The following is a 57671-nucleotide window of genomic DNA, read 5'->3' on the forward strand; positions in this document are numbered from 1 at the left end:
GTAAAACTGCGGAGCTTCCTTCCACTTTTTTTCAATTCCCGCTTCGAAACCAAAAGCTTCACAAACATAAAAAGCTGTAGCAACCGGAAGAATGGTTGCTGAAAAAATAGAAGCTACGAAGAGGCCAAAGGCAAATACCTGTGAAGCCAAGGCCCCGGCAAAAGGCTTTAGGGCAAGGGCTGCATCTTTAGCATCGGTAATTTGCGTGCCGTGTCCATTGACAAATAAAGTCGACCCACAAGCAACGATAATAAAAAAGGCAACGACAATTGTGGCCACACAGCCCACAATGATATCAATTATTGTGTATTTATAATCCTCCACTTTCAATCCTTTTTCAATTACGGAAGATTGCATATAAAACTGCATCCAAGGAGCAATGGTTGTACCAATAAGGCCAATGACGGTTGATACATAATTAAAATTCATTTCAACCTTTGGGTGGATCATCGCAGCGCCGATATCCGTCCAATCCGGCTTTCCCATTAAAGCTGAAACAATGTAAGACAATAAGGCCACGCTAAAAATTAAAAAGATTTTTTCCGCAAAGCGGTACGTCCCCTTTACAACCAGGATCCAAACTGCCAATGCAGAAAGCGGAACAGCAATGATTTTATGTACATGAAAAATCTGCATACTGCCCGCTACCCCAGCAAATTCCGTCATTGTATTGCTGATATCTGCCAGAAGCAAACCAAGGAAAATGAAAAAGGTCACCTTTACCCCGGCATTTTCTCGAATAAGGTCTGCCAGTCCTTTCCCTGTTACAACCCCCATTCGAGCATTCATTTCTTGAATAATTAACAGTACGATAAAAGCAGGGATCAATGTCCATAAAAGATTATACCCATATAAGGCACCAGCAACGGAATAAGTCGTGATTCCTCCGGCATCGTTGTCCACACTTCCGGTAATCACTCCTGGGCCGACAAGTGAAAAGAATATAAGCATTTTTTTCCACAAAGTGGGCTTTTTCGTTACATTCGCAATCATAGTCCCATCCTTTCTATCGCCTTCTTCTTCTTGCCTTCAGCAAATTGTGCACAACGTCATTAATATGAACCATCCCAATGAGAGTCATGTCATCATCAACCACCGGCACACCCAGCAGATTATATTTTTCAATGATTTCATTTAAGTCTTCAATCTTTTCATCATCTCTTACATAGATGAGGTCTCGATTTATTATTTGATTAAGTTTTACCTTCGGGTCAGCTAAGACCAAATCACCCAATGAAAAATGGGAGATAAGATGGTCGTGTTCATCGATAATAAATAGATTATTAACGTATTCTGGGTCAGGCTTCAGTCTGCGAAGTTCCTCCATTGCATCGTTAACTGTTATATCTTCAGGAAAGGATATAAATTCAGTAGTCATTAGGCTTCCAACCGATTTTTCCGGATAGCCCATAAGTTCACGGACCTCGAGAGAAGAATCCTGATCCATCCTGCTGAGGATTTCATTGGCTTGTTCATCATCCATTTCCTCCAAAATATCTGCAACTTCGTCTGTAGGCATTTTTCCCAACATACCAGCAGCATCATCAGCTGAAAGATTTTCGATGACATTCAGCTGGGCCTCGATCACCAATTCTTCCAGGACATCTGCTGCTTTCTCAGTCTCCAAGGCCGAAAAGACAGCAAGCTGGCTCGTTCTATCTAAATCCTCAAGAATATCTGCTAAGTCGGAGGGGTGGAGAGTATCAAGCTTCATATAGGATTTTGAAAGTTTAATCCCCTGGCGAAATAAGTCTATCGTTTCTACTTCTTCCCAAAGCAGAAATCTACTTGGTATATTAACTCCCAAAGGTTTTAGCGTATGCTTCAGTGGCTTAGCCACCCCAAGTCTACGCAGAAGTCCCTCGAAGCCAATATCAACCGCGAGTAAATAGATCCCATTGGACAAAACGGCAAGCCTTAAATCGTTTACCCGGACTACTTTTCTTCCGTCCATATCAACAATTTGTTTATCAAGAATATGTTTGACAAGAAATAAAGTGTTTTCAGATGGAATTTCTTTTTCGATCAAACTTTTACATCGAATTGAATATTGGTTATTCTTTTTTGTAATCAAAAACGAGGAAAAATCTACAATCATCTTTTTATTCCCCATCTTGATTTTTGCCGCAATGACGAGGGGCCGGACAGCTGTCACATCAACCACTAGATCCAGTAGTTTTCCTTCAAGTTGATTTTGCCCATTCAAGACTTTATTCCCTAGGATACGGCTTAAATAAAATGTTTGGACAGCTGGCACAGCACGCCCCCCTTGTCTAATCTCAAAATGATATTTTCTTATGTGAATGATCCATAATTATTTTTAAACAAATAATTTAACACAGCCTAATAACAATAAGAAACGTATTATTAATATTCGAATTCTACGACCAATTATTTTTTTCGTCAATTCTTTTATCGAAAAATAGTGAAATTATTTCAACTAATTATGCAATTGTTTTATTTTCCTAAAATACACCATATGCTATACTATTGTAGGGTGATTATACATGACTGAGATTATACACGACTTCGGAGAATGCTTACGCTTTCTTTTACATAAAAAAGGCATAAGCGCTGAAGGGCTAGTTAAACAAATGAATCAAACCGAAGTGGTAAAAACAAATAAACCCGCGATTTCACGAGTCATAAACGGCAAAAGAGAAGCAACAGTCGAGGAAATTCACATCATCGCAAATATACTTGATAGTCCACTATTATTAGAAGCGTTTAATTTATATAAAGGGTATAAAGATTCCAACGACGAAACAATACTGCTCGCTTTTTACGAAGTTCAAGACCGCATCCACAGCATCGATGAAAACCCTAAAGAAGAGCGCCCCCTTATCAATTACGCCGTCTTATATCAATTCGTTAAGAGCCTTTACAAACAATGTTTGAGCTATGATGTCTCATCACAGCTTAAGGATGGTTTTTTATTAAAACTTTATCATGTAAGTGGGTTTCCCGTCATGATCCAACAGTTGCGGGCAATGTATTTATGTTTTTTTCATTCTTCAAATCTATCAAAATCAGATCGTGCCTGGCTCGCAGCAGCTTTGCTATACTTTATCAACCCAATCGACTTCATTCCAGATTTTATCGTCGGCGGAGGTTATACAGACGATGCAATCGTGACCGGTTTTATCTTTTTAAAGCTATCCAAAATATTACTTTCCTATATAAACAAAAATCCAGACTTCATTCCTGTTAGTACCGAAAACATTGAGCCGAACATCTAGAATGGAATTATTTCAACGAAATATGAAATTATTTCGTCAAAAAAAGGGAGGTGATCAGCCTCCCTTTGAATAATTAACCAATTGGTAATACTTTAATTAATTTAAAGCACGTTTTCTTAAAATGAATCCTGCTGCTATCATTAATAGAGATAAAAGTAATAGAACCGTAGAATCCACTGCAGAACCAGTATTAGGCAATGTGTATCCTGCCTTCAATTGCGTATTGTTGCTACTGTCCGCTTTTGTATTTAGGAAAAATAGAACAGAAAAATAGAACCATTTATATTCAAAAAAATAACCTTAACTTTTAAAAGTTTAAGGTTATATGAGTGTCGAGAAACATATTTGTAAGAAGATGCTCAGCCTTCGGACACTGTCACACTTTTTGGCTGTACTTTGTCCGAAGTTACCTCTACTTCGGACATTGGCACAATTTTTGGGCGGTACCTTGTCCGAAGTAGAATTTGCATCTTAGCCATTTTAGAGATTATGAATCTGCCAGTCTATTTCTTTGCGGCCAATTTTTCGTAAAAAGGCATTGGCACGCGAAAATGGTTTACTCCCAAAGAAGCCTCGGTTCGCCGAAAACGGACTTGGATGGGGCGACTTGATGATGAAATGCTGCGATGAAGTGATCAATTGCTGTTTTTGCTGGGCGAAAGCTCCCCATAAGATAAAAACAACTGGTGTTTCCCGCTTATTTAATGTTTCAATGACCTTGTCCGTGAACATTTCCCATCCAAGGCCTTTATGCGAATTGGGAGTTCCTGCTCGGACAGTTAATACCGCGTTTAACATTAATACTCCCTGTTTTGCCCATTCAACCAAATAGCCATGGGTTGGAATATAACATCCCAAATCATCCTGCAATTCTTTGTAGATATTTCTCAAGGATGGTGGAATGACTACCCCTGGCTTCACTGAAAAACTTAATCCATGGGCCTGTCCAGGACCATGGTACGGGTCTTGACCGATGATTACAACATTTGTGTCTTCATATGGCGTATAATGCAATGCATTGTAAATATCGTACTGATCGGGATAAATGGTGCTCGCTTGGTACTCGTTATAAAGGGATTTTCTCAACTGTTGATAATAGGATTTCGCAAACTCCGTTTCCAGTAAAGGTGCCCAATCATTTTTTAAAATGGTCATAATCGCTCCACACTCGATTCTTTAAATTCCTATATCTATTATAAATGACAAAAGAGTTAATATGTTTTTGGAGAATTTTCAAAACTTTTCAGATTACTGCCGTTCATATTTAGATTAAAATAAAAACTAATTACCTTATTGAAAGAGTGAACGCCTTGGAATCTAGCAAACTTAATAATCGAATACCACTTTTTTGTTTTGTGACACTTGTTTTTTGGTTTTCTATGTATACTTGTGTTCCCATTTTAACAGCCTACTTAAAAGACCTGGGCGCATCCAATCGAATGGCCGGACTGATTGTAGGGATGTACGGTTTAAGCCAAATGCTGCTGCGAATACCGGTTGGAGTTCTTTCCGACAAATTTCATAAACGAAAAGTGTTCATTCTCTTTGGACTGATTTTTTCCATCTTGTCAGGGGCTGGGATTCTCATCAGTCAAAATGTTACTTGGATCTTAGTTCTTCGTGCATTGGCAGGAGCAGCTGCAGCAACCTGGGTTGATTTTACGATCCTGTTTACTAGTTATTTTTTAAAGGAAGAAACGAGCAAAGCAATTGGAACGATCTCATTCTATAATATGACCGGCCAAATGCTTGGGATTTTGTGCGGTGGATGGTTTGCGGATCAATTTAGCTGGCAATCCTCCTTTTTAATAGGTGCAGTTGTTGGTGGTGCAGGTTTATTAGTAGGGTTCTTTATCGTGGAGCGTTTTGATGAAAAAGCACAAAGCATTACCACCAAAGCTGTTTTACAGGTTGCCAGCGACAAGGTCCTTTTAACGGTATCGTTTCTAGCGATCCTGTCCCAGCTATTAACCTTTGCGACCGTTTTTGGATTCACGCCTGTTTTTGCCCAATCATTAGGGGCTACTAAATTTGATATGGGGCTGTTGACCTTTTTTTCTACCTGTCCTTCGGCGATTGCCGCCTGGGTTGGCGGGGGCTACTTAACTTATAAATTTGGTGAAAAAAAAGTAGTGATTACAGGGTTCGTTTTGACGGGCATTTTTACCCTCTCGATTCCTTTTACCAGCAGTATCTGGATGTTAATTTTAACACAAGCCCTGGCAGGTATTGGTAGAGGGATTGTTAATCCGATTTTAATGTCCTTGAGTATCAAGGATGTTGATCCGGGAAAAAGATCTACTGCGATGGGATTTTACCAAGCTATTTACGGATTGGGAATGTTCGTTGGTCCTTTAATGATGGGGATCCTCGGGGATTGGTTGACATTGAAGCAAGGATTTATCCTGATTGGTCTTGTCGGCTGTATTACGGCTGGTTTATCTCAGATCATGATCAAGGAAGCAAAAGTTTCAAATAAAATGACAGCATAAAATCTTCTAATTGCTTTCAGAGTCATCGGTACGCCTTCTCTTCTCGATGCCCTTGAGAGCTTTTTTTCTGCTTTCTTGGGAATCGACAATCATTCTCAATGACCTTGAGAGTTCTTTTTCCACCTTCTTGGGCATCGATGGGCCCTCTCGATGACCTTGGGAGCAACTTTTTTCTCACCACGGGCACTGACGGGCCTTCTCGATTACCTTGGGAGCTTTTTTTCTGCCTACATGGGCATTGACAACCATTCTCGATGACCTTGAGAGCAATTTTTCGGCCTTCTCGGGCACTGATGGGCAGATGGACCCTCTCAATGACTTTGAGAGGTCACTTTCCCCCATTTTGGGCACCAACGAGCCTTCTCGAAAAAAATACCCCGATCCACAAAAGAACGGGGAATGTTTATTTGATCTGATATAATTTGCATTTTTCATAAAAGCTTGTTTTGCCTACTTCCAGAATTTTCGCAGCCTCCAATTTATTGCCATTGGCAACTGCTAGAGCATTTAAGATTGCCTGCTTTTCAACTGTAGCTACTATTTCTTTTAACGGTTTAGGAGTCAATGGAATGATGGCCGCTAAGTGATTTGTTTGAGTGTTGGTGTCATTGTGCTGATTATGATTAGTTTCTGCTGCTGGTTCTTGTAAATAAAGCGGAAGGTGGATTAACTCTATCTTGTTACCATTTAAGACATTGATCGCTCGTTCCAGCACATTTTCCAGTTCACGAATATTTCCCAGCCATTTATGCCGCTGAAGCCTTTCGATGACTCGTGAAGATAGCTGGATGCCTTTGCGGTAAAATTTCTTTTCCAGCTTCTCGAGTAATTTAATAGAAAGCAATTCGATATCATCCTTGCGTTCCCTAAGCGGCGGGATCTCAATTTTCACCACATTTAAACGGTAATATAAATCCTGACGGAACGTACCTTCATCAACCATTTTCTCTAAATTGCGGTGGGTGGCTGAAATAATCCGCACATCCACTGGGATCGATTTATGGCCGCCGATTCGATGGATTTCTTTTTCCTGCAGAGCACGTAATAGTTTGCTTTGCATCGAAAGCGGCATATCGCCAATTTCATCAAGAAACAGGGTTCCATTATGGGCAAGCTGGAACAAACCCTTTTTTCCGCCTTTTTTAGCTCCGGTAAAAGCGCCATCCTCATAGCCGAATAACTCCGATTCCAATAGGTGTTCTGGAATGGATGCACAGTTTATCGGGACAAATGGGTGTGATGCCCGCAGGCTGCTGTTGTGGATCGCGTGGGCAAACAGTTCTTTGCCCGTTCCCGATTCACCTTTTATGAAAACAGACGACTGACTTCCTGATATACGTTCTGCTAATTTTTTTACCGTCAGGAACGATGGACTCACCCCAATTAAATCATCGAAACGATATTTGCTTTTCATTTCCTTTTCAGCTTTTGCTTTATAAAAGTTAAGCTCTTCGGCGAGATGTTCAATTTTATTTTTATAAAGCCTTAGTTCATCTGGATTTCGAAAAATGACTGTCCCTAATGCACCAACCAGTTCACCGTTCACAATCAGAGGATAGCGGTTTGCAATCATTTCCGTTCCATGGATTGGCTGAAGCGCGGCCAGCTCTTTCTGGCCTGTTTTGGCGACAATATGCATGCGGGTATTTTCGATTACATCTTGGACAGGTTTCCCTAAAGCGCTTTCAACTGTTGTTCCTATAAAATCACAATAAGCTGAATTGATATAGCAAATAATCCCCTCACGATTCACCACTACAATACGTTCAGCTGATAGATTAATAATTTCCTCAAGCCAATTATTCGGGATTTCTACCATACCTAAGTTCATGAACATATCACCCCCCATACGTATAAGTTTATTATAGCAAAAAAAAGGTTGCTTTTTTAAGATAAAAAAAACTGCCAAATGGCAGCATACCAAAACATGGATAAATTATCAAAAAAAATAACCCTATTCGATTTAACCATCGAATAGGGTCTTATTGGAAAATTATTGAGCTGTATAACCGCCATCTAAAATAACGGCCTGGCCTGTGATTCCTTTTCCTTTATCACTGGCCAAGAAAACAGCATAATCAGCAATCTCTGTAACAGATAATAAACGTCTTTGTGGAACAAGCGGGAACAATACTTCCTCAATGACATTCTCAAGCGGGACATTCCTCGTTGCCGCTAAATCTTTCATTTGACCTCTTACAAGCGGTGTATCAACATAGCCCGGACATAATGCATTGACGGTAATTCCATGGGCAGCGCCTTCCAATGCTGCAACCTTTGTTAACCCAATAACCCCATGCTTAGCGCTGTTGTACGCAGCTTTACCCGCAAAACCAATGACACCATTAATGGAAGCCATATTGATCACTCTGCCAAAACCTTGCTCTTTCATTTTTGGAAATACATTTTTGATTCCAATAAAAGAACCTGTCAGCATAATTTTTACCAATAACTCAAACTTTTCAGTAGGGAATTCCTCAATTGGTGCAACATATTGAAGCCCGGCATTGTTGACTAAAATATCAATCGTTCCAAATTTCTCATACACAGCATCAAGGGCAGTTTTAAATCTTTGCTCATTTGTCACATCACATGGTGCCGAGAATGCTTCGAATCCCTGCTCTGTTAATTCATTGGCTACTAAGTCGCATTTTTCTGCATTCATGTCAGAAATGACAACATTTGCGCCCTCATTTGCAAAGGTTTTGGCAATCTCCAAGCCAATACCACTGGCAGAGCCCGTAATAAAGGCAGTTTTTCCTTCAAGCAATTTTGTCGTATAAACCGATTTTTTTTCTTCAGCCTTATCCATTTATAACTCCCTCCCTTTCTTAAACAATACCAAAAATTGTATAGACCCCAATAACAATAAACACTGCAACTGTTTTAATCAGAGTAATAGCGAAAATATCACGATAAGATTGTTTGTGGGTTAGTCCAGTAACAGCAAGCAGCGTAATTACAGCTCCGTTGTGCGGAAGAGTATCCATACCGCCTGAGGCCATTGCCACAACACGGTGCATAACTTCTGGAGGAATATTGGCTGCGGCAATCGCTTGGTTGTACTTATCTGCCATCGCACTTAACGCAATCCCCATTCCGCCTGAGGCAGACCCAGTTACACCGGCTAAGGTACTAGTTGTAACAGCTCCGTTTACAAGCGGATTAGAAAAAGTACCAGAAATTCCGCCGCTGATCTTTGCAAAACCTGGAAGTGAAGAAATAATTCCGCCAAAACCATATTCAGATCCGGTGTTCATCACAGCAAGCAATGCTCCGGCAATACTCAGATTAAGCCCGGTTTTTAAATCAACGGTTACTTTTCTCATATCAAATAATAGTGCTGTAGCGATCCCAACAAGCAACGATATGGTGACAGCCCAGATAGCAGCATTGGCAGCAACATCCACTGTATACGCTTTCAGGCCAAGAGATGCAAAATCAAAACCATTTGGATACCATTTTGGAATGGCAGTAACTAAGATTTTATTCATCACCGCTACAAGCAAGAGCGGAACAAAAGCAAAGATTTGTCTTAAGACAGGCTGGCTGGTTGTTAAATCAGCAACAGGCTCAACCGCTTCTTCAAGTGCAGCAGCCGTTTCCTCTTTAAATCCGTAGTAGCCTTCGCCTGCTTTTTGCGCTTTTTTCCTTCTCAACTCAAGGTACGTTAACCCTAGCACAATGACAACGATCGCACCGATGATTCCCAGTGTTGGCGCAGCATAAATATTGGTTTTAAAGAAGGTAATCGGAATAACGTTTTGAATTTGCGGTGTCCCTGGCAATGCATCCATTGTAAAGGTAAATGAACCTAGTGCGATCGTGCCCGGAATTAAACGTTTTGGAATATTTGCTTCTCTGAACATTTGTGCGGCGAAAGGATAAATAGCAAAAACGGCTACGAATAAACTTACCCCGCTATACGTTAAAATTGCTCCGAGGATCACGATTGTTAACATCGCACGTTTGGCGCCAATTAAACGGACAATCGTCTTGGCAATCGACTCTGCAATCCCTGACATTTCAATCACCTTACCGAAGATTGCTCCCAGTAAAAAGACAGGAAAATAAGATTTAATAAATCCAACCATTTTTTCCATGAACACGCCGGAATAAAACGGCAAAACATGGGCTGGTGCGATTAGTAATACAGCTAAAAGGGCACAAATCGGTGCAAAAAGGATAACCGAATAACCGCGGTAGGCAACAAACATTAAAAGTCCGAGCGCCAGCAATATAACAAATATCTCCATATACATCCCCCTAATCTTTTTCTCTCTTTTTTCTGAAACCCCTCTAAATAATCAATTGTGCAGATCCCCCAATAAATTCTTGAGTTTGAATTGATTTGGCCACTTTTACATGGTATTTCGCAAAATTTGCATTTATTCCGTAAAAAACGAATGAATATTTCACCAAACAAAGCTTTTGGTATCAAAATCTTAATCTAGTTTTTTTCCATTTCCACAATAGTAGCAATCCCCTGGCCGCCGCCAATACATAGGGCTGCTAAGCCATATCGGGAATTGCGCCGTTTCATTTCATACAACAATGTGACGAGAATCCGCGCTCCACTGGCACCAATCGGATGGCCTAATGCAATCGCCCCACCGTTAACATTTAATTTTTCTCTAGGAATCTCTAATTCACGGCCAACTGCCAATGATTGGGCCGCAAAAGCTTCGTTTGCTTCGACAAGATCGATATCGTCAATCGTCAGGCCCATTTTGCCCAAGGCTTTTTTGGCTGCAGGCACAGGACCGATTCCCATAATTTTCGGATCTACCCCTGCTGTACCATTACTTCGGATCACAGCCATATGCAAAATCCCAAGTCCCTCTGCTTTGTCCCTGCTCATCAGGACAAATGCAGCTGCACCATCATTGATCCCGGAAGCATTCCCTGCTGTAACCGTTCCATCCTTCTTAAAGGCAGGCTTAAGCTTTGCCAGCTGTTCCGCCGTTACACCAGCCCTTGGGAATTCATCTCTTGCAAAAATAATCGGGTCCCCTTTACGCTTTGGTATTTTGACAGGAACAATTTCTTCTTTAAACCTTCCCTCGGTAATAGCCTTTTCAGTTTTCTGCTGACTCCAGGCGGCAAACTCATCTTGTTCTTCCCTTGTTAATCCATATTGCTCAGCCACATTTTCCGCTGTTATTCCCATATGATAATGATAAAAAGCATCATGCAGACCGTCTTGAAGCAAGCTATCCAAGATTTTTCCATCGCCCATACGGTAACCCGTACGCCCCTGTGTCAACAGATATGGAGCCATGCTCATATTTTCCATGCCACCTGCGACCACAATCTCCGCTTCGCCTGTCTGGATCGCTTGTGCCGCCAGATGAACGGCCTTGAGACCGGAACCGCATAATTTGTTAATCGCCATCGAGGTGACTTCAATTGGCAAGCCTGCTTTGATTGCAGCCTGGCGGGCAGGCCCCTGGCCGCCGCCTGCTTGAAGGACGTTCCCCATGATCACTTCATCTACTTGCTCGGGATGGATACCTGCTCGCTTTACTGCTTCCTTAATGACAATGGCTCCCAGCTCTATTGCCGGTGTATCTTTAAGAGCTCCCATAAAGCTCCCAATTGGTGTTCGAACAGCACTGACAATCACAACATCACGCATTCATTTTTCCTCCTAAAATTGTTGGACTTACGATAAACGAAGCCTCCGTTTTTGCTTTAACCGTTTCCAGGTCAACTCCTTCTTGAAGCTCCTCAAGAACCAATCCATCCTCCGTTACTCGGAATACCGCCAGTTCGGTAACGATCAGGTCAACAACTTCACTCCCGGTTAAAGGCAGGCGGCACTTTTCAAGGATTTTTGCTGAACCGTTTTTGGCTGTATGTTCCATCGCCACAATGACTTTTTTAGCTCCTGTTACCAGGTCCATAGCGCCGCCCATTCCCGGCACCATTTTTCCCGGCACCATCCAGTTGGCAAGATTACCTGCAGCATCGACCTCCAAACCGCCTAATACCGTAACATCAACATGTCCACCGCGAATCAATTCAAACGAGAACAAGCTGTCAAAAAAAGCACCTCCGGAAATAATGCCTGCAGGCTGGCCGCCGGCGTTCACCAAATCCGGGTCAATCTCTCCCTCTAGTGGCTTGAGCCCAACGTAACCGTTTTCAGATTGAAGAATGACATTAACACCTTTAGGCAGATAATTAGGCACCATTGTTGGAAGGCCGATCCCTAAATTGACAACATCTCCATCTTTCATCTCTTTTGCAACCCGTGCTGCGATGATCTGTTTTGGACTTAATAGCGTACCCATCATGACGAACAGCCTCCTTGCACAAAAATTTTATCCACCAGGATGCCTGGAGTCATTACTTCATCCGGATCAATATCGCCTATTTCAACCAATTCCTCTACCTGCACAATGACAAGGTCAGCAGCCAAAGCCATTAGCGGATTAAAATTGCGGGCTGAACGGTTATAAATCAGGTTTCCTGCTTTATCTGCTTTGTGTGCCTTTAAAAGGGCAACTTCGGCACGAAGCGGTTTTTCAAGCAAATACTCACGTCCATCCACCATCATCTTGACTTTGCCTTCTTCCACAACGGTTCCAACTCCAGTCGGTGTCAATACGCCGCCAAGTCCTGAACCCCGGCGCGGACACGCTCAGCAAGAGTCCCTTGGGGAACAAGCTCTACATCCATCTCCCCGGCAATCATTTGCCTGCCTGTTTCCGGGTTTGTCCCTATATGGGAAGCAATTACTTTTTTTACCTTGCGGGAGACGATTAATGGACCAACCCCTGTTTCTGTAAAAGCGGTATCATTTGCGATCAGCGTAATATCCTTAACATCTGCTGCAAGCATCGCCGCAATAAGTCCTTGCGGGGTACCAACTCCCATAAACCCGCCGACCATAACCGACATGCCATCTTTAAAAAGTGCGCCAATTTCTTCTGCTGAAATAACCTTACTCACTAAAAAGCACCTCCCAATTTAGAGCTTTTCTCTCTTTCATTTATCTTTATTGCAAGAATCGTGCCAGTTTATTTTTTGACTCTTCGAAGCTTGATTAAAAGGCGGTCACGCTCATTGAGTTTTTCAGATACAGAACACTCATCGTAAGGATAAATGCCCTGTCCTGTTTTTGTTCCCAGCTTGTTTTCGCGGACCAGATCACGAATCACTTCTGGTGCTCCAGTACTCTGGTCTAACTCGCGGGCTACATTTTCGAATACACTCTGCCATGTATCAAGTCCGCCAAAGTCAGCAATTTCAATGGGTCCGGTAAATGCCCAGCGAAACCCCGGCCCCGCTGTAATGGCGGTATCAATATCTCGGGCGGTGGCTGCACCTTCTTTTAATAGATAAAAAGCTTCACGCATAAGAGCCGTTTGCAGGCGATTTGCTATAAAACCGGATATTTCTTTTTTCAAAAGAATAGGCTCTTTCCCAATTCTCCTGATTAAACTTACGATCTCTTCGACGACTTCCACCTTTGTTTCCCGATGCCGGACGATCTCAACCAACGGAACAATATGAGCCGGATTAAAGAAATGCGTAATGATCATTCGGTCGGCAAATGAAGCTTTCTCCATTAGCCGGGAAATAGGAAAAGTAGACGTATTGGAAGCAACAATGGTATCCGGCTTCATCAAAGCTTCTAACTTCTGAAACAGCCCCCATTTCAGCTCGATTTTTTCTGGAATGGCTTCTATAATGAAATCCGCTTCTCTGGCTGCTTCATCTAAATGAACCGAATACGAAATATTAGCCAGGGCGGTTTGCACACTTTCTTCATTCAATTCCCCTTCATCAAGGAGAATGGATAGATTTTCAATCATTCGGCCCTTTGCTTTTACTAAAAATTCTTCCTTGATATCGTTCACGATGACGGAATAGCCGTTTACGGCAAAGGATAGGGCAATGTTGCTCCCCATCACCCCTGAGCCAATGATGGTAATCCTTTCGATCATGCTGTTCACCTCTCTTTTTCTCTGGATTCACTCTATTAATTGCAAGTTTCATGCCAACTTTCGAACCGTTTATCAATCAGCATTCACGAGCAAAACATTCCGAAAAGGCGGAAAATTCCACTTTTGCGGAAAGCGCTTTCAAATAAAATTCCGAAAAGACGGAAAATTCTTTATGCATCGGCCGCCTCCATTCAAAAAATATTTTTTGAGTACCTGTCCTTTTGCCTCCTTCATTTGTATATAGAAGGTGAAAGGAGGTGATAAACATGGCAGCAGCAAACTTGTATGAAACAAAGCTTCGCATGACTTTTGAAACAGGAATGGATGAAAAAGGCAAGCCGATTTATAAAGCCAAAACGTTAAACAATATTAAAAAGGAGGCCACAACAGACCAGCTTTTTCAAGTAGCCCAAGCTCTTAGCGCTTTATCCAATGATTCTCTATTCAAGATTGATCGCAATGATACGACAGACATTACAGCCTAATCTGGGTAATGTTTGATTCTAAATAAGGAGGTGAATCTAATGGCGAAAACATTGGAATTGCAATTTGTAACGGAGAACGGAAAAGTGGCAAAGATTACGCTTGATAATCCAAAGGAACCAATTGACCAAGCAGCGGTCAAGCAATCGATGGACCAAATTATTGCAGCTGGCGCCTTCAATACCATCAACGGCGGCTTTGTTTCCTCACAAGGTGCACGCGTCGTCGAACGCAACGTAACAGATTACGAGATTGTTTAATCATTCGCTAGAAAAAGGGTCGGTTTCTTCATGAATCCGGCTCTTTTTTCTAAAGTGACAAAATGGAGGAATTCTACATTTTTGACGAAGGATTCTACATCTTCGGCAAGGGTTTCTACATCTTTAAATCAAGATCCTACATCTTTGCGCTTGGATTCTACACGCTCGAGTCATGATTCTACATTTGGCCAGTAAATGATCAAAATGAAAAGGAGGTGACAACCTTGGAGCAGCTTATTCCGATCATCAGTGAGGTAGGATTTCCGATTGTGGTAACACTTTACTTGCTTTACCGAATTGAGGCCAAGCTTGATTTAGTCGTTCAATCCATTCAAAGCCTTCCTGACCGATTGAGGGAAAGAACGTAGAAAAAAACCACCGTCTTCGTCTAAGATAGGCTCCTATCTTAATGAATACGGTGGTTACTTTTTAAAAAACCAGCTGCTGCTTGGCCTTTCACGTGGTGTTAAGTTAATAATGAAATACCCAATAATCAAAACTAAAATGGCAAGTGAGTACAAAAGGGTATTTAGCGGATGATCGTGATCAACAATAATAATTCTTACAAGCGCTGTAATGCCAATGTAAATAAAATAACGAATCGGAAAATGATACTCTTCTTTAAAATATTTGACGATCATCGTAATAAACTCAAAATACAAAAAGAAAATAAGAATATTCGTAAGAAAAAGCTTATAATCATCACTGCCCTTTACGATCAAAATCTGACTGAAAATGATTAATTCTTTGATGAGTAAAATAGAGAGAATAATCGCCAAAAAAACGAGAGCAACATTCAATAGTATTTGCAGTACCTTTGGAATTAGATGTGAAACATAGGTTAAATCTTCTTTCATCCTTCCCATAAAAAACCTCCTAACTTACCATCCATTTTACCATAACAAATACCCCACATTTTTCATTTACACAAATTTAAAAAAAGCATCATTATGAATGCCCATTTTTACTATTTCTGTGTATAATATGTCAAAAACCTGAAACATTTTATCTATACTAAAGTAAAGAAATTTGGCATATAATGATTACAATACCAAAAAAGAAAACGATTCCTTAGCGGAGGTATCTAACATGATAAATCAATGGCTGATTGGCAGCATCATAGTGCTTGGGATTACCATTAGAATCGTTTATATATTAGTTCATCGCCATTTAGACAAAAAACTCGCAGCAGAAAATACGAATCGCATCACACTTTAAGAAAAGGCAACGACACCTTTTCTTTTTATTTTTTTGAAAATGAACTTTAGCTGATTCATTGAGACTTTCTTCATTTGTCCACTCTTGCTACTCATTTGCCAGTTTCATTAAATATTGATGACTCTGAATCATTTCGACTGCATCTGTTTGGTCTTTCAGAGTAATTTCATAGATATATGGTCTCGTCATTAAAAATGGAAGGATCGGCTTCCATTCGATTTTTCCAGTACCCACTGTTAAGCTATCGTGTTTTTGGCCTTCACTATCGACAACATGAAAATATTGAATATATGAATGTAATTTTTTGATTTGCTCAAGCAATAACACGTTGTTGCCCTTGAATGATATAAAAGCATGGCTAATATCATACGTCAGCGGTAATTCTAATGGCTCAATAAAGTCCTCAAACCAATTAGGATTTTCAGCTGTAAATAGACCCACAATGGAGTTCTCCCAAAGAAAGGCGTCCCTCCCGTAAGCTAAAATTCCGCTTATTTCATGAAAAAGTTTATCCCGATTTTCAGGAGTAATGGCAGAAGAATCCGTCGGCAAGTAATGGGGGTGGATTACACACTTGACCGAATGAGTTAAACAAATTTCCGCTAGTATCCTCGAAGATAAATGGTAGAAAAGATAATCCTCCTGCTGTTCGTGGATGATATTTAAAAATCTTCCATTATATTTTGCCGGATGATGCAAAAACACCTCACATCCAAGTGTTTTCAACATCGAAATCGTTGCTTCCAGTTGTCTTCTTTTTTGACCAAACAAATCCTCATCAACTAAATGAAGTTCAATTATTTCAGGACGATATTTTAAGCGGTCATACAGCTGTTCAGGATGGTACGAGCATTTCAAACCTAACTTAAGCAAACAATCACCACTTTCTAAAACACGCTGGCAGAATTTTCTTCATTATATCAAATAAATCAACTGGTTGCCTGTAACTGGGATCCCTTGTATAGCTCTCACTTGATTTAGAAAGTTTCCGAATTATTAATGGTATATTTGCCCATACTATAGTGACAACGAATAAAGGATGATTTCTGTGATCTATATTTATAATGATTATGGTGGTACACATACTACTTCAATGGCCGCTGCTTATCATTTAAAACAGTTGCCACAATCGGAACAGAAATTGACGACGGAACAGATTTTAAATGTAAAATACTTTAATAAATTAACACACGCTGATTTTGGGAAGCTGATTTTCCATGGCATTGATGATGACGGGAACCCTGTTTATACAATTGGGAGAAAAAGGCACAAGCTGGTGGTACCTGCCCTTCAGGAGTTGGTCTTGGTGCTGCAAGAAAGGTTTGAGTTTGATGAAAGAGTGATTTTTTCAAATACCTCACCAACTGTCCCGCTAGCGATGACCTTGGGGGGCTTTTTTGCACGAGGCATCCACATTAACTCGATTGGGGTGCCATTATTGGTCATGGGGGCCAAGAAATGCTGTGACAATATATTCCGCTTAGTCGAACATACAAAACATATCGCCAAAACCTCCTCCCAAAATGAAAGAGTGATTGTCTTGAATAATGAATTATTTTAATAAAGAAAGTCCGTTAAGCATAGTACTTAACGGACTCTTTTATTGATTAATGATTTTCAGGGGTACTGATTCCAAAGCTAGTATTGGACTTAAACAATACTTCTTCAAAGCTGCCACGCTCTGCTTTCTTCTTCGATGCTAGTATAGTACCAATAATGGCGCCTAGAAAGCCAAGTGGAACTGTAAAAATAGTCGGATTTGCTAACGTAAAAATAGGATCTCCCGTTAAAATCGCTGCACCTGGCTTTGGATTCCAAACATTTGGACTTAATAACACAAGGATAACGGAACTGATTAGTCCAACTAGCATTCCGGTAATCGCACCTGTCGCATTAAAACGTTTCCAATAGATCGTAAGTAACATTACTGGCAGGTTGGCACTTGCTGCAATACCTAAGGCCAAGACGGATAAAAAGGCAACATTTAAGTTTTTAGCAACAAGGGCAAGCAGGATCGAAGCGACCGCAACAACGATCGAAGAAATACGAGCCACTGTCATTTGCTGTTTCTCGGTGATTTTTCCTTTTTTGATAATATGTCCATAAATATCATGCGCAAAGGCCGAAGCCGATGTTAACACAAGAGCCGATACAACCGCAAGAATCGTGGCGAATGCAACTGCCGAAATAAAGGCAAATAAGAAATCACCGCCGACCGATAAAGCTAGCATTGGTGCTGCCATATTTCCAGCAGGATTCGCCGCTACGATTTTATCCCAGCCTACAAACACCGTAGCGCCAAATCCTAAGAAAACAACCATTAAGAAAAAGGCACCGATAAACCAAGTTGAGTAAACCACAGATTTTCTGGCTGTAACTGCATCTTTAACGGTGAAAAAGCGAATAAGTAAATGTGGTAAGCCTGCTACTCCGAGGACAAGCGACAAATTAAGTGAAATCATATCTAATCCATTTTGATACTTATTTCCCGGGCTTGCGAGCTTGTCGCCAAATGGGCTGGCATGCTTAATTTCCTGGAACATCTGAATAATGCTAAAATCAAACTTTGCAAAAACTAAAAAAGTCAAAACAAAAGATCCGCCTAGCAATAGAACTGCCTTGATAATTTGCACCCAGCTTGTTGCGGTCATTCCTCCAAAGATAACATAGATCGTCATTAATACACCCACAATGACAACAGCTAGCGAGTAATTGATTCCCAGCATTAAACTAATGAGGCCGCCGCCGCCTACCAGCTGGGCAATCATATAGAAGAGTGAGATAACAAGGGTATTTGCTGCAGCTGTTCCACGTACCTTGTTTGATTTGAAACGGGATGTAATCATATCAGCAAGTGTGTATTTTCCTAAGTTACGCATTGGTTCCGCTACTAAATACAGCAAAAAGAGAAAGCCTAAAAGGTTTCCGATACTCATATAAAAACCGTCAAAACCTACTAAAGAAATCGCACCGGTGATTCCCAAAAACGAAGCTGCCGACATAAAATCCCCGGCTACTGCCATGCCATTTTGTGAGGCAGTTAGCCCTCCGCCAGCTGTGTAAAAATCGCTAGTACTTTTTGTTCTTTTTGAAGAAAGATATGTGATCACAAGAGTTAAGGCTATGATGGCAATAAAAAGGATAATCGAGAGGAAACTCATTAATAAAGCTCCTTTCTGTACTTTTGTAAAATGGATTTCGCCAAATTATCATACTTTTCTGACTTTTTAATATAGATAAATCCTAAAATCCAGACCAGCAGGAACTGTAAGCCAGCAAATACCCAAGCACCTGTTATAGACCCAATCACTTCTGTGTGAAGTACTTTTGTATAAGCAGCTAACAACGGTAAGGCAAAATAAAAGATTAAGAAAAAGATTGTTGTAGGAATGATAAATGCCTTTTTACTTCTTAGTAATCCTTTAAATTCATCCGTTTGAACCAATTGTTCATAAGGTATTTCTTTTTGGCTATTTTGTTCAGATTTTACTTGAAGGTGAATTTGTTGTCCCATAAAACATCTCCTCGTTTTATAACGTATATTTAACTTACACTTTAATACGATATATTTATTTTTGACATATTATTAACCACAATAAATTGTAAACCCTAACAATTCCTCCTTCAACTCCAAATTATCAAACATTTTTACTACGATGCAAGTGATATCCGTTATGTCTTAATGAATATAGCATACAAAAAAATCCATGTAAACAATATTTTTAATCTTTTGAATTCTTTATTTTTCAGATAGATCTAATGTAATTGTGCTCCCCTGAAAAGGATCAACAAAGCATTTTTGACGATAAACCAGATCATTCTGTGCTCGAAATTCTCCACCAAACCTTGTTGATGTTTTTGCATAATAATTTTTCACGATAACCTTTATGACATAAATTTCTAAAACAACACCATACTAAAAAGGTATGTAATGATGTGAGGTGGAACTTATGGACAATGTATTTGATTATGAGGATATCCAATTAGTGCCGGCAAAATGTATCGTTGAAACCAGATCTGAATGTGATACGAGCGTAAGCCTTGGCAAGCACCGATTTCGGCTACCAGTGGTACCAGCCAATATGCAGACAATTATCGATGAAAAGATCTCTATCTTTCTAGCAGAAAATGGCTATTTTTATATCATGCACCGTTTTGAACCGGAAAAGCGGATTGATTTTATTAGGGATATGAATGCTCGTGGCTTATTCACATCGATTAGTGTTGGTGTAAAAGATGAAGAATACAATTTTATTAAGAGGCTGGCAGAAGAGCATCTTACACCAGACTATATTACGATAGATATTGCCCATGGCCATTCCAATTCGGTAATTAGGATGATTCAGCATATTAAAGCCCACTTACCAGATAGCTTTGTGATTGCTGGAAATGTTGGCACCCCCGAAGCCGTAAGGGAATTGGAGCATGCAGGTGCCGATGCCACGAAAGTTGGAATCGGGCCTGGAAAAGTATGCATCACAAAAATCAAAACGGGATTTGGAACCGGCGGCTGGCAATTAGCTGCCTTAAGGTGGTGCGCAAAGGCTGCAAGCAAGCCAGTGATCGCCGACGGGGGTATTCGCACGCATGGCGATATTGCTAAATCCGTCCGCTTTGGCGCCAGAATGGTCATGATTGGTTCATTGTTTGCCGGTCATGAAGAATCGCCAGGGGAAACGGTTGAAAAGGATGGGAAACTTTTTAAAGAATATTTCGGTTCCGCATCCGAGTTTCAAAAAGGCGAGCGGCGGAACGTGGAAGGCAAAAAAATGTTTGTCCAATATAAAGGTTCTTTAAAACATACACTGATCGAAATGGAGCAAGATCTCCAATCTTCGATTTCATATGCTGGAGGAAACAAGCTTGAAGCGATCCGCAATGTGGATTATGTTATTGTGAAAAACTCGATCTTTAATGGAGACAGACTTTACGAAGCCTATTAAAAAAGGCGTGCTGGCAGCACGTCTTCTACTTTTTCACTGTTCCGCTGAAATCGATAAATGGAGTTGCACCGCCTGTTACGCTTGGCATGTGTCCATCCCATTTATCCAAGGCTTTTTCCTGGACTTCTATTTGCTTTAATTGAATTAGCTCCGGTGTAACTTCCTGCTTTTTCAGCCTTAAGCTTTCTGCCTCTGCACTCGCCTGGGTGATTTGCTGCTGTGCTTCAATTTTGATTCTGTCCAAATCTCTTTGGGCTTTTAAAGCATTTTGTTCGGCTGTTTGTTTGGACTCAATCGCTTTATTGAATTCATCACTAAAAGCGAATTCTTTAATGTTGATATCCTCCAGTTTCATATAATACTTGGATAATTTTTTGCCAAGCATATCCTTCACTTGCGCTGATACTTCCGGACGTTTTGAAATTAATTCTTCCGCAGTATACTGAGCCGTTACAGCTTTCAAAGATTCAGCAACCGCAGGGTCAACGATTCTGGAGCGATAATCAAGCCCGATATCTTGATAAAGTTTATTTACCGCCTCTGGATCAACGGAATAGTTAACGGCCACCTTTGTGGTGACAATCTGGAGATCCTTTGACGCAGCAGATTGCGAGCTCTCTTCTTTTTGGACCCGAACCTCAATCGGCTGGACAGTCTGCAGAAATGGGATCTTAAAATGCAGCCCCTCTGAAAGGATTGTTGGTTTAACTGCACCTAGCTGCAGAAGGACTCCTCTATATCCAGATGCCACCGTGGTCACCGACGAAAAAACAAGAATTAACACAACAACTGCAATCAAGGTGCCAAAAATTGTTTTTGTATATTTCATTGTTCCTGCTCCCCCTTTTACATAAAAAAGCAGATTTTTACAACAATGTATGAATGATTCTTCTAGTTAGAACATAATTTTGTCATATATTACAAGACTAATATACCATAACTTTACCAAATTTTTCTATCAGAAAAACACTTTGGAATGGCGGCATGAGTGAATAAATGCTTCAAAAAGCTTCATGTTTTTTTCTTCTTTTTGAAAAATAAATTTCGGATGCCACTGGACAGCTAGTACAAACCTTTTTCCCGGCATCGTAACAGCCTCGATTAACCCATCCTCCGCTGTTGCTGCACATGCAAGCGGTTCAGCCAAATCTTTAATTCCTTGATGATGGTAACTATTAACCTTAATCGATTCCTCTTTTAAAATAGTAAAAAGCGGGCTATTCTTTTCAATCGTAACCATATGAACAGGCTGGTCATACGGCGGCGTTTGCTTATGTAGGATTTGTTTTTCGCTCTGGAATTGTGAAGGAAGATCTTGATAAAGAGTACCGCCCAATAAGGCATTGAACAATTGAATTCCTCGGCAAATACCAAATATCGGTCTATCCAAGGCAACTGCTCTTTCAAACAGAATTGCTTCCATCAGATCCCGTTCTTCACAAGGTCTTCCGCACACAGGTTCTGCTTGTTCTCCATACAGTTTAGGATTCACATCATGTCCTCCTGTAAAAAGAAAACCATCGAACGTTTCGGCCAAAGTCAGAATGGTTTCTTTATCTGTCGAGAGCGGCAGCATGACTGGAATTCCGCCAGCCTCTTCGATTCCTTTCATATAACCGGGAAGCATCCAATAGCTTTCCTTTGTTTCGTCATATAAAGGCAAAACGCCAATCATCGGTTTATGCATTCTACTATTCCCCCAAAAATATGTTGTTCTATTTGTTATGATTCTATCACCTTTTCTAGGCTCACGGGGATGATTAGATGAGAAAAAGAATCCAATTCGCTTTTCCGAATCAGACTCTAAAATTCACTCCTTTACATGACGGAAAAAAGACAAATGGATGAGATGAAACCATAAGAGAATGGGATAAACAATTGCTGAAGCTAAATAGGTCCATCCATTGTGATAAAAAAACCCTGCCTTTATCGCAGTCCACTCGTAAAACAAACAAAATGCGTCCCAAAAAATGATATACATTATTTTTTTAATAAAAGGTTTTCTCTCTGGATAAAAGTTAAGGAAGAGTATACCTGAGGCGGGAAATAACCCGGCAATTGCTAAAAAGCTTTTCAATTGAATTCCCTTTTTAAAATACCCATATAGATCTAATTTTAAGTCAAAAATTGTATCCAAACTTATCCCCAATAAAAAAGAAAATAAAGCGGTAGCGTAAATTTCCTTTCCACTAATATGCTTGGGGGTAAAGTATACAACGATATTAAAAATGATGACAGAAATAACTAAGTAAACCATAACGTTCTCCCATATTTTTTAATAAAGAAATCATCCCAATCTACATTTTTATATAGTAGTATATCCATTAAAAAAGAGACTCAATCCCTAGGACTGAATCTCTCTAAATTTTTTTATAAACCGTTAATAAGATTCAAAAGGAACAACATCTATTCATTCATCAATTTACGAAAAATATAATAGATCATACCGCTCGCCATTACAAGTAACCCAAGAAATGCACTAACATAAATACCGTTAATTCCCATTTTCTCACCTCTAACTAGATTAGTGTAATATATTCAACTTATTTATATCGCTATTATAATTGGTTTATTTTGTATCTAAAGGGAGAGATTCGAAGTTTCATAGACTGTTCAAAAAAGTTTGAACACTTCATGAATATAAGAAAATGAACACAAAAAATAAAAAAAGTTGGTCCCTGCAGACCGGCAGAGAACCAACTTTCAAATTTTTTCGTATTAACTTGCCCTTAATGTCCATTATAAGGTCTGCGATTCCTCTAGCTTAAATCCTTCCACTAGAACCTCTTCGTCAACCTCTAACAAGAGGCACCTTTTTCCTTGGAATGTAATATATTTTACATTTTTTAGATCTTGTGGTTCGATGATGACATTGGCGATCTTTGTCTCGATCTTGATTGTTTTTGGGATTAAACTGCTTGCTTTAAATTCATGTTTTTCGTCGGTTACCACAGATTTGAAGGCATGCTCCACTTTTGCAGGCTCGACATTTTCGACGCCGCTGGCCGTTAAAATCCGTTCGATGTCACGATGATCCAACATCGGTGGTTCACTTTCTTCATTTTCGGTACTCTCCTGTACCATCTTATCGAGTTCCTCATAGACATTTGAAATAACCCTGGAATCTACCTCGTCCCCGATTACTTCTTTTAAAATAAAGTCAAAGCAGTCCTTATCCTCCTGTGCAGTAATGATCTCTTCACAATTGAGGACCTCTTCAATAAAGGTGAAATCCGGTTGATTAGCCTTTCCCGCACAATAAAGAAGATGATTTACATCTGCTGCGTTATCATTAAAAGCCGGGAATAAAAATCCTGATAGAGGAGAATCCAAATTAATAATCGGATCAACCGCAGTATTCGGCTTGAATTCTTTTTCAACATAATCAAACAGCATCGCTTTTTTCGGCTGATCGGTTTTATTGAGACTGCAAAGAACGAATCCGCTGGAATAGGTTGCGTCATCGCCGCCTTCTTCAGAGTCCTGGTCCCGTTTTCGGGTTGGCTTTCGGTATTCTCCGCGAATAAATGTTACGACTGTATCAAATTCGTACACCGAATGAGCAAACATTTTTCCAACGATGTAAAGCATGTGTTCTTTCCAATCATCCGTCGTGTCTGCATGTAAGCCATTAAAGAGGATGGCCTGTGTACTCTCTTCCACATCCCGTTTGAATTTCAGCTCAAACAATTTGGCATCAAGATGACCGGTTAAAACCTTTCTAAAGTTTGCCAAAAATAATTCTTGTGATTCTTGCTCTAACATTTGCAGCGGCTGACTGACATGATGGTAAATCTCACCCGATTCTTTCTTCACATACACATTGAAGATTTCGTGAATCTTCATATAATTGTTATTTAATTTAAATTGCTTGCGGATATTTGCTATATCTTTTTTGTTCATTTGTTTCAACTCCCATTCCTGATTATACTGTTCCGACAATAAAATAGTAATACTTGAAATTTTTTCAATTTGAGTAACTGGGACAATATTGAAGTTCTTCTGGACATACAGGATAAAAATTGTGTACAATGTTTACAGAATTATCAAAATAAACAGAAAATAATGAGGGGGTTACATATGAACAAGAAAAAAGTCACAGGGATTATGGCTTCGCTTTTGCTTTTCGCTGGGGTTATGGCTGGTTGCAGTTCTTCCAAGAGCACTAGTACTGGAGGCAGCAGCGATTCTTCGACCATAAAAATAGGAGCAAACCTTGAATTATCAGGTGGAACTGCTTCGTTCGGTCAATCAGTTGCTGAAGGTCTTCAATTGGCATTAGATGAAATCAATAAAAACGGGGTAAATGGCAAGAAATTGGAATTAGTGAAAGTCGACAATAAATCAGATGCAGCTGAGGCCACAAACGGGGCAATTAAATTAGTCAGCCAGGATAAAGTTGCTGCGATGATCGGTTCTGCAACCAGTACAAACACACTGGCCCAAGTTCAAATCGCCGATGATAATAAAATTCCATTATTAACTCCTACTGCAACCAATCCGACTGTAACCGTCAAAGGCGGCAAAGTAAACGATTATGTATTCCGTGCCTGCTTTATTGATCCATTCCAAGGTACTGTTGCAGCGAACTTTGCTTCTAAGACATTAAAAGTAAAAAACGCTGCTGTTCTAACTGATACTGCGAGTGACTATTCAAAAGGTCTAGCAGATGCTTTTAAAACAGCCTTTAAGAAAAATGGTGGAACGATTGTTTCCGAAGAGGCGTATGTAGCAAAAGACACCGATTTCCATGCAACACTTACGCGGATTAAATCTCAGCATCCTGATTTTGTGTTCCTGCCAGGATATTATGAAGAAGTGGGGCTAATTATTAAGCAGGCCCGTGAAATTGGCTTAAATGTTCCGTTTATGGGCGGAGATGGCTGGGATTCGCCTAAGCTTGCTGAAATTGCAGGGGCTGCTCCATTAAATAATACCTATATCACCAATCACTATTCTTCGGGTGACTCCGATCCGAAGGTGCAAAAGTTTGTAAAAGCCTTCCAGGATAAGTACAGTGGAAAATCGCCTGACGCCTTTGCTGCACTCGGATATGATTCCGGTTATTTTATCGCAGATGCAATCAAACGGCAGGTTCAAGCAACCCGCAAAAAATTCAAAAGGCCCTTGCTGAAACGAAAAGTCTTGCGCTCGTTTCCGGAAATGTCACGCTCGATAAGAACCATGACCCAATTAAATCGGCGGTTATTCTGGAATACAAAGACGGCAAGCAAACATTTAACTCTAAAGTAAACCCGTAAGACTTGTTAAAAACGACTGTCCACATGCGGACAGTCGTTTTTAAGGCTGTTGAGGAAGACCACCATATTACGGACGGAAAGGCTTATGAAATTAGGAAAACTGTCCGTAAGAACGCTGATTACGGACAAAATCGCTTGTAGAACAGGATAAACTGTCAGTAATCACTCATCCTGAAAAATTTTAACATTATCTTTTAGAATCGAATTATTTTCTATTCCGATACAAATCACGCGTCTTGTATCCTTCGCCAAGGATCATTTTCATCTCGTCGCGGCGTTTTTGTTTGGTCGCTTCTTGTTTGGCACTGTAAACAAAACGGGCCCAATCTTTCTTGTATCCTGGAGTTAAGGATTGATAGAAAGCCAAGACATAGGGTGTATCCTGCAAATCCCGCTCAACATCTGGAATCAATGCTTCATATTCATCTACACATTGACTCGCTCTAGTAGAGGTTTGCGTTTTACCTGGCGAATCCTCCTTGAGGCCAACTACCGTAAACACCTCATCTAAGCCCACCATCCGCGAAAATTTGATATTGCTCGTCCCAACATAGCCTTTGTCATCCGCACCGATCCCACTCAAAAGGTCATCACGGTGAATAAAGGTTGGATAGACTTTGTTCCCTTTCTTTGGATAAGCAAAAAAAAGATAGCCACCTTTGTTTAAGGTATTTTTTTCAATAATTTTATAAAGGACTTCCTTTAATGAATCCAGATCTAGCACAAAAGCAAAGATTAGATCATAGGTGCTTTGGATTAGCCCTGTATCATACTCCTCTAACCCCGTTAAATAATCTGAACCCTCTGGTACATTTAACACAGCCTTTTTTCCATGTTTTTGTAAATTTAATTTTTCAACGATTGTTTTAGCCATCTTTATCCACCTGTACGAATTATTCTACTTTTAGTGTAAAAGTTCCTTTTGCATTTAGCAACATGTTCTGCGTAAAGTGGTACAGCTATTTTGCTATTCTATTTCAGATCCTATTAAACTAATACTGCTTTTTTTTCTAAAAAGGATGTTTGCCCCAGTCGGTCAAATATTGCTTGTGCTTCCTTAAACATAGCGGTAATCATTTCTTCTACTGTCGTAATTTCATGGCACAATCCGCTGATTTGCCCAGCCATAACGGAGCCTTGGTCTGTATCTCCATCGAACACGGCCTTCTTTAGTGAACCTAATGTGATTTTTTCTAATTCCTCACGAGATGCTTTTTCATTTTCGAGTCTGATAAATTCCGTAATCATGCTATTTTTTATGCTTCGTACCGGCGCTCCAAGAGTGCGGCCAGTGACAGTTGTACTTGTGTCATCAGCGTCAATAACGGCCCTCTTAAAGTTTTCATGTGCAGGACATTCAACAGTTGCCAGGAATCGGGTTCCTACTTGAACACCCTGTGCGCCTAAGGCAAAGGCAGCGGCGATTCCGCGGCCCTCTGCAATTCCCCCCGCTCCGATGACTGGGATGGAAACGGCACTTACCACTTGAGGAAGCAAGGCCATCGTCGTGATTTCCCCAACATGGCCGCCCGCTTCCGTCCCTTCAGCAACAATGGCATCCACACCTAACGCTTCCATTTTCTTAGCAATTTTTACAGAGGGGACAACCGGAATCACAATCATTCCATTTTCTTTAAAGGTTTGCATGTAAGGCGCTGGTGTTCCTGCCCCAGTTGTCACAATCTTAACGCCTTCTTCAATCATGACCTCAATCAGTTCGGGGATGTTTTTCATCATTAACATCAGGTTAACCGCAAATGGTTTATTGGTGATTTTTTGGGTTTTGCGAATTTCTTCTCGAAGCTGCTCAGCAGTAAGGCCGCCTGATGCAATGATTCCTAATCCACCAGCATTCGAAACAGCCCCTACTAAAGGCGAGAAAGCGATATGCGCCATAGCCCCTTGAAAAATCGGATATTTAATGCCCAGTAATTGTGTAATACTCATGTGAACCTCCAATGGTGAATTTATCTTTAAGATGATTGTATAGTAAGTATGTTAACATTTTCACATATTCTTTTTACTTTAGTGAATGTATTTATGACGATATCGTGGATTATTGGAGTCTTTTTGGACTTATTATCGGGGGCTGCCGTTTTCCTTCTTCGGACCGAATTAGTTAGACTTCTATTCGTTCCACTTCTCTGTTTCTTTATCGGAGATCTGGGATGATTAGCTCTTATTCTTTCCACTTCTCCTCCTCTTTCTCTGAGTTCTGGAATGATTAGCTCATATACGTTCCACTTCTCTGTCTCTTTGCCTGAGTTCTGGAATGATTAACCTCCCTGCTATTTTCCTTAATTACGGGCACACATAGAAAAAGGACTTTGAAAAGTCCTTTCTTTTACCTTAATTAAACCTACTCATATAATTGATAATTGCTTCAGGATTACCTAATTCGGCTGCCTTGTTAATTAGTTCACAAGCTTCTTCAACCCTTTGCAGTTCTTCAAGTAAGAGTCCATAATGGAACATCGAGGGGGCATATAGATGATCAACGGCAAACTGGAAGAACTTTTCGGCTTTTTTAATATCGGGTGTAATGACGTCATATCCGAGATGATAGATTCTGCCCAATAGATCTAATGCTTCATTTACCCCTTGATTTGCGGATTGACCTAGCCAATAAATAGCTTGTTTAACGTCAAAATCTACACCTTGACCTTTAAAATACATGAATCCAAGATAGTATTCAGCAAGAGCATGTTCCTGTTCAGCCGCTGCGGAATAGTACTCGAATGCTTTTGTATAATTCTTTGAAATTTGTAGCTGTTTGTTCCCAAAATAATAAAGCTTTCCTAGTTCATACTCCGCTTTTGCAAACCCATTATTCGCCGATTGAAATAGACTTTCTAAGCCTTGCGCGTATCTTTCTTCCTTATGTAATTTTTTGTACTCATTGAATAACTCCTCGGCATTATTTGGCACTACTAGCTCCCTATTAAGTTCTGTTTCTACCATTTTCAATGAAGGTCCCTCCTAAAGTTTTTGTAGATTTACCTCTATTATTAGCGCGGACTCTGTAAAATGGTAGGAATACTTTTCTGCAATAAATAACAAAATTCATTATATTTTTTATACTCATATATTCGAAGTTTCCACTACCCTCATATTGATATTTTGCTATAAGTAATAGTTATCTAGATATAGCGTTAATATATTAAAAAGAACGGCGTAAAAAGGCCAAAAACCAGATGTGTATTTTTGGGTATAATTTGCTTATTACTGTCGATATTTGAGGACAAAATTAATTTCAATGAATCCGCTTTCATTTGATAGAATCAGTTTATCGTTAGTTAGGGGCGGATGAGGATGAATAATGAATTACGTGAACTCATTGAACAGTTACGAAAAAAAATGGTTACTGTTGGCATGTCAGAAGGTTTTACATCTGAGGAAACGATAAAACTTAGCAAAAGGCTTGACTATTTAATCAATCTTCAAATGAAAAAGGTACCTGCATGATACCTTACAAAAAAGATGTTTGCGCCCCTCGGAATGGGAACCAGCAAACATCTTTTTTTAACTCTAGTAAAGGATCATGTTAAAATTCATACGATTGTATTGTACCTTTCACTTCAGAATTGCCATAAATGATATTAGAATAAGAAGGAAAAAATAATGTACAAAACAATTCTTTGAATGAAGAGAACTTGTGCAATTAGGTTTTTATATGAAGGAGATTTTAATCATGTCAGATAACCATCACCATGGTCACGAACATGACCATGATCACGAGGATGTATTCCACTCCCACGCTCCAATTGGAAAAATGAAATTAGCTTTTTTCCTCACATTAATCATTCTTATAGTTGAATTAATCGGAGGATTCATTTCCCATAGCTTGGCACTTCTTTCCGATGCAGGACATGTTGTAACAGACATTGCAGCAATAGGATTGGCATGGTATGCCATGCACCAATCACAAAAACCAGCATCCGAAAAATTCACTTATGGGTATCACCGTTCGGGTATTTTGGCAGCGTTTGTTAATGCAATGGCTTTAATTGTCATCGCCGTTGTGATTCTGTATGAAGCTATTGACCGTTTTAAAAATCCTGAGCCAGTGGGAAGCACCTGGATGTTCATTAGTGCCTCTGTTGGCTTAGTTATGAACCTCTATTTAGGCTTAGGCTTAAATAAGGAAGATAATATCAATGTAAAAAGTGCTGTACTTCATATGATTGGGGATGCGTTGGCTTCAGCTGGAGTTATTGTCGGAGGAATTATTATTTTATTAACTGGTTGGTATATCGTTGACCCAATTCTTAGTGTGCTGATTGCTATCTTGATAGCCTTTGGTGCATGGAAGATTGTAAAACAAACCATAAGCATTTTAATGGAGGGTACTCCTAGAGGCATTTCCTTGGAGGAAATAATAGCGGAAATCCGTTCAAATAATGGGGTCCTTAATGTACACGACCTGCATGTTTGGAGCATCACTAGTGGTAAAAATGCTTTATCCTGCCACGTTGTTTTAAACAATCAAATCAGCTTCCAAGAGAGCCAGGTTATATTGAGAGAGATTGAACACAAACTACAACATTTAGGAATTGGCCACGCTACAATCCAAATGGAAAATGAACAACATCCTCACGATGAATCTGCGGTTTGCTCGCGGGAAAATAAACATGAGCATGAACACCATCACTAATCTAATTCAAACTACAGAAAAAGCACCCAATCGGGTGCCTTCGTTACATACATTTCTTTACAATATAGATTAATTGTTTGGAGCTCGGGATGAAATAGGATCCACCGTCATTTCGATGGATAAAGGTTTCGATTCTACTTTTCACTAAATAGCGCGAGGACGCATCCTCATTTGGAAAACTAGAAGTATCCTCACATAACACAAATGCATTTTCCTTGTGGGTAACGATACTGGCAATTTCCTCGGACGTATAAATCGTTCCTTTTTCTAAATCATTCAGTTCGTTTTCAATGTATCCCATTGCTCATTTCCTCCCTTTTTGCCTAAAAATTCGACCAAGGAAGGAAAATTTCCTGCATAAAAAATCTGACAAATTTATTAATAATTTGCGGTGATCAGCTCTTACTTTTCCACACCTATGATTCCTTTAATTTCTCTGATTTGTTCAATATGACGCTGCTCATGCATATATAATAATTCAATCCACTGGTCCAGAGGTATTTTCCCAAAAATAGGGTGCCTTGCATATTTTTCCGTTAATATGGAGCTATCTTTAATTGTACTTAGTACAGCCAACAAATCTTTTCTTGACTCACTTAACCGTTCAATCACCTGCTGTACTTCAATCTGTTCTGAATTTGGTATGACAATTTCAGGAGCATCAATTTTTTGCTTTCGATCCATGACAAAGCTAAGATCTTTCCGCTCAATTTTTTGATCTTCTTTTTTTAGCCCATAAACAATTGCCTTTGTAAAAGCTATTTCCACTAAAATTAAATGATCACATACTTGAGCAGCACTCCAGTTGTTCTGATCTGGTTTTTTGTTAAATTCATCAATACGAAATGGCCGAATTTCATTTAGCAATCTGTTTCTTGTCTCCAAAAGATTATCTTTAAATTGATTCATAGAATCCCCCTTTTAGAAAAAAAGCCGATATGCTTTCACGATAATTCCATCCCCTTCAGGTTCAAAATCCAGTTGAGGTAAACGTTCAAAACCAAGGTGTCCATATAATCTCCTTGCACCGTCCATAAATTCTCCTGTATGCAAACCAATCGAACGGAACCCTTTCTCTTTGGAGCGCTCGATACATTCAGATATAAGCTTGGTAGCTGCCCCTTTGCCACGGGCTTCCGGTGCAACAGCTAGCATTCTGATTTCTGGATATTCCAACTCCTCCACTTGCCCGCCATATGCGTCAATTTTTGCTGGAAACAAGGACACACTGCCTGCAATTTTTCCATCCAACATCGCAACAATCTGTTCAACACCAGGCTGTACATCCGTGTCTGACAAAAGCATCTGTTTTAGAGCGAGCCAATGTCCTTCTGGAATTCTCTTAGCATGTTCTTCGTACGCAAGAACTCTTTTTTCTCGTATTATAGCTAGTTCATCATCATGAGCATCACGAATGATCATTCCTTAACCCCCAACTCAATGTATTAAAAATTTTTCTTCCTTATGACTCAAACTTTCACGGTTATGCGGGGAATGAAGTCCTGACATGTCCGGGCCTTTCGGCAGAATGTTTTGACCCTTTTGGTCATCTGCTGCAATGTGGTGTGATAAATGGTAGTGTTTTTTAATCGCATCGAAATCAGTCGTATCCCCAAAACCTGTTGTTTGGTATAAATCTTTTAGGTAGCCCCATAAATTTGGAAAGTCCACAATTCGGTTCCGATTGGCTTTGAAGGCTGAATAATAAGCGACATCGAAGCGGATTAACGTAGCGTATAACCTTACATCAGAGTCTGTAATATAATCCCCGAATAAAAATCGTTGATTGGCCAAGCGTCCCTCTAATTCATCCAATCTTGCAAATAGCTTGTCATACGCTAGTTCATAGACTTCTTGAGAGCGGGCAAATCCACATTTATATACGCCATTGTTTACATCATGAAAAATCGTATCGTTTAATCGGTCAATTTCCTGCCTTAGCGATTCAGGATAAAGGCTCGGAGCATTTTCTTTATAAAACGGCGACCAAACCGTTTCCAGATAGTTTGTTAGTTTGAAATAATCATTATTAACCACTTTTTGTTCCACTACATCTACTATTACTGGAACAGTGGGCCTGCCACTATAATTGGCTTCCGTTTTTTTGTAAATTTCGCTTAAATAACGAATTCCTAAAACGGGGTCAACCCCATCGGGATCTAAGGAAAATTCCCAATCAACATGCGGGAGCTTTGGGCGCATTGGACTTGCTGTGCCTAAACTGATGATATTCTCTAATCCCAGGACTCTACGGACAATGACTGAACGATGTGCCCAGGGACAAACTGCTGACCATAATAGCCTGTACCTTCCAGCTTCAATTGGAAGTTCACCTGGATTCGTTCCAAACGGAATTGTAAAGCGGTTCGTTTGGCGCTTAAAAGAACCATCCGCTGCAATTTCCTGAATATGTTGGGACATGGATCTTCACCCTCTCACTTTTTTATAAATCTATTAAAATTTGGCCTTTTTCATTCCTTAGCCCTATTCATTCCACTTCTCTCGACTTTCCACCAAGCACGGGAACGATTAGCTCATATTGGTTCCACTTTTCCGACTTTCCATCGAGAACAGGAACGATTAGCTCTTATTCGTTCCACTTCTCCCGTCTTTCCACTGAGCACAGGAACAAATAGCTCTTTATTGTTCTATGTTTCTATATCTACCAACATTCTTATATAACCCGTGCCACAACCTCCGCAAATCTCGATATCGCTTCTCTGATCAATTCTTTTTCCAAATGGGCATACGTAAACCGAACATATCCGTTCGGAGCGCCATAGACACTTCCAGGCATAAACAATACTTTGTTTTTGATGGCCTCATCTACTAGTTTATGGTCATCCACTTTCCCCTTGATTTTGCACCAGATGTGCAGTCCCCCATTCGGGACCGTAAATTCTACTTTTTCCCCGAGCATTTCATGTAAAGCTGTCGCCATTACATCTCTCCGCTCCATCAATTCGCCGCGCAGAAAGGAAATATGCTTTGAATACTCATCTGATAGTAAAAACTGATTGGCGATCAGCTGTGGAAAAATGCTTAGGCCAAAGTCGATCTGCTGGCGGGCATCCGCCAAACGATTAATAACCGATTGTGGGCCAATAATCCAGCCGATCCGCAAACTCGAAGCAATCACCTTGGAGAGCGAACCTACATACAGCACGTTACCACTCCGATCATATGCTTTAATCGGAGGGTGGTTCTCCCCATTAAAGGACAGCAAACTGACCGGGTCATCTTCGACAATCGGAATCCCAAGTTCTGCAGAAATCTCTAAGACTTTTTTTCTGCGAGCCTCGGGAAGAACAGTGCCCGTCGGACTTTGGTAAGTTGGATTTAAAAAAATCATTCGAATTTGGTGTTTCCGATGCAATGCCTCAATATCATTAGGGTTAACCCCATACTCGTCCATCGGCAGCCCGAAAATACGCAGGCCCGCTGATTGAAACAATGGCAGGGAATAACAATAAGAAGGCGCTTCGATGGCAACCGCATCACCTGGATTAAGCAAGCATTGGGTAATCAAATGAATGGCTTGCTGGGCCCCTGATGTTATTAAAATTGATGAGCTGGTAGTTTGGATATTGTGATAGTTTTTCACATAGTCACCAAGAGTCTCACGCAATGGAAGATGCCCCTGTGGATGCACATAACCCAGATTACTGGGAAACGTTTGTTCAGCGAACGATGCTTGTAAAAAATGTGCAGGGAATAAGTCTGCAGATAGTTCTCCGCTCGACATATTCAACCCGTCTTGCATCTGCTTCGCCTCTTCACGAATTCGGCGGATTAATGGATATGTAGGTAAAAATGATCCTCCCTCAATATATTTCCGCCAATTGGTCACACCTTTCGGAAGGATCCCCCATTTATGTGTACTCACACGAGTGCCGCTGCCTTTTTTTCTTTCCACTAACCCGGACGCTTGGAGTTCATCGTACACATGAACAATCGTCATCCGATTGACGTCTAATCGCTCAGCCAATTTCCGTTCGGACGGTAATACGCTACCAGGCGGAAATTCGCCGTATGAAATTTTTTCTTCAATAATTTCAAATATTTGCTGATAGAGAGGTTTACTCGCCTGGCGATCAATTTTCCACTCCATGATTGGTCCACCTCAGGTCTTTTTAAAAATTGGATTAGTCCACCATCATCCGATTGGATGAGTACAATAGCGATTTTTTAAATTATCATAATATTACAAGTTTAGTATAAAAGTATATTTATTGAAAGGGAACTTTCTAGGAGGTACCAATGAAACAGAATTTTCAAGACTTACGTCACAATCTAAATGTTAATACGGTTAGTGCCGGATTAGTTGCCGCAATCTTTGGCTGTACGGGTCCAGCGTTAATCATTATTGGAGGAGCCACTTCCGGCGGCTTGACCCATACGCAAACCATCAGCTGGATTTTTGCGACATATTTTTTCAGTGGATTACTTGGGATCTTTTTGGCATTAAAGTTTCGCCAGCCAATCTGCGGTGCCCACTCCATTGCAGGAGCCGTGTTGGTGGTCGGGTCATTGAGCCATTTTTCAATCAATGAAGCAATTGGAGCCTATATCGTGGCAAATGTCCTTGTTTTTCTACTAGGGGCATCTGGTTTAATCGATAAAGTGATGAAATGGATTCCGCTTCCAATCGTCATGGGAATGATTGTTGGGGTCATGATCCGCTTCGCAACCGGCATGATTACATCCGTTACCGTTTCACCGCTGCTGGCAGGTTCAGCTATTTTAGTATTTTTGCTTTCAACTCGCTTTTTGAAAAAAGTGCCGCCTGTTTTATCAGCTCTAGTAATATCTGTGCTGCTGGCCGTGGTTACACACTCTTTTCATATCAAAAATTTTCAAAGTGCACTTGTCCTTCCACATGTAGTGATGCCAACTTTTAGTATAAATGCCATCGTTTCCATTGGAATTCCGCTGGCATTGCTGATCATTTGTACGGAAAATGCCCAAGCATCTGGGGTGTTAATGGCTCAAGGCTATAATCCGCCAAACAGCGCCATGGCTGTTTACGGTGCCATGGTTGGACTGGTCGGCTCCTTCTTTGGGGCCCATGCCATCAATATTGCTGGTCCGATGACAGCAATTTGTTCAGCAAAAGAAACAGGTGAAAAAGAAGGCCGCTATGCTGCATCCGTTTCAAATGGATTTTTCTTTTCGGTCTTTGGACTGTTTGCAGCATTTGTCGTTCCATTTGTTGTTGCAATGCCAAGTGTCATTGTTTCCGTCATCGCCGGGCTTGCGATGCTTGGAGTTTTAACCAATTCATTAAAATCTGCTTTTTCTGCTAATAAATTTCAAATGGGTGCCTTCTTTGCAATGATTATTGGGATGTCTGGTGTTCACTTTTTCAATATCGGTGCTCCATTATGGGCGATTGTCGGCAGTTTAATCGTTTCATTTTTAATTGAAGGTCACCACTTTGCTTTCAAACCAAAACGTGAAAAAGCAAATGAACTATCCATTGAAACGACTGCTTGATTTTTGAAAATCCTTTTCTTTCGGGAAAAGGATTTTCTCTTGTAGTTTGAATCCGCAGAATAAGAATAAAGGACGTGTAGTTGTGGGTAAAAGAATTGCGGTTTATTTAATCGGTTTAGCGTTGAATGCATTGGGTATAGCATTTATCATACATTCATCAGTTGGGGCAGGTTCTTGGGATGCCGTTGCGATTGGCGCCCAGCACTATGTAGGATTCACCATCGGCATCTGCTCAGTCATTATTCAGGTTCTTGTTGTTTTTACTACCAAAATAATAGAAAGAAAAAGACTTCAATATGGCGCGATTATAGCAATCACGATCCGAAGTATGTTTTTAGACGCCTGGACATATCTTGTATTTAATCATCTTAAGAGTCCCACCTCTTGGGAAATGCAGTGGATGTACTTTCTATTGGGGACCCTTTCGGTAGGGGTTGGAATCGGAATGTATATAGAAGCTCATTTTCCAAAGTCCCCAATCGATGGGCTGATGCTGGCAATACATCATCGATTTCATTGGAGTATTAATTTTTCAAGAATCGTTTGTGAAGGCGCTGGTGTTCTATTAGGTTTTATCCTTGGAGGGCCTGTTGGATTAGGGACCATTATTATTGCACTTGGTGTTGGGAAAGTGATTCAATATGTTAATAGTAAAGTGAAAAGGATATTAAATACTGAAGAGTGGGTTTCTCCGAAGGATTATCGGCAGACTGATCATTTTTTACGGCCTGTAGGTCGTAAAATTTAAAAAGCCAAAAAAGAAGGTGGGTGAATTCATGATAAAAGGTCCTGATGGTAACTCTCTGGAATTCATTGCTCCTTTAAGATTGGATGTCGAAGAAGATCTTCCAATGATGTCTTTAGAGGAATGGTTTAAACAAAATCCTTAACCTTAGAAAAATCAACGCTCAGAGCCGATTCCCTAAGCGTTGATTTTTTCATTTCCCAGATAATCTTGTTACCGCCATCCCCAAAAATCCTACGCCCATTCCCAACAGCCAACCAGTTTGTGTATTGCCTAAAAGCGACCCGATTCCCCCGCCAAGAAACATGCAACCAACAAAAACCAAACCCGAAATGCCCCATTTTTGTTTCTCCATAGCCAGCACCCCCTATGGATATATATGACATTTTTATACAGATGATGTCCTATTCACTCTTTTCCAAGAAAATCTCTATATTTTCTAGAAACCAGGGTTAAAAAGCAAGATTCCGAATGAAGAAACTTACCTTTATTGTTACAATGTAGTAGTGAAAAATGAGGTAAAGGAGTCATGTGGGACCCAATTGTAATTTGCACCGAAGAGTATAATGGTCTCTTCAATAGAAAGCGGAGGTAAATAATGAAATTAAAAGATATTATGGCTTTATTCGCACTTGCAGCGCTATGGGGAGCTTCCTTTTTATTTATTCGAATTGCTTCTCCAGTATTCGGACCGCTCCTTACGATTCAAGGGAGAGTCACGATTGCAGCAGCTGCTTTGATCATATTTTTAACTGCAACTAGAAGTTCAGCACAATTTAAACAAAGATGGAAACAATATTTAATCATCGGGGCTTTAAATGCAGCCATTCCATTTACTCTTATTGCAACCGCTGAACTTACTTTACCAGCTTCGATATCAGCCATTCTCAATTCCCTCACACCTTTGTTTACAGCTTTGGTTGTATGGGGTTGGATGAAAGAAACGCTCAGTATCCAGAAATGGTTAGGTATTTTCATCGGCGTAATTGGGGTGGCCATCTTAGTGGGGTGGAGCACTCTCCCTTATACGTCTGAAACGATGATTGCTATTGGTCTTTCGGTATTGTCTACTATTTCATATGGTTTTGCTGGGGTCTATGCCAAAAGGACTTTTGCTGGCGTTCCACCGCTTGCACTTGCGGCGGGGCAACAGACTGGAGCAGCAGTACTTTTAATTCCTTTCACCATTTTTCAATTGCCTTCCTCAACAGGCAATATATCAACCACGGCTGTGTTATCGGTTATTGGATTAGCTCTCTTTTGTACCGCTATTGCCTACCTATTATATTTTTATCTCATTGAAAGTGTGGGACCAACCAAAACATTAAGTGTCACCTTTCTCATTCCTGTATTTGGGATCATTTGGGGCATCATTTTTCTCCATGAAAAACTTACAATCGGAATGTTAATAGGTCTAATCATCATTTCAGTCAGTGTTTTTTTCATTTCAGATGTAAAATTGAGAATGAAGACAAAGAAGTAGATTCATTAAAAAAACTCTTCCCGCACACGTAGCGGAAAGAGTTTTTTCAAAAATTATACCCATCCTCTAAATGAAGAGGCTTCTGCCAGTTTTCGGATCCCAACCATGTAGGCAGCTAAACGCATGTCCACTTTGTGAGAATTGGCAACTCGATAAATATTTTCAAATGAATCGACCATGATTTTTTTCAATTTCTCATCTACTTCTTCATCAGTCCAATAGTAGCCTTGGTTATTTTGCACCCATTCGAAGTAAGAAACCGTTACACCGCCAGCGTTTGATAAAATATCTGGAACTAAGAAGACACCGCGCTCATTTAAGATTTTTGTTGCTTCAAGAGTGGTTGGTCCATTGGCTGCCTCTACAACGATTGATGCCTTAATATCATAAGCATTGTCCTCGGTAATTTGGCTGGAAATTGCTGCCGGCACCAAAATATCACAATCTAGTTCGAAAAGTTCTTTATTGGAAATCGTATTTTTAAATAACTTAGAGAATGTTCCAAAGCTGTCTCTGCGGTCCAGTAAATAGTCAATATCAAGTCCATCTGGATCGGCAATCGCACCGTAAACGTCAGAAACTCCGACAACCTTTGCACCAGCATCATGCATGAATTTTGCTAAATAGCTTCCGGCATTTCCAAAGCCTTGAATGACGACGCGGGCACCTTTTAGTTCAATGCCTTTTTTCTTCGCTGCTTCTTCAATGACGATCGCAACTCCGCGGGCAGTTGCGGTTTCGCGGCCTTGAGATCCGCCCAATACAATTGGTTTACCTGTAATAAATCCTGGAGAGTCAAATTCACGAAGATGGCTGTACTCATCCATCATCCAAGCCATGATTTGTGCATTGGTATAAACATCCGGAGCGGGAATGTCCTTGTTAGGTCCAACAATTTGGCTGATTGCCCGAACATAGCCACGGCTTAAACGTTCAAGTTCTCTTAATGACATTTGACGCGGGTCACAAATGATTCCGCCTTTACCGCCTCCAAATGGCAGATTGGTAATTCCACATTTCAAGCTCATCCAAACGGACAAGGCTTTTACTTCAGCTTCATCTACTTCAGGATGGAAGCGAATGCCGCCTTTCGTAGGACCAACTGAATCATTATGCTGTGAACGGTAACCGGTAAATACTTTAACCGTGCCGTCATCCATCCTTACAGGAATACGAACCTCTAAAAACCGTAATGGTTCTTTTAATAATTCATACATTTCTTCGCCGAAGCCTAATTTCATTAAAGCTTCATGAATAACCTTTTGTGTAGAATGATACATTTTTAATGATTCTTGTTCCTCTTGCTGCTGCTTTGCAATCTCTTCTTTTACCAAAGTACTGACTGACATGTGTAGACACCTCTAATTTATTTTTTTGAAAAAATATATTATGTAACTGTGTTGAAGAACCAATCCTCAACACAGTGTGTTACCCCTAAAAATTAAGCTGCTAGTTTCTCTGGGCGGTCTTTTAGTTTGTGGCCTTCCCATTTGGAAATGACAATCGCTGCTAGTGAGTTTCCTACCACGTTTACTGCTGTACGAGCCATGTCAAGTAAACGGTCAACACCTAAAATAAACGCTAAACCTTCAACTGGAATGCCAACGCTTCCTAATGTGGAAAGCAGAACGACGATTGAAACGCCAGGAACTCCGGCAATCCCTTTAGAAGTTACCATTAGAATCAATACCAACGTGATTTGATGGCCGATGCTCAAATGAATTCCATACATTTGCGCAATAAATAACGCAGCAATGGCTTGGTATAAGGTCGAGCCATCAAGGTTGAAAGAATAACCAGTCGGAATAACGAAAGAAGTGATTCCCTTTGGACAGCCGATTCGCTCCATTTTTTCCATAATCCTTGGAAGAACGGTTTCCGAGCTTGCTGTTGAATAGCCTAAGATTAATTCATCTTTCAAATAAGCTAAAAGTCTAAAGATGTTATAGCCAGCAAATTTGGCAACAAGTCCAAGTACTACGATGACAAAGAAGAACATCGTACCGTAAACCGTAATAACAAGTTTTCCAAGCGGAATAAGCGATGCTAACCCAAATTTAGAAACGGTAACACCGATCAAGGCAAAAACACCGATTGGAGCAACCTTCATAATCTGGTTGGTAACATAGAACATTGCATCCGCTGTTCCTCTAAAGAATTTCAAGATTGGCTCGCCTTTTTCGCCGATCGCAGCAACGCCAAGGCCGAACATAACAGAGAAGAAAATGATCGCTAACATATCACCATTTGCAAAAGCCTGCACAACGTTAGTTGGAACGATATTAACAAACGTATCGATTTTTGAATGTGATTCTGTTGTTTTTTCTGTTGTAATATAGGAAGTCATGTCTGATTTAACCAGCTGCGTCCGGTCAACCCCTGTACCGGGATGCACAATATTGGCGACTAAAAGTCCGACAACAATGGCAACGGTCGTGATAATTTCAAAGTAAATCAGCGTTTTCCCGCCAAGCTTTCCTAATGACTTCATGTCTCCTGCACCGGCCACCCCAACGACCAGGCATGAAATAACAATTGGAACCACAATCATTTTAATTAAGCGTAGGAATATTGCTCCAAATGGTGTTAAAATTTGTTCCACATGTGGATTTCCGTAAAAAACGGCACCTACAATAATACCAATAACTAAGCCAATGAAAATTTGCCATGCTAAGCTGATTTTTTTCACTCGTTCCACTCCCATCTCTTTGTTAAAAATACCCCATTTGTTTTTTCTTTGTTGCTAAAATAGTAAAAATAAGTACGATTGAATTTTTTTCTCTAGTAGAAGAAGTTCGTATTATTATATCCCCAAAATAAAGCGCTTCCATTTCTTTGCTAAATCCTTTGTTCAATCAATGATGGATGATAATTGGATGGATTGTTGTATTAGAGGAACCCCTGTATGATTGCTTGCTTATTCACCCCCTTGAATTTACGGCCGATACCTATAAAACTATGAAAATTTTTGTTTTATAGTAAAATAGAAATATAGGTTGACCTGGTTATCTGATTTGTAAACGGTTGCAATTTTCTGTGAGAAAACTTGTTACAAATTGATGATACTTTAGGAACTACAAAAAACTACGGAAAACAACAACTTGAAAAATAATTTTTTAAAAAACCCTGAGATTGGACGTGATCATCATTCGCGAAAAATTAATTGCTTACTTGTTTATGATCATTGCTGTACCAATTGCTGGCGAATTAAAGTTTTACCCATTTAGCGGTGCCGATCTTCGAGTCAGCATGGCCACAACGGTTTTTTTCTTTATTTTGTTGTGGTCCCGTAAAATTCACCCCGTTTTGGCGGGTTTTTTAACGGGCATTGCTGTCGTTCTGTTTCGGATGTCCCTGGACAAGCTGTTTAATGCCTCGTTTTGGCTTCAGGACTCGTTTGTCAGTAATTTTCCAGTATTCTTTTATTACGCAGTCTTTGCTGGGTTATTTCATGTTTTTAAAATAAAAGAGTTATATTCCCGCCCCTTTCTTGTCGGTTTACTTGGAGTTGTAATCGAAACGATCTCTAATTCTGCGGAAATTTCGATTCGCCATTTTACTAACGAAGTGCAGATTACCACTTCTAACTTCCTTATTATTGGAGGAGTAGCATTTATCCGAACCTTTTTTGTACTTGGCTTTTTCAATATCCTCATTCTGAGAGAGACAAAACTTGCGGAAGAGCAGCAGCGAAAGCGGACGGAACAAATCCTGCTCTTAACCTCAAATTTGTATGTGGAGAGAGTTCAATTAGAAAAATCGGCGAAGAACGCCGAGGAATTAACAGGTGCATGCTATAAGCTTTATCGGGAATTGAAGGATCAGAACAATCAGGAACAAGCACAAGCGATGCTGAAAATTGCCGGGGAATTGCATGAAATTAAAAAAGATAACCAACGGATTTATGCAGGCTTATCAAAGTTAATGGCTAAAGAAAACTTAGATGATTTTATGGAAATTGAAGAGATCATTCGCGTGATCACCCACTCGAATAAAAGTTACGGAGAGATTCTTGATAAAACAATCGATTACCAAGTGAACATATCTGGAGAACATCCGCGTTACCGTACCTTTGTCCTCCTTTCACTGATTAACAATCTTGTTGCCAACGCAGTGGAAGCGATCCAGCAAACTGGACAAATCGTGTTAACAATCGAAAGAGAAAATGACATGGCCAAAATCAGAATCCATGATAACGGATGCGGAATTTCCAAAAAAAACAAACCATTTATTTTTGAACCAGGCTTTACCACAAAATTTGATACGAATGGAATTGCCTCAAATGGAATCGGTTTAGCGTATATAAAAAATGTCATTGAAAATATCGGTGGCGAAATAAAACTAATCGATTCGACGAATACAGAAGGAACCACCTTCGATATTCTGCTTCCTGTAGCAAGTCTAACTCAAGAGGAGTTGATAAAATGAACTTTTTTATTGTCGATGATTCCGCCACGATCAGGGGGATGCTTTCAAATATTATTGAAGAAGAAGGCTTAGGGACGATTGTTGGCGAAGCAGAGGACGGCTCGGAAGTTTTTGCCCATACCCTTGCTGCTCTGGAAGTCAATATCCTGATTATTGATTTGCTTATGCCCAATCGGGATGGAATTGAAACAGTGAGAGAAATTGCTCCTCTTTTCCGTGGAAAAATCATCATGATTTCCCAAGTTGAAACGAAGGATATGATCAGTGAGGCCTATTCGCTTGGGGTTGAACATTATATCACGAAACCGATTAATCGCCTGGAGGTCTTGAGCGTTCTTAAGAAGGTCGGTGAATATTTACTTTTAGAAAAATCAATCCATGACATCCAAAAGTCATTAAGCTTTTTAAATACACAAAACCATATCCCGCAAATTCATGAACAAAGCAAACAAACTCAAGTGATTCCCTCTGCGAAAAATATTTTGTTGGAGCTGGGGGTTATTGGAAAAAGTGGCGACAAGGATCTGCTGGACCTGCTGGAGGTTCTATATACATTGGAGGAAGAGGGAGTTCGCGAAGTTCCCCCCTTAAAAGAGTTATATGCAACGATGATCAAAAAGCGGCTCAGCCAATCCGCTACACCGAGTGAGATCAATAAAGAAACGAAAGCAGTGGAGCAGCGGATTCGCCGTGCGATCCAGCAAGTCCTTGAGCATCTGGCATCACTCGGATTAACGGATTATGCCAACCCAACATTCGAATATTATTCATCCAAATTATTTGATTACAGCCAAGTACGAATGAAAATGCTTGAATTAGAAGGAAAAATGCACAGCGACACCAGTCACACCCGGATCAATATCAAAAAATTCATCCAGGCCTTATATATGGAGGCCAAAGGAAAATGAAGGCTTGGTTTAAAACCAGCCTTTTTTTTGGCTGTGTTAAAGGAATTTGGTGATTTCTTACCCTGTTGATTGGAGCGGAGGGCACTCGACTCCTGCGGGATATAGAGGTCACTGGAGACCCCACAGGCGCCAAAGCGCCGAGGAGGCTCCAGGACCTCCCCGCGGAAAGCGAGTGCCCGGAGCGGAAATCAACAGTCACAGTAAACACAGCCTAATGCAAAAAACCGATTCTCTTCTTTATTCTCGAGAATCGGCTGGCGGATCACTGTAAAATTCAACATTGTTATTCAACTCAAACACCTTCATTTTCATTACTTGGTGTTATCAATAGCGCTGCATGGGCCAATACATTTACCATAGTCATCCATAAAATTAAGGATTACTTTAATCACTTTTTTCATTTTTCATTACCCCTTTTAAAAGATTTTTTATGTACGTTCAATCTATATTTATATTATCTACAGGAAGGGGATTTTTGACAAAGTGATTGTAAACGAAAACATTTGCCAAGAAAGCGGAAACAAGTCTGTTGAAAACGTAGAACATCTTCTATTTCCTTACTTTTTCACAAAAATGTCATAATTACATATTGCAATTTAGCTTACTCCTTTATCTTTAAAATGAAATACTAGAACGAGGAATAACAAACTTGCTTTTGAAAAAAATAGCAAAAGGGGTAAAACTGAAAATCATGAAGTCCTGTCTTTTTTTGAAACATGTCTTCAAAAAGCAACGGAGCTTTATCGAAATATAACGGAGATCGTCCTCAAAAAAGGTTATGGACACCAAACAGTTCATCTTCCAACAATGAAACAGCCTGAAATGGTTGAACACCATTCTTTCTTGTCTGGATGGCTGGGTAAACAGCGGCAGCTTAGCGGGATAGAGATTGATAATCTTATTTTCAGTCTACGCGGAGTAATTCTTGCAAAAACAATGTTTATCATGTTTTTGCAAATCGCTAATGACTCTGAAGTTCAAAAATTTTGCCAGAAAGCCAAAAATATAACAGGAAAAAGGGTGGAAAGATTTCAATCGCTGAATTCAGCGGAGAACCTGCCGTTTCAGGCTACCTATGAATCCGAAATTATCGACTCTTCCATTTCTCCATTTTCTGATCGGCTGATTATGTTTGAAATTTTATCACTAGGACAAATTGCGATCGCAAGGTATGGAAATGCCCTTAGTTTTGTGGTCAGAAGAGACCTAAGCACGATGTTCGGCTTATTAATTGTTGAAACCGGCGCATTTCTTGATGAAGGAATGAAGCTAATGATCGACAAAAGATGGCTGGAACAGCCGCCAATGGCATCTGCACATCAAAAAAATAACGATAAATAGACCAATTCCATTTTGCGAATTGGTCTCTAAATTGAATACTCAATAAAAGGAGCGCAGCTCCAAAGTGGCATATTAAATACTAAAAAATACTTCTCCGCCGATAACAGCCAAAAGGATAAGAATATCTATAATAATCAGTGCCCTTACCCAGTGTTTCATATCTAGTAACCTCCATGGTTAATAATCTAGCTTATATTCTATCGGATTTCACACAAAAAAAGGAGAAAAAAATGAATTTGGATAAATTTATTAATCGACATGCTTCTAAAAAATATACTTGGACAATCTTAATTTATGCTTAAATTGCTTAAAAATGCCCCAAGTAAAGTCACTTGGGGCACTTTTTTAAAGAAAACTCGCCGATTGGCGAGCCCCTAAGGGCGAAGACAGAGGCATAGTTGCACTTGCCAGGCTCGTAGAGTGCCACGTCCTGTGGCACTCGCCTGACTAGGACATCCTGTCCGTCGTGCGACATAGGAAAGTATAAATTTTGAAAAAAAAATTATACTTTCCTATTAGCTAGAAACCGACCATCATTTGGTCTGGATGTGATCCGGCACGGCTATCCTTATTCAAGCCATCGATTCGATCCATATCTTCTCTTGTTAATTCAAAATCAAAAACATTGGAGTTTTCAATAATGCGTTGCTCATTAATTGATTTTGGAATCGTTACAACTTCGTTTTGAAGATCCCAGCGCAAAATGATTTGAGCGACGGATTTGTTATATTTTTGAGCAATCTCTATTAGAGTTGGATCATTCAGTAATTGCCCTTGCTTTAAAGGTGACCATGCTTCAAGCTGAATGCCTTCTTTTTTACAAAAAGCCTGCAAGTCCTTTTGAGTCAAGTGTGGATGGTACTCTACTTGGTTTACCATTGGTTTAATTTCTGCAGTACCCAGTAAATCTTCTAAATGGTGAACCAGAAAATTACTTACACCAATTGCCCGTACGCGGCCATCTCTGTATAGTTTTTCAAATGCTCTCCATGTATCTTTGTATTTATCTTTACCAGGCCAGTGGATTAAATAAAGATCTAAATAATCAAGACCTAATTTTTCCATACTTGTTTCGAAGGCTTTTAGTGTCGTGTCGTAGCCTTGCTCTGTATTCCAAAGCTTTGTAGTGATGAATAAGTTTTCACGAGGAACACCGGATTCTTTAATAGCTTGACCAACGCCTTCTTCATTCCCATAAATCGCAGCTGTATCAATATGTATATAACCATTTTTTAGTGCTGCTTTAACAGATTGGATAACCTCTTCCCCTTCTTTTACCTTGAAAACACCCAATCCCATCCATGGCATTTTTACACCATTATGTAATGTTGTCGTATCTTTTAAACTAGATGGCATGTCTGATTCCTCCCTTTATGTAAAAACAACTATATTATCCATTATTTAGTGACTAAAGAAAAGTACTCTGACTCAATGTGGATACTTTTCCGCCTTCTTTCCTACAAAGTCACTGGTGAACCTCTATGATGTCACATCTCCTTTTTTTTCATGAGAAGTGGCATCATACCGCTTCTATGATGCTACATCTTTTACTTTTTTCGTGAGAAGCGGCATCATATACCTTCTATGATGCCGCCTCTTCTACCTTTTTCATGAGAAGCGGCATCATACCGCTTCTATAGTGCCACTTCGGTTACTGCATTTTTTCCATTACAGCAAAATAATTGTTTTCCTGGTCCGCAAAGTTAAATACTTTTCCACCTGGCATTGTTACCATATCACCAACGGTTATATTTTTATCCTTAAAATCTTGATATACTTGGTCAAGGTTTTCTGAAAAAAACATGATTGAAGGGGTGCCCAGATTCAACTCAGGCTGCATCTTCGCAATTAGCTCCTTATTATGAAGAACAATACTTGTTTCAGCTTCCTTTGTTGGAGCGATTTCAATCCATTTCATCCCTTGACCGTTGTCATTTTCAGTTATGACGCTAAATCCTACTTTTTCAGTCCAAAATCTCACTGCCTCATCCTGATTATTGACATACAACATAATTTGACCGACTTTATTAATCAATTGACTTCCTCCCTTTCCCCTAAGCGAACTTTATTATCCTTCCATTTTCCTTTTGAAGTTATTCTTTAGACTAAAGTAAAAATGGTTTTTGCCTAGTTGTTTGTAATTTTATAATATTATTACTTTTTGTAGCAATGTTATAACGATATAACGCTTTCAATTTCAGTAAATACTTTTATCAAGGGTGCTGAAATTATTTATCCCAACACTTGATATATCAATATTATTTACGGTTTTTTAAATTTTTTTACTTTTTAAAAGCGTATTCACATGAAAAATAGACTGTGGTACTATCAATGTGATTTTGGAAACGTGTTGGTTCATGCGGGTTTAAAGCACAAAACAGAAGAAAGTCATCATGCCTTCCAAAATCAATAGATAAAATTACTTGACGAGGTGTATGGTGATGAAAGCTGACGTATCTGTTCCTCTAGAAAATGTGAACCTTTTAATGCAAATTGCTCATCTCAAAACAAAAGTCACCCAATTGTACAATCAAAATGGCCCAGGCAGCCCAGACTATATTTCGCTTTCAATCAAATTAAATTTGCTTATTAATGAATATATAGATGAAAAAATTGTAGATTTGATGTGATAAAAAACCGCAGAGACATTTGGTCTTTTGCGGTTTTTGTGTGTTATAGTCCATTTTTGCCTTTTTCGTTACAGAAATTAATTCTCATCATACTATGAACTAAAACCGTTTGAAAAGAGGCGTGGAAATTGACTCACCCAAAAACAATTACTACGGGGCCTCCTCCTGGTCAATCGGGAGCTTGTGTCGCACAGTATAATCACTATGTGTTAAATGGTTCTCATTCTGAAGGCAATAATCCTAATCATCATAACCCCGGTAATCATGCTGCCTATCATAATCCAAATTCGAATCATCATACTAGCTATCAACATTTAAATCATCATCAAACACATCATCAACCTATTTATCATAATCCCTACCAGCCGCCAACATATCCTCCATCTCCAAATCACTATCATATCCTGCCTTATTATCCACAACCAGTCCATTATGGTGCTCCGACCTGGAATCCGCCAACCTATACGAATTATTATTAACCTTTTTTAAAAGGGCTGTTTGTGATTGTTAAAGATCAAAACGGCTCTTTTCATTTTTTACTGCCCTGTTTGGATTAATAATTCAGAATATTATTTTGATCCTGCTTTACCTCCTGAATGGTAGTTGATAAAGTAGAAGTAGAGATAATGCTAGTTATTTCCACTAATCGTTTTTTTCTAGCCTTCTCTCTTAAGGGGGAAATTAGAATGGCTTCTAATGCACAAGCTATATTAACGGAGGTTTTGAAAGCGCTCTTAGATGAGCTGCCTTTTGGCGTTCTCGTCACCAGAAATGATAAAAACGTTATACTGAGTAATCGATTTCTGTCGGAAATCTTTTCGATGGAACAATTTAAGCTTGAAATCGCTCCTTTTCTCAATAAAAACTTCGTTCCAACGGTGAATACACCAATCAATTTATCTGGCCGAAAGGGATTTATGAGAAAAGAAGTCGTTGTTGTCGCTGAAGAGGAATATCAGTATTACTTCTTCTTTTTTTCAAATAAGGAAGTTCTAAAATCCGATTCTCCAGAAGAAATAATCTATCAAGATTTAAGTGAAATGGCAGATGAAAGCTTGGTAGTTGTTGACCCAGAGGGGTACGTTCAGATTTTGACCAAACCATTTGCGGATTTTCTTGGCGTCGATCAAGAAAAATCAATTGGAAAGCATGTAACTGAAGTTATCGAGAACACAAGGATGCATATTGTTGCGAAAACAGGAAATATCGAGATTGGGGAACCGCAAAAAATTAAGGCTGACTATATCATTGCCAACCGATCACCTGTTATTAAGCAAGGAAAAAGAGTTGGCGCCGTTGGGAAGGTCGTTTTTAATAATTTAGAGCAGCTCACTTCTTTATCGAAACGAATCAGTTCGCTAACAACTGAGTTAAACAAAAGCAAAGGGATTATTAGTGCTAGAAATAAAGCTTACTATACTTTCGATCATTTAATCGGCAAAAGCAAGGCATTTATGGATGTGAAGCATCATGCAAAAAAGGCAGGAAAAAGTGATTCCAATGTCCTTATTTTAGGAGAAAGCGGGACAGGCAAAGAATTATTTGCCCAAGCGATTCATAATGCCAGCCGCCGTTCCATGGGGGCTTTCGTAAAAGTAAACTGCGCAGCGATTCCTGTCGATCTCATCGAATCCGAGCTTTTTGGCTACGAAGAAGGTTCCTTCACAGGTGCAAAAAAAGGCGGGAAAATCGGAAAATTTGAGGTAGCCGATGGTGGAACAATTTTTCTCGATGAAATTGGCGAGCTTCCTTTACATATGCAGGTAAAATTATTGCGTGTTCTGCAAGAAAAAGAAGTGGAACGGGTTGGTGCCACCGGAACCATTCCTGTTGATGTTAGAATCATTGCTGCAACAAATCGAAACCTTACTGAAATGGTCGCCAAAAGGGATTTTAGATTGGACTTGTATTATCGGTTGAAGGTTATGCAAATCACCATTCCTTCGTTAAGGGATCGAAATGAAGATATAAAAATTTTGGCCAACCATTTTTTTGAAAAATACCAAAATCTGATGAAGAAAAAGGCCCGTGGAATCTCGGAACAGTCGATGTATTTACTTTGTCATTATTCTTGGCCGGGAAACATTCGTGAGCTGGAAAATGTAATTGAACGGGCTTTGAATCTTGTCGATGAAGGAGAATGTATTACTCCAAAATATTTGCCTGAAGAAGTTGCAATCGGATACGCCCAAGAATTTTCGGTCCGTTCTTTGACTGAAATCATTGAGGAAACAGAGCGAAATACCATTTCTGCCTGCCTAAGGATGACCGATGGAAATAAATCGGAAACTGCAAAACTACTCGGGATGCAGCCGGACGTCCCTCTATGAAAAAATGAAAAAATATGATTTATAAAGAAAAATCGTCGATTGGCTAGCCCCCAAAGGGTGAAGACAGAGGAGTAGTTGCAATTATACTTCCTTATTAGCTGATACCTTTTATACTCCCCTTGCTGCGCGCATGAGGGAGTATTTTGTACGGTGATGTCGTCGAAATCGATGGAAAAATCGTGATTTTTGCAAAAAAATGTTCAGAACCTGTACAGAAAAATGACATATTTGTTACAACTGTAAGGATATCCGTACAGTATTTCCTGCTTTCCATTAAGAGTGCACGGTAATCCTGACAACATGTTTTTAAATGGCTTCTGTTTTAGCAAAAAATTTTTAAATCCCCCACATATATTCCCCATTAAAACCCCGTTATTTCACTGTTTATTGGGAAAAAATAAAATTTTTTAAATATTCCTCGATTTTGGCACACTTCTTGCATTAATAGTATCGGATTGAAAAATTTAAGCAAATGGGGGATAAACATGCACTTTAAATTATCTGATGAACATGAAATGATTCGAAAAATGGTTCGTGATTTTGCGAAGAATGAGGTCGAACCAACAGCTGCACAGCGTGACGAGGAACAACATTTTGATCGGGCTATTTTTGACCAAATTGCCGACCTTGGTTTGACTGGTATTCCATGGCCTGAAGAGTACGGCGGTATTGGAAGCGATTACTTGGCATACTGTATCGCTGTTGAGGAATTATCCCGCGTAGACGCCTCTGTTGGCGTTATGCTTTCAGCACATACATCACTTGCCGGATGGCCTGTTTACAAGTTTGGAACGGAAGAACAAAAACAAAAATATTTACGCCCAATGGCAGAAGGCAAGAAAATCGGGGCTTACGCATTAACGGAGCCTGGAAGCGGTTCTGATGCAAGCGGAATGAAAACAACTGCCCGCCTTGAAGGGGACCATTACGTACTAAACGGTTCAAAAATCTTTATCACAAACGGCGGCGCTGCGGAAATTTATGTGGTATTCGCTGCAACCGATTCTTCTCAAAAAGCAAAAGGAATTACGGGGTTTATCGTTGAGAGTGACTTCCCTGGCTTCTCCGTTGGTAAAAAAGAAGACAAGATGGGCATTCGTTCATCACCTACAACCGAAATTATTTTTGAAGAATGTAAAGTTCCTGTCGAAAACGTATTAGGCCAAGTAGGCGAAGGCTTCAAAATTGCGATGATGACACTAGATGGCGGACGTAACGGTATCGCTTCACAAGCACTTGGAATTGCACAAGGTGCCCTTGATGCTGCGACTGCTTATGCAAAAGAACGCGTTCAATTCGGCAAACCAATCTCCCTGCAGCAAGGTATTGGCTTTAAGCTTGCTGATATGGCAACAAGTGTCGAAGCTGCAAGACTATTAACCTACCAAGCTGCATGGCTTGAGTCTCAAGGTCTTCCATATGGAAAAGAATCGGCCATGTCGAAGCTATTTGCCGGAGATACCGCAATGAAAGTAACAACCGAAGCGGTTCAAATCTTTGGCGGTTATGGATATACGAAGGAATATCCAGTAGAAAGATATATGCGTGATGCAAAAATTACGCAAATCTATGAAGGAACACAAGAAATCCAGCGCTTGGTTATTTCTAGAATGGTGACGAAATAAAATCAATTCCCTAGAAGACGAATTTTTGCTCCTCAAGGGCATTGACGCTTTATCAATTCCCTTAATGGTTTGTTCTGAAGGGAATCGATACTCTTGGACAGTACATTAAGCTTAAGGGGAGCCTCTCCCCCCTTAGGCTGGCAATTTTTTTTTAAAACTGAAGGAGGATTATCTATGAATATCTTTGTAATCATGAAACGCACTTTTGATACAGAAGAAAAAATCAGCATTAATAATGGACAAGTCAGTGAAGACGGCGCTACTTTTATCATCAATCCCTATGATGAATATGCCATTGAGGAAGCCTTGAAATTAAAGGAAGAACATGGCGGAGAAATCACCCTTGTCACATTTGGGGATGAAGAATCAGAGAAAGAACTTCGCACTGGTCTAGCAATGGGCGCTGACAAAGCCGTCCTAATTAACTCGGAAGACTTGGATGAAGCAGACCAATTCTCTACTGCTGCCATATTAGCCGCATATTTAAAAGACCAAGAGATTGATATTATTTTAGCCGGAAACGTAACCGTCGATGGCGGAACCGGACAAGTCGGCCCTCGCCTCGCTGAAGAGCTGAATATCCCTGTTGTAACGGTCATAACAAAACTTACAGTTGATGGAAATAAAGCGATAATTGAACGCGACGTTGAAGGAGACCTCGAAATCATCGAAGCATCCCTTCCACTACTTGTTACATGCCAACAAGGATTAAATGAACCTCGTTATCCATCTTTACCAGGAATTATGAAAGCAAAGAAAAAGCCTCTGGAAGAATTGGAACTCGATGACCTGGATCTCGATGAAGATGAAGTAGCGGCAAAAATAAAATCAGTGGACATCTTCCTCCCACCTGCCAAAGCCGCAGGTAAAGTCCTTCAAGGAGAAACGAAACAACAAGTCAGTGAACTTATTACATTACTAAGAACAGAAGCAAAAGTCATTTAATCGAAAGGGGATTCCTATGAGTAAAAAAGTATTAGTTTTCGGAGAAGTTCGTGACGGTGAATTACGAAACGTTTCATATGAAGCAATCGCTGCTGCAAAACAAGTGGCAGATGGGGGCGAGGTCGTTGGCCTGGTTTTAGGTGAAAGCGTTCAAAACCTGGCTAGCAATCTAATCTATTATGGTGCAGACCGTGTCATTACTGTGGAGGATAGTCAATTAAAATCGTACACTCCTGATGCCTATTCACAAGCGGTTATGCAAGTAATCGATGCGGAACAACCAGATGGTTTTATTTTAGGACATACAGCGCTTGGCAAAGACCTGTCGCCACGGATTGCGGCCAAGCTTAAATCAGGGTTAATTTCCGATGCCGTTCGCATCGAAGAAGATGGTTTTATCCGTCCAATTTATTCTGGTAAAGCCTTCGAAAAATTGGTCGTCAACGAAGGGCTTATTTTGGCAACCATTCGCCCGAATAATATTACTACTTTAGAAAAAGACGAATCACGTTCAGGTGAGATCGTATCCATGAATGTAGAAATCAAAGATCTTCGGACCATTGTAAAAGAGGTTATCCGTAAAGCAGTCGGCGGCGTTGATCTTTCCGAAGCCAAAATCATTGTTTCCGGAGGCCGCGGTGTAAAAAGCAGCGAAGGCTTTAAGCCGCTTCAAGAATTAGCTGACCTTTTGGGCGGTGCAGTTGGTGCATCCCGCGGTGCATGTGATGCTGAATACTGCGATTATTCGTTGCAAATTGGACAAACAGGAAAAGTGGTCACTCCAGACCTTTATATTGCCTGCGGTATATCCGGTGCAATCCAGCACGTTGCCGGAATGTCCAGCTCCAAAGTGATTGTGGCGATCAACAAAGACCCGGAAGCCGAAATTTTCAAAATTGCGGACTACGGAATTGTCGGTGACTTGTTTGAGGTCGTGCCCATGTTAATTGAAGAATTAAAAGCAATCGCTGTCAGCTAGGATCCCTGCCCCTTTTTAGGGGTTGGGCTCCAACAAAATTTTTCAGAGGGGATTTGAGATGAGTATCTTACAACTATTAAATATATTACTATTCCTGCTCATAACCGGCTACGCGATTTACGTTTTTGCCGAGCTTGTAAAAACCCGTATCAGGTATATCAAACTTGGAAAAAAAGCTGAATTTAATAAAACAGTGCAGGAACGGATCGATGCCCTTCTTGTTTATGTTTTTGGGCAAAAAAAGCTTCTTAAAGACAAGAAGAGCGGGACGATGCATGTCATGTTTTTCTACGGCTTCTTGCTTGTTCAATTTGGAGCCATTGATCTGATCTGGAAGGGACTTGCCCCAGACTCCCACCTTCCATTGGGTCCGCTTTACCCCTATTTTACGTTTTTTCAAGAAATCGTTGTGTTAATCATTCTTGTCGGAGTTGTTTGGGGATTTTACCGCCGCTACATTGAAAAATTAGTACGGTTAAAACGTGGATTTTTCGCCGGTCTTGTCTATTTATTTTTAACAGGATTAATGCTTTGTACGTTACTCGCCAATGGGATGGACATCATTTGGCATGGCGGTGAAGAGTCTTGGTCAGAGCCTGTAGCTTCTGCCATTGCATCCGCTTTTAGCTTTTTGCCGCAAACAGCCGCTGCAGCCCTGTTCTTTGTATTTTGGTGGGGACATCTTTTATTCCTGCTGGCATTTTTAGTTTATGTTCCTCAAGGAAAACATGCCCACTTGATTGCCGGGATTGCCAATGTCTGGTTAGGGCGCACCCATAAGATCGGTCAATTATCGACGATCAATTTCGAAGATGAAACACAGGAAACGTTCGGCGTTAGTAAAATAGAAGATTTTAACCAGAAACAATTGGTGGACCTCTATGCCTGTGTGGAGTGCGGCCGCTGTACAAGTATGTGCCCGGCCTCTGGAACGGGAAAGATGCTGTCACCAAGGGAATTAATTTTAAAATTGCGCAATCACTTGACCGAGAAAGGTGCTGCTGTTACGTCGAGACAGCCTTGGATGCCTGCCCCTCTTTTTAAAAATACTCGGGGGAACCAGCTGGCATTGGCCAATGAAGCAGCTGCTGCTCTTGAAAGCGAAGTCAGTTTAATTGGCAATGTCATTACCGAGGAAGAAATTTGGGCTTGCACCACTTGCCGCAACTGTGAAGACCAATGCCCCGTTATGAACGAGCATGTTGATAAAATTATCGACCTTCGCCGTTATCTTGTGTTAACGGAAGGAAAATTAGATGCTGACGCCCAGCGTGCGATGACTAATATTGAACGCCAGGGAAATCCATGGGGAATCAACCGAAAGGAACGTATAAAGTGGCGTGATGGCCGCGATGATATCCAAGTTCCAACTGCCAAAGAACTGAAAAAAGCTGGAGAAGAATTTGAATACTTATTCTTTGTCGGCTCCATGGGTTCCTATGACAACCGCAGCCAAAAGGTTGCCCAAAGCCTTGCCCATGTTTTGAATCTTGCGGGAGTGAAATTTGCGGTCTTAGGTAATGATGAAAAGAACTCTGGCGATACACCACGCCGAATCGGAAATGAGTTTTTATTCCAAGAGCTCGCAAACGCCAATATTGAAGCCTTTAAAAAGTATGACGTGAAGAAAATTATCACGATCGATCCGCATGCTTTTAATACCTTGAAAAATGAATACCCTGAATTCGGTCTCGAAGCAGAGGTCTATCATCATACGCAATTGCTTGCCCAATTGATCAAAGAAGGGAAATTAACGCCAAAAAATCCAGTCAATGAAGTAATTTCCTTCCATGATTCTTGTTACCTGGGACGCTACAACGAAGTCTATGATGCGCCTCGTGAGATTTTAAAATCGATTCCAGGCGTTCAGCTTGTTGAAGCCGAACGGAACCGTGAAAATGCGATGTGCTGCGGTGCCGGAGGCGGACGGATGTGGATGGAAGAAAATGCAGGTACTCGTATTAACGTTGCCCGTACGGAACAGCTTTTGGCCGTGAATCCAACGATGATCGGCAGCGGATGCCCATATTGTTTAACGATGATCAGTGACGGAACGAAAGCTAAAGAAGTAGATGATCAAGTTCAAACGCTGGATGTCGTAGAAATTTTGGAAAAATCACTCTAGGGGGAGTTTTTGATGAAAATTGAAAAAGTTATGGTGGTTGGTTCTGGACAAATGGGAAGCGGTATCACCCAGATTTTGGCACAAAAAGGCTACCAAGTGTACATGAATGATATTAAAGAAGAATTTGTCCAAAAAGGCTTGGCGAAAATCGCAAAAATCTTGGACCGTGATATCCAAAAAGGACGGAAAACAGAGGAAGAAAAAGCAGCGACTCTTTCAAAAATCACCGTTTCTACTAATCTCGAAGATGCTAAAGACGTTCAATTAGTAATTGAAGCGGCAACTGAAAATAAAGAAATTAAGCTTGGCATTTTCCGCAAGCTAGATGAACTTGCACCTGCTGAGGCAATTCTTGCAAGCAACACCTCTTCCCTGCCCATAACTGAAATTGCTGCTGTCACCAAAAGGCAAAAAGTAATCGGCATGCATTTCTTTAATCCTGTTCCAGTTATGAAACTAATTGAAATTAATAGCGGGCTGGCTACGTCCGAAGAAACATTTGCACTTGTGGAAGATTTGGCTAAGGAATTAAAAAAAGTACCAGTTGCCATTAAAGACCTCCCAGGTTTTGCGGTAAACCGAGTGCTGATTCCGATGATTAACGAAGCTATTTATGCCGTTTATGAAGGTGTCACGACTCCAGAAGGAATGGACGAAGCAATGAAGCTTGGTGCCAACCATCCAATGGGTCCGATTACGCTTGCCGATTATATCGGACTAGACACATGCCTTGCGATCATGGAAGTACTTTACGAAGGATTTGGCGATCCGAAATATCGTCCATGCCCGCTGCTCCGAAAGTATGTGGAAGCTGGATGGTTCGGTGTCAAATCTGGCCGCGGATTCTATGTTTATGATTAATTTTTAGGCTGTGTTAAAGGAAATTGTTGGTTTTTTATACCTGTTGATTGGAGCGGAGGGCACTCGACTCCTGCAGGATATAGAGGTGTCTTCCGACCCCACAGGCGCCAAGGCGCCGAGGAGGCTCCAGGACCTCCCTGCGGAAAGCGAGTGCCTGGAGCGGAAATCAACAGACAAATTTAACACAGCCAATTTAAAAAAAAGGGGAATGGATGATGAGAGAATTTAATACGCTTGAAGTTGCCGTTGAAGAAAATATTGCTGTCATAACGATCAATAGACCAAAATTTTTAAACGCTCTAAATACTGAAGTATTAAGGGAGTTGGCCGAAGCGGCTGACATCATTGATGCAGATTCATCTATCCGTGCAGTTATCTTAACGGGGTCTGGAGAAAAAGCCTTTGTTGCCGGTGCGGACATTGTGGAAATGCAAAATAAAAATGTGTTAGAAGGACGCGAATTCTCCTCCTTAGGCAATAAAGCATTTTCCAAAATTGAAAATTTAAAAATCCCAGTTATTGCGGCTGTGAACGGCTTTGCTCTCGGCGGCGGCTGTGAGTTGACAATGGCATGTGACATACGGATTGCCAGCAACAAAGCAAAATTCGGCCAGCCTGAAATCGGCCTCGGCATCATGCCAGGATTCGGCGGTTCCCAGCGGCTTCCTCGCCTTGTTGGGAAAGGAATTGCCAAAGAAATCCTGTTCACCGGCGAAATAATCAATGCTGAACGGGCTTATGAAATCGGACTCGTAAACCGGATAGTCGATGCAACGGAACTGCTGGTGGAAGCGAAAAAAATTGCACAAACCATCGCTTCTAAGTCTCCACTAGGAGTTAGTTTTACCAAAAAAGCTGTCAATGAAGGAACAAACCTTGACCTTGAACGCGCCGTATCCCTTGAAGTTGAATTATTCGGATCTCTTTTCTCTACTAAGGATCAAAAAGAAGGTATGTCCGCATTCTTGGAGAAACGTCAGGCTGCTTTTAAAGGGGAATAATTGAATTATTAAAGCCAATTAAAGGAGATGAGAAGATATGAGTTATCAAGAGATTTATAGAGAAAAATGCTGTACGGCAGAAGAAGCAGTTCGATTTATTGAGCCCGGCGAGGCGATCGTTACTCCTATTACCCCTGGAGAACCGCCAGCACTGCTCGATGCTTTGGTTTCATATGAAAAATTAAGTGGGAACCTTCTTTACAGAATGCTTCCCGGTTATCCAGTTTTAAACGTGGAACAGGAGAAAATCAAGCAAATTTCCATCTTCA

57 protein-coding genes and 2 pseudogenes (2 of these 59 running past the window's edge) are annotated in these 57671 nt (G+C 40.3%); 27 read left to right on the forward strand and 32 right to left on the reverse strand.

Annotated features, from left to right (window positions below):
• Together RCG17_RS09750 and RCG17_RS09755 are read right to left on the reverse strand one after the other, a co-directional pair.
• Positions 1 to 993, reverse strand: partial view of an Nramp family divalent metal transporter gene (locus tag RCG17_RS09750; RefSeq protein ID WP_308174978.1) — the 5' portion only. Its footprint begins 261 nt before the window's first position; only the first 993 of its 1254 coding nucleotides appear in the window; its start codon is at positions 991 to 993; its stop codon lies beyond the left edge, outside the window.
• A gap of 13 nt (positions 994 to 1006) precedes the next feature.
• Positions 1007 to 2257: a magnesium transporter gene (locus RCG17_RS09755; RefSeq protein ID WP_308174979.1), complete on the reverse strand. Its 1251-nt coding sequence runs from the start codon at positions 2255 to 2257 to the stop codon at positions 1007 to 1009.
• A 250-nt stretch (positions 2258 to 2507) separates the two neighbouring features.
• Here RCG17_RS09755 and RCG17_RS09760 point away from each other — a divergent pair, with 250 nt between their 5' ends.
• Complete coding sequence (locus RCG17_RS09760) at positions 2508 to 3239, forward strand: DUF1232 domain-containing protein (RefSeq protein ID WP_308174980.1); 732 nt, start codon at positions 2508 to 2510, stop codon at positions 3237 to 3239.
• Positions 3240 to 3335: 96 nt separating this feature from the next.
• Here RCG17_RS09760 and RCG17_RS28300 read toward each other — a convergent pair whose 3' ends face one another.
• Positions 3336 to 3455 carry an LPXTG cell wall anchor domain-containing protein gene (locus RCG17_RS28300; protein ID WP_374120912.1) on the reverse strand — a complete coding sequence of 40 codons (120 nt, stop codon included), beginning with the start codon at positions 3453 to 3455 and terminating at the stop codon, positions 3336 to 3338.
• A 264-nt stretch (positions 3456 to 3719) separates the two neighbouring features.
• Complete coding sequence (locus tag RCG17_RS09765; protein WP_308174981.1) at positions 3720 to 4394, reverse strand: uracil-DNA glycosylase; 675 nt, start codon at positions 4392 to 4394, stop codon at positions 3720 to 3722.
• 155 nt (positions 4395 to 4549) lie between these two features.
• On the opposite strand from RCG17_RS09765, the gene RCG17_RS09770 reads away from it, so the two are divergent.
• Positions 4550 to 5731, forward strand: a complete 1182-nt coding sequence (locus RCG17_RS09770; RefSeq protein WP_308174982.1) for an MFS transporter — start codon at positions 4550 to 4552, stop codon at positions 5729 to 5731.
• A 403-nt stretch (positions 5732 to 6134) separates the two neighbouring features.
• Here RCG17_RS09770 and RCG17_RS09775 read toward each other — a convergent pair whose 3' ends face one another.
• The 7 genes and pseudogenes from RCG17_RS09775 to RCG17_RS09805 form a co-directional block, all read right to left on the reverse strand.
• Positions 6135 to 7562, reverse strand: coding sequence for a sigma-54 interaction domain-containing protein (locus RCG17_RS09775; protein WP_308174983.1), 1428 nt, complete (start codon positions 7560 to 7562; stop codon positions 6135 to 6137).
• A 162-nt stretch (positions 7563 to 7724) separates the two neighbouring features.
• Complete coding sequence (locus RCG17_RS09780; protein WP_308174984.1) at positions 7725 to 8543, reverse strand: 3-hydroxybutyrate dehydrogenase; 819 nt, start codon at positions 8541 to 8543, stop codon at positions 7725 to 7727.
• Positions 8544 to 8562: 19 nt separating this feature from the next.
• Positions 8563 to 9987: a GntP family permease gene (locus RCG17_RS09785; protein ID WP_308174985.1), complete on the reverse strand. Its 1425-nt coding sequence runs from the start codon at positions 9985 to 9987 to the stop codon at positions 8563 to 8565.
• Between the two features lie 194 nt (positions 9988 to 10181).
• Positions 10182 to 11369: an acetyl-CoA C-acetyltransferase gene (locus RCG17_RS09790; protein WP_308174986.1), complete on the reverse strand. Its 1188-nt coding sequence runs from the start codon at positions 11367 to 11369 to the stop codon at positions 10182 to 10184.
• A complete protein-coding gene (locus RCG17_RS09795) occupies positions 11362 to 12030 on the reverse strand; it encodes a 3-oxoacid CoA-transferase subunit B (protein ID WP_308174987.1) in 669 nt (222 codons plus the stop codon). The genes RCG17_RS09790 and RCG17_RS09795 overlap by 8 nt, the downstream gene beginning before the upstream one ends.
• Positions 12027 to 12637, reverse strand: a pseudogene (atoD, locus tag RCG17_RS09800) (acetate CoA-transferase subunit alpha). The gene RCG17_RS09795 and the pseudogene atoD overlap by 4 nt, the downstream one beginning before the upstream one ends.
• A gap of 119 nt (positions 12638 to 12756) precedes the next feature.
• A complete protein-coding gene (locus RCG17_RS09805) occupies positions 12757 to 13686 on the reverse strand; it encodes a 3-hydroxyacyl-CoA dehydrogenase family protein (RefSeq protein WP_308174988.1) in 930 nt (309 codons plus the stop codon).
• Between the two features lie 266 nt (positions 13687 to 13952).
• Here RCG17_RS09805 and RCG17_RS09810 point away from each other — a divergent pair, with 266 nt between their 5' ends.
• The 3 genes from RCG17_RS09810 (at position 13953) to RCG17_RS09820 (ending at position 14797) form a co-directional block, all read left to right on the forward strand.
• On the forward strand, positions 13953 to 14171 hold the full coding sequence (locus tag RCG17_RS09810; protein WP_308174989.1) for a DUF1659 domain-containing protein: 219 nt from the start codon (positions 13953 to 13955) through the stop codon (positions 14169 to 14171).
• A gap of 39 nt (positions 14172 to 14210) precedes the next feature.
• A complete protein-coding gene (locus RCG17_RS09815) occupies positions 14211 to 14429 on the forward strand; it encodes a DUF2922 domain-containing protein (RefSeq protein WP_308174990.1) in 219 nt (72 codons plus the stop codon).
• A gap of 224 nt (positions 14430 to 14653) precedes the next feature.
• Positions 14654 to 14797, forward strand: a complete 144-nt coding sequence (locus RCG17_RS09820; protein WP_308174991.1) for a YvrJ family protein — start codon at positions 14654 to 14656, stop codon at positions 14795 to 14797.
• A gap of 54 nt (positions 14798 to 14851) precedes the next feature.
• Here RCG17_RS09820 and psiE read toward each other — a convergent pair whose 3' ends face one another.
• Entirely contained in the window at positions 14852 to 15295 is a 444-nt protein-coding gene (gene psiE / locus RCG17_RS09825) for a phosphate-starvation-inducible protein PsiE (protein ID WP_308174992.1), read from the reverse strand.
• A gap of 223 nt (positions 15296 to 15518) precedes the next feature.
• Between psiE and RCG17_RS09830 the strand changes: the two genes are divergently transcribed.
• A complete protein-coding gene (locus RCG17_RS09830) occupies positions 15519 to 15647 on the forward strand; it encodes a hypothetical protein (RefSeq protein ID WP_308174993.1) in 129 nt (42 codons plus the stop codon).
• Positions 15648 to 15734: 87 nt separating this feature from the next.
• On the opposite strand, the gene RCG17_RS09835 is transcribed toward RCG17_RS09830, so the two are convergent.
• Positions 15735 to 16520: a sugar phosphate isomerase/epimerase family protein gene (locus tag RCG17_RS09835; protein WP_308174994.1), complete on the reverse strand. Its 786-nt coding sequence runs from the start codon at positions 16518 to 16520 to the stop codon at positions 15735 to 15737.
• A 175-nt stretch (positions 16521 to 16695) separates the two neighbouring features.
• On the opposite strand from RCG17_RS09835, the gene RCG17_RS09840 reads away from it, so the two are divergent.
• Positions 16696 to 17208 (forward strand): DUF3189 family protein, encoded by a 513-nt coding sequence (locus RCG17_RS09840; RefSeq protein WP_308174995.1) that lies wholly within the window; start codon positions 16696 to 16698, stop codon positions 17206 to 17208.
• A 46-nt stretch (positions 17209 to 17254) separates the two neighbouring features.
• Here the strand turns inward: RCG17_RS09840 and RCG17_RS09845 are convergent, their stop codons facing one another.
• Both RCG17_RS09845 and RCG17_RS09850 read right to left on the reverse strand, forming a co-directional pair.
• Positions 17255 to 18808 carry a solute symporter family protein gene (locus tag RCG17_RS09845; protein ID WP_308174996.1) on the reverse strand — a complete coding sequence of 518 codons (1554 nt, stop codon included), beginning with the start codon at positions 18806 to 18808 and terminating at the stop codon, positions 17255 to 17257.
• On the reverse strand, positions 18808 to 19161 hold the full coding sequence (locus RCG17_RS09850) for a DUF485 domain-containing protein (RefSeq protein ID WP_308174997.1): 354 nt from the start codon (positions 19159 to 19161) through the stop codon (positions 18808 to 18810). Before RCG17_RS09850 ends, RCG17_RS09845 begins: the two co-directional genes overlap by 1 nt.
• A 436-nt stretch (positions 19162 to 19597) precedes the next feature.
• Here RCG17_RS09850 and guaC point away from each other — a divergent pair, with 436 nt between their 5' ends.
• Positions 19598 to 20590, forward strand: a complete 993-nt coding sequence (guaC, locus tag RCG17_RS09855) for a GMP reductase (protein WP_308174998.1) — start codon at positions 19598 to 19600, stop codon at positions 20588 to 20590.
• A 25-nt stretch (positions 20591 to 20615) separates the two neighbouring features.
• On the opposite strand, the gene RCG17_RS09860 is transcribed toward guaC, so the two are convergent.
• From RCG17_RS09860 to RCG17_RS09875, 4 genes are all read right to left on the reverse strand, one after another.
• Positions 20616 to 21419, reverse strand: coding sequence for a prohibitin family protein (locus RCG17_RS09860; protein WP_308174999.1), 804 nt, complete (start codon positions 21417 to 21419; stop codon positions 20616 to 20618).
• Between the two features lie 129 nt (positions 21420 to 21548).
• Positions 21549 to 22277, reverse strand: a complete 729-nt coding sequence (locus tag RCG17_RS09865; protein ID WP_308175000.1) for a gamma-glutamyl-gamma-aminobutyrate hydrolase family protein — start codon at positions 22275 to 22277, stop codon at positions 21549 to 21551.
• A gap of 123 nt (positions 22278 to 22400) precedes the next feature.
• Positions 22401 to 22847 (reverse strand): CBO0543 family protein, encoded by a 447-nt coding sequence (locus RCG17_RS09870; protein WP_308175001.1) that lies wholly within the window; start codon positions 22845 to 22847, stop codon positions 22401 to 22403.
• A gap of 482 nt (positions 22848 to 23329) precedes the next feature.
• Entirely contained in the window at positions 23330 to 24493 is a 1164-nt protein-coding gene (locus RCG17_RS09875) for a DUF4317 domain-containing protein (RefSeq protein WP_308175002.1), read from the reverse strand.
• A 177-nt stretch (positions 24494 to 24670) separates the two neighbouring features.
• On the opposite strand from RCG17_RS09875, the pseudogene RCG17_RS09880 reads away from it, so the two are divergent.
• Positions 24671 to 25851: pseudogene (locus RCG17_RS09880) on the forward strand (ABC transporter substrate-binding protein).
• Positions 25852 to 26056: 205 nt separating this feature from the next.
• On the opposite strand, the gene RCG17_RS09885 reads toward RCG17_RS09880, so the two are convergent.
• The 3 genes from RCG17_RS09885 to RCG17_RS09895 all read right to left on the reverse strand — a co-directional run bounded on the left by RCG17_RS09885 (position 26057) and on the right by RCG17_RS09895 (position 28812).
• Entirely contained in the window at positions 26057 to 26725 is a 669-nt protein-coding gene (locus RCG17_RS09885; RefSeq protein ID WP_308175003.1) for a YdeI/OmpD-associated family protein, read from the reverse strand.
• Between the two features lie 113 nt (positions 26726 to 26838).
• Complete coding sequence (locus RCG17_RS09890; protein WP_308175004.1) at positions 26839 to 27798, reverse strand: DUF561 domain-containing protein; 960 nt, start codon at positions 27796 to 27798, stop codon at positions 26839 to 26841.
• A gap of 402 nt (positions 27799 to 28200) precedes the next feature.
• On the reverse strand, positions 28201 to 28812 hold the full coding sequence (locus RCG17_RS09895; protein ID WP_308175806.1) for a tetratricopeptide repeat protein: 612 nt from the start codon (positions 28810 to 28812) through the stop codon (positions 28201 to 28203).
• Between the two features lie 351 nt (positions 28813 to 29163).
• Between RCG17_RS09895 and RCG17_RS09900 the strand changes: the two genes are divergently transcribed.
• A complete protein-coding gene (locus RCG17_RS09900) occupies positions 29164 to 29316 on the forward strand; it encodes an aspartyl-phosphate phosphatase Spo0E family protein (protein WP_308175005.1) in 153 nt (50 codons plus the stop codon).
• A 226-nt stretch (positions 29317 to 29542) separates the two neighbouring features.
• Positions 29543 to 30505: a cation diffusion facilitator family transporter gene (locus tag RCG17_RS09905; protein WP_308175006.1), complete on the forward strand. Its 963-nt coding sequence runs from the start codon at positions 29543 to 29545 to the stop codon at positions 30503 to 30505.
• Positions 30506 to 30548: 43 nt separating this feature from the next.
• Here RCG17_RS09905 and RCG17_RS09910 read toward each other — a convergent pair whose 3' ends face one another.
• The 5 genes from RCG17_RS09910 to RCG17_RS09930 all read right to left on the reverse strand — a co-directional run bounded on the left by RCG17_RS09910 (position 30549) and on the right by RCG17_RS09930 (position 34616).
• Positions 30549 to 30806 carry a hypothetical protein gene (locus RCG17_RS09910; protein ID WP_308175007.1) on the reverse strand — a complete coding sequence of 86 codons (258 nt, stop codon included), beginning with the start codon at positions 30804 to 30806 and terminating at the stop codon, positions 30549 to 30551.
• Positions 30807 to 30907: 101 nt separating this feature from the next.
• A complete protein-coding gene (locus RCG17_RS09915) occupies positions 30908 to 31414 on the reverse strand; it encodes a DinB family protein (RefSeq protein WP_308175008.1) in 507 nt (168 codons plus the stop codon).
• A gap of 12 nt (positions 31415 to 31426) precedes the next feature.
• Positions 31427 to 31927: a GNAT family N-acetyltransferase gene (locus RCG17_RS09920; RefSeq protein ID WP_308175009.1), complete on the reverse strand. Its 501-nt coding sequence runs from the start codon at positions 31925 to 31927 to the stop codon at positions 31427 to 31429.
• A gap of 15 nt (positions 31928 to 31942) precedes the next feature.
• Positions 31943 to 32926: a glutathione S-transferase family protein gene (locus RCG17_RS09925; RefSeq protein ID WP_308175010.1), complete on the reverse strand. Its 984-nt coding sequence runs from the start codon at positions 32924 to 32926 to the stop codon at positions 31943 to 31945.
• A 253-nt stretch (positions 32927 to 33179) separates the two neighbouring features.
• The gene (locus tag RCG17_RS09930) at positions 33180 to 34616 is read right to left on the reverse strand and encodes a MocR-like pyridoxine biosynthesis transcription factor PdxR (RefSeq protein WP_308175011.1); all 1437 of its coding nucleotides are present in this window, start codon (positions 34614 to 34616) and stop codon (positions 33180 to 33182) included.
• Between the two features lie 149 nt (positions 34617 to 34765).
• On the opposite strand from RCG17_RS09930, the gene RCG17_RS09935 reads away from it, so the two are divergent.
• Together RCG17_RS09935 and RCG17_RS09940 are read left to right on the forward strand one after the other, a co-directional pair.
• Complete coding sequence (locus RCG17_RS09935) at positions 34766 to 36001, forward strand: benzoate/H(+) symporter BenE family transporter (RefSeq protein WP_308175012.1); 1236 nt, start codon at positions 34766 to 34768, stop codon at positions 35999 to 36001.
• 82 nt (positions 36002 to 36083) lie between these two features.
• The gene (locus RCG17_RS09940) at positions 36084 to 36749 is read left to right on the forward strand and encodes a YczE/YyaS/YitT family protein (protein WP_308175013.1); all 666 of its coding nucleotides are present in this window, start codon (positions 36084 to 36086) and stop codon (positions 36747 to 36749) included.
• Between the two features lie 190 nt (positions 36750 to 36939).
• Here the strand turns inward: RCG17_RS09940 and RCG17_RS09945 are convergent, their stop codons facing one another.
• The gene (locus RCG17_RS09945) at positions 36940 to 37101 is read right to left on the reverse strand and encodes a hypothetical protein (RefSeq protein WP_308175014.1); all 162 of its coding nucleotides are present in this window, start codon (positions 37099 to 37101) and stop codon (positions 36940 to 36942) included.
• A 243-nt stretch (positions 37102 to 37344) separates the two neighbouring features.
• On the opposite strand from RCG17_RS09945, the gene RCG17_RS09950 reads away from it, so the two are divergent.
• Entirely contained in the window at positions 37345 to 38229 is an 885-nt protein-coding gene (locus tag RCG17_RS09950) for a DMT family transporter (protein ID WP_308175015.1), read from the forward strand.
• A 53-nt stretch (positions 38230 to 38282) separates the two neighbouring features.
• On the opposite strand, the gene RCG17_RS09955 is transcribed toward RCG17_RS09950, so the two are convergent.
• Complete coding sequence (locus tag RCG17_RS09955) at positions 38283 to 39509, reverse strand: Glu/Leu/Phe/Val family dehydrogenase (RefSeq protein WP_374120949.1); 1227 nt, start codon at positions 39507 to 39509, stop codon at positions 38283 to 38285.
• A 161-nt stretch (positions 39510 to 39670) separates the two neighbouring features.
• A complete protein-coding gene (locus RCG17_RS09960; protein WP_308175017.1) occupies positions 39671 to 40918 on the reverse strand; it encodes a cation:dicarboxylate symporter family transporter in 1248 nt (415 codons plus the stop codon).
• Between the two features lie 449 nt (positions 40919 to 41367).
• Between RCG17_RS09960 and RCG17_RS09965 the strand changes: the two genes are divergently transcribed.
• The 3 genes from RCG17_RS09965 (at position 41368) to RCG17_RS09975 (ending at position 44906) form a co-directional block, all read left to right on the forward strand.
• Positions 41368 to 42657, forward strand: coding sequence for a sensor histidine kinase (locus RCG17_RS09965; protein ID WP_308175018.1), 1290 nt, complete (start codon positions 41368 to 41370; stop codon positions 42655 to 42657).
• Positions 42654 to 43565, forward strand: a complete 912-nt coding sequence (locus tag RCG17_RS09970) for a response regulator (RefSeq protein WP_308175019.1) — start codon at positions 42654 to 42656, stop codon at positions 43563 to 43565. Before RCG17_RS09965 ends, RCG17_RS09970 begins: the two co-directional genes overlap by 4 nt.
• An 807-nt stretch (positions 43566 to 44372) precedes the next feature.
• Positions 44373 to 44906, forward strand: a complete 534-nt coding sequence (locus RCG17_RS09975) for a DUF3231 family protein (RefSeq protein ID WP_308175020.1) — start codon at positions 44373 to 44375, stop codon at positions 44904 to 44906.
• 519 nt (positions 44907 to 45425) lie between these two features.
• On the opposite strand, the gene RCG17_RS09980 is transcribed toward RCG17_RS09975, so the two are convergent.
• A complete protein-coding gene (locus RCG17_RS09980) occupies positions 45426 to 46262 on the reverse strand; it encodes an aldo/keto reductase (RefSeq protein ID WP_308175021.1) in 837 nt (278 codons plus the stop codon).
• Positions 46263 to 46557: 295 nt separating this feature from the next.
• The gene (locus RCG17_RS09985; protein ID WP_308175022.1) at positions 46558 to 46941 is read right to left on the reverse strand and encodes a VOC family protein; all 384 of its coding nucleotides are present in this window, start codon (positions 46939 to 46941) and stop codon (positions 46558 to 46560) included.
• Between the two features lie 406 nt (positions 46942 to 47347).
• Here RCG17_RS09985 and RCG17_RS09990 point away from each other — a divergent pair, with 406 nt between their 5' ends.
• The 10 genes from RCG17_RS09990 to RCG17_RS10035 all read left to right on the forward strand — a co-directional run.
• Entirely contained in the window at positions 47348 to 47536 is a 189-nt protein-coding gene (locus RCG17_RS09990) for a Spo0E family sporulation regulatory protein-aspartic acid phosphatase (protein WP_308175023.1), read from the forward strand.
• 128 nt (positions 47537 to 47664) lie between these two features.
• The gene (locus RCG17_RS09995; protein WP_308175024.1) at positions 47665 to 48015 is read left to right on the forward strand and encodes a hypothetical protein; all 351 of its coding nucleotides are present in this window, start codon (positions 47665 to 47667) and stop codon (positions 48013 to 48015) included.
• Positions 48016 to 48222: 207 nt separating this feature from the next.
• The gene (locus tag RCG17_RS10000; protein WP_308175025.1) at positions 48223 to 49866 is read left to right on the forward strand and encodes a sigma-54 interaction domain-containing protein; all 1644 of its coding nucleotides are present in this window, start codon (positions 48223 to 48225) and stop codon (positions 49864 to 49866) included.
• A 485-nt stretch (positions 49867 to 50351) separates the two neighbouring features.
• Positions 50352 to 51491, forward strand: a complete 1140-nt coding sequence (locus RCG17_RS10005) for an acyl-CoA dehydrogenase (protein WP_308175026.1) — start codon at positions 50352 to 50354, stop codon at positions 51489 to 51491.
• Positions 51492 to 51665: 174 nt separating this feature from the next.
• A complete protein-coding gene (locus RCG17_RS10010) occupies positions 51666 to 52436 on the forward strand; it encodes an electron transfer flavoprotein subunit beta/FixA family protein (RefSeq protein ID WP_308175027.1) in 771 nt (256 codons plus the stop codon).
• Positions 52437 to 52452: 16 nt separating this feature from the next.
• Positions 52453 to 53415, forward strand: coding sequence for an electron transfer flavoprotein subunit alpha/FixB family protein (locus RCG17_RS10015; RefSeq protein ID WP_308175028.1), 963 nt, complete (start codon positions 52453 to 52455; stop codon positions 53413 to 53415).
• A gap of 58 nt (positions 53416 to 53473) precedes the next feature.
• Positions 53474 to 55540, forward strand: coding sequence for a (Fe-S)-binding protein (locus tag RCG17_RS10020; protein WP_308175029.1), 2067 nt, complete (start codon positions 53474 to 53476; stop codon positions 55538 to 55540).
• A 12-nt stretch (positions 55541 to 55552) separates the two neighbouring features.
• Entirely contained in the window at positions 55553 to 56401 is an 849-nt protein-coding gene (locus RCG17_RS10025; protein ID WP_308175030.1) for a 3-hydroxybutyryl-CoA dehydrogenase, read from the forward strand.
• Between the two features lie 212 nt (positions 56402 to 56613).
• A complete protein-coding gene (locus RCG17_RS10030; RefSeq protein WP_308175031.1) occupies positions 56614 to 57402 on the forward strand; it encodes an enoyl-CoA hydratase-related protein in 789 nt (262 codons plus the stop codon).
• 37 nt (positions 57403 to 57439) lie between these two features.
• Positions 57440 to 57671, forward strand: partial view of an acetyl-CoA hydrolase/transferase family protein gene (locus RCG17_RS10035; protein ID WP_308175032.1) — the start only. Its footprint extends 1082 nt past the window's final position; the window shows 232 of its 1314 coding nt (coding positions 1-232); it begins with the start codon at positions 57440 to 57442; the stop codon falls past the right edge of the window.

The organism is Neobacillus sp. PS3-12 (assembly GCF_030915385.1).
Classification (GTDB): Bacteria; Bacillota; Bacilli; order Bacillales; family Cytobacillaceae; genus JAEVLT01.

Coding starts and splice junctions, on each gene's coding strand:
- RCG17_RS09760 (WP_308174980.1), top strand. CDS start 2,508: ATGACTGAGATTATACACGACTTCGGAGAATGCTTACGCTTTCTTTTA.
- RCG17_RS09765 (WP_308174981.1), bottom strand. CDS start 4,394: ATGACCATTTTAAAAAATGATTGGGCACCTTTACTGGAAACGGAGTTT.
- RCG17_RS09775 (WP_308174983.1), bottom strand. CDS start 7,562: ATGAACTTAGGTATGGTAGAAATCCCGAATAATTGGCTTGAGGAAATT.
- RCG17_RS09780 (WP_308174984.1), bottom strand. CDS start 8,543: ATGGATAAGGCTGAAGAAAAAAAATCGGTTTATACGACAAAATTGCTT.
- RCG17_RS09785 (WP_308174985.1), bottom strand. CDS start 9,987: ATGGAGATATTTGTTATATTGCTGGCGCTCGGACTTTTAATGTTTGTT.
- RCG17_RS09790 (WP_308174986.1), bottom strand. CDS start 11,369: ATGCGTGATGTTGTGATTGTCAGTGCTGTTCGAACACCAATTGGGAGC.
- RCG17_RS09795 (WP_308174987.1), bottom strand. CDS start 12,030: ATGATGGGTACGCTATTAAGTCCAAAACAGATCATCGCAGCACGGGTT.
- RCG17_RS09805 (WP_308174988.1), bottom strand. CDS start 13,686: ATGATCGAAAGGATTACCATCATTGGCTCAGGGGTGATGGGGAGCAAC.
- RCG17_RS09810 (WP_308174989.1), top strand. CDS start 13,953: ATGGCAGCAGCAAACTTGTATGAAACAAAGCTTCGCATGACTTTTGAA.
- RCG17_RS09815 (WP_308174990.1), top strand. CDS start 14,211: ATGGCGAAAACATTGGAATTGCAATTTGTAACGGAGAACGGAAAAGTG.
- psiE (WP_308174992.1), bottom strand. CDS start 15,295: ATGGGAAGGATGAAAGAAGATTTAACCTATGTTTCACATCTAATTCCA.
- RCG17_RS09830 (WP_308174993.1), top strand. CDS start 15,519: ATGATAAATCAATGGCTGATTGGCAGCATCATAGTGCTTGGGATTACC.
- RCG17_RS09845 (WP_308174996.1), bottom strand. CDS start 18,808: ATGAGTTTCCTCTCGATTATCCTTTTTATTGCCATCATAGCCTTAACT.
- RCG17_RS09850 (WP_308174997.1), bottom strand. CDS start 19,161: ATGGGACAACAAATTCACCTTCAAGTAAAATCTGAACAAAATAGCCAA.
- guaC (WP_308174998.1), top strand. CDS start 19,598: ATGGACAATGTATTTGATTATGAGGATATCCAATTAGTGCCGGCAAAA.
- RCG17_RS09860 (WP_308174999.1), bottom strand. CDS start 21,419: ATGAAATATACAAAAACAATTTTTGGCACCTTGATTGCAGTTGTTGTG.
- RCG17_RS09865 (WP_308175000.1), bottom strand. CDS start 22,277: ATGCATAAACCGATGATTGGCGTTTTGCCTTTATATGACGAAACAAAG.
- RCG17_RS09870 (WP_308175001.1), bottom strand. CDS start 22,847: ATGGTTTACTTAGTTATTTCTGTCATCATTTTTAATATCGTTGTATAC.
- RCG17_RS09875 (WP_308175002.1), bottom strand. CDS start 24,493: ATGAACAAAAAAGATATAGCAAATATCCGCAAGCAATTTAAATTAAAT.
- RCG17_RS09885 (WP_308175003.1), bottom strand. CDS start 26,725: ATGGCTAAAACAATCGTTGAAAAATTAAATTTACAAAAACATGGAAAA.
- RCG17_RS09890 (WP_308175004.1), bottom strand. CDS start 27,798: ATGAGTATTACACAATTACTGGGCATTAAATATCCGATTTTTCAAGGG.
- RCG17_RS09895 (WP_308175806.1), bottom strand. CDS start 28,812: ATGGTAGAAACAGAACTTAATAGGGAGCTAGTAGTGCCAAATAATGCC.
- RCG17_RS09900 (WP_308175005.1), top strand. CDS start 29,164: ATGAATAATGAATTACGTGAACTCATTGAACAGTTACGAAAAAAAATG.
- RCG17_RS09905 (WP_308175006.1), top strand. CDS start 29,543: ATGTCAGATAACCATCACCATGGTCACGAACATGACCATGATCACGAG.
- RCG17_RS09910 (WP_308175007.1), bottom strand. CDS start 30,806: ATGGGATACATTGAAAACGAACTGAATGATTTAGAAAAAGGAACGATT.
- RCG17_RS09915 (WP_308175008.1), bottom strand. CDS start 31,414: ATGAATCAATTTAAAGATAATCTTTTGGAGACAAGAAACAGATTGCTA.
- RCG17_RS09920 (WP_308175009.1), bottom strand. CDS start 31,927: ATGATCATTCGTGATGCTCATGATGATGAACTAGCTATAATACGAGAA.
- RCG17_RS09925 (WP_308175010.1), bottom strand. CDS start 32,926: ATGTCCCAACATATTCAGGAAATTGCAGCGGATGGTTCTTTTAAGCGC.
- RCG17_RS09930 (WP_308175011.1), bottom strand. CDS start 34,616: ATGGAGTGGAAAATTGATCGCCAGGCGAGTAAACCTCTCTATCAGCAA.
- RCG17_RS09935 (WP_308175012.1), top strand. CDS start 34,766: ATGAAACAGAATTTTCAAGACTTACGTCACAATCTAAATGTTAATACG.
- RCG17_RS09945 (WP_308175014.1), bottom strand. CDS start 37,101: ATGGAGAAACAAAAATGGGGCATTTCGGGTTTGGTTTTTGTTGGTTGC.
- RCG17_RS09950 (WP_308175015.1), top strand. CDS start 37,345: ATGAAATTAAAAGATATTATGGCTTTATTCGCACTTGCAGCGCTATGG.
- RCG17_RS09955 (WP_374120949.1), bottom strand. CDS start 39,509: ATGTATCATTCTACACAAAAGGTTATTCATGAAGCTTTAATGAAATTA.
- RCG17_RS09970 (WP_308175019.1), top strand. CDS start 42,654: ATGAACTTTTTTATTGTCGATGATTCCGCCACGATCAGGGGGATGCTT.
- RCG17_RS09975 (WP_308175020.1), top strand. CDS start 44,373: ATGAAACAGCCTGAAATGGTTGAACACCATTCTTTCTTGTCTGGATGG.
- RCG17_RS09980 (WP_308175021.1), bottom strand. CDS start 46,262: ATGCCATCTAGTTTAAAAGATACGACAACATTACATAATGGTGTAAAA.
- RCG17_RS09990 (WP_308175023.1), top strand. CDS start 47,348: ATGAAAGCTGACGTATCTGTTCCTCTAGAAAATGTGAACCTTTTAATG.
- RCG17_RS10000 (WP_308175025.1), top strand. CDS start 48,223: ATGGCTTCTAATGCACAAGCTATATTAACGGAGGTTTTGAAAGCGCTC.
- RCG17_RS10005 (WP_308175026.1), top strand. CDS start 50,352: ATGCACTTTAAATTATCTGATGAACATGAAATGATTCGAAAAATGGTT.
- RCG17_RS10010 (WP_308175027.1), top strand. CDS start 51,666: ATGAATATCTTTGTAATCATGAAACGCACTTTTGATACAGAAGAAAAA.
- RCG17_RS10015 (WP_308175028.1), top strand. CDS start 52,453: ATGAGTAAAAAAGTATTAGTTTTCGGAGAAGTTCGTGACGGTGAATTA.
- RCG17_RS10020 (WP_308175029.1), top strand. CDS start 53,474: ATGAGTATCTTACAACTATTAAATATATTACTATTCCTGCTCATAACC.
- RCG17_RS10025 (WP_308175030.1), top strand. CDS start 55,553: ATGAAAATTGAAAAAGTTATGGTGGTTGGTTCTGGACAAATGGGAAGC.
- RCG17_RS10030 (WP_308175031.1), top strand. CDS start 56,614: ATGATGAGAGAATTTAATACGCTTGAAGTTGCCGTTGAAGAAAATATT.